Origin of the sequence: Capnocytophaga sp. oral taxon 323 (assembly GCF_001278825.1) — a bacterium.
GTDB lineage: Bacteria > Bacteroidota > Bacteroidia > Flavobacteriales > Flavobacteriaceae > Capnocytophaga > Capnocytophaga ochracea.
This window is the reverse complement of record NZ_CP012589.1, coordinates 1,287,572-1,345,242: the sequence shown is the minus strand read 5'-3', so window position 1 is coordinate 1,345,242 and position 57,671 is coordinate 1,287,572. Positions and strand designations below refer to the sequence as shown.

Genomic DNA, 57,671 nt, shown 5'->3' with positions numbered 1-57,671 from the left:
AATCCCCAGAACTTGCCTAAAGGCTGCCCTTCGGTAATACGCACGACTTGTTCAGTAATAGCTTCGGAAGTGCTGGCGTAGTAATACACTTTTTGAAGGGTAAGTTTAGTTAGCTCATTGCGGTTGAACGAGATATTGAAGTTTGTATTCCATTCAAAATTACCTGTAAGGTTACGGCTATCCACAGAGAACTCTAACCCTTTATTGGTCATTTCGCCCTCATTGCGATAGATAGAAGGTACTGGTGAAGTAGCAGGAAGAGGCACATCCATTAGCAAATCGGTAGTCTTTTTAAGGTAAGCGTCTACCGCTAAAGAGATACGGTTTTTGAAAAGTGAAAGGTCGAGCCCTATATTGCTTTGAGTGGTGGTTTCCCAAGTGAGGTTAGGGTTAGAGAATGAATTAGGGCGCAAAGTTACCATTGCATCACCTTTGCCTGCCTCCCACCAGTTTTGACGAGTGATAGAAAAGCGTTGTAAGTAGCCATAATCGGATATACCAGCTTGGTTACCTGTTTGTCCCCAGCCACCGCGCAATTTGAGTTCGCTAAGCCATTCTACATTCTTCAAGAAGTTTTCTTGTGAGATACGCCAACCGACGGATACAGAAGGGAAGTACCCCCAGCGTTTTCCAGGTGCTAATTTTGAAGAACCATCGGCGCGGAAATTAGCTGTGAGAAGGTATTTGCTATCGTAGTTATAAGAAATACGACCTAAATACGACATAATCGCCCATTCGGCAGCACTTGATCCACTACCTTGTTCTATTTTATTGGCAGCGTTGAGGGTTTTGATGTCGGGTGTAAGGAAGTGAGAGGCATACAAATAGCTTTCGTTCCATTTAGATACCGTTCCTGAAGTACCTGCCAAAGCAGAAAGGTTGTGCTTGCCGAAACTCTTATCGAAGGTAAGCAAATTGTCGTAAGTTATCACGGTGTTGTTAGTACGAATATCGTCGGCAGTACCGAAGATCTTACGTCCATATTCGGTGAGTTTAGGGTCAGTCCAATGAGTTTGAGTGCGTCCTAAACGGTCGATACCTACTGTAGATTTGAACTTCAAGCTCGGCAAGAAAGTTACGATAGCCGATACGCTTCCTACCAAGCGATTGCTCTTAGAGGTATTGTCGGCATTACGAGAGATATTCTCTACAGGGTGAGTGAGGTTTGCTCCATAGAAATTGTAGTAATACCAACCTTCTTCACCGGGTTTATCGCTCCATATAGGGGCGTATTTAGGAGTATTGATTACCGAAAGCACTACCCCTGCACGGTTAGAACCTGTACCGGTAATAATACCATTAGACGAGTAATCGGAATAGGATAGATTGGTTTCAAAAGTGAGCCATTTGCGCATTTTGGTTTCTAAGTTGAGGCGCACATTATAACGCTCGAAGAAAGAAGAGCGAATAACCCCTTCATCTTTAGAGTTCCCTGCTGAAATGTAATACTTGGTATTTTCAGTTGCATTTGAGAAAGAAAGCTGTGTATTGCGGATAATACTCTTGCGGAAGGTCTCGTCGAACCAATCGGTTTTGTCGGTAAGACCTGAAGGAAGAGTAACAGCACCTGTTTCGTCCATCAGTTCCTTGTATTGAGCCGTATTTAAGGATTCTATGCGTTTGGCTACTTGCGAGATACCCACATAAGTATTAACAGATACTTTAGGCTCGTTACGTTTTCCGTGTTTGGTAGTGATAAGCACTACGCCATTAGCAGCACGTGAACCGTAGATAGCTGCTGAGGAAGCGTCTTTAAGTACTTGCATACTCTCAATATCGGTAGGGGCAATCCCACTGATGTCTTGCACAGGGATACCATCTACCACATATAGAGGGTCGTTAGAAGCGCTGATAGAGGTATTCCCGCGAATGCGCACTGCCAAGCCTGCGCCTGGAGCACCACTAGGTTGCACTACTTGGATACCCGCAGCACGCCCTTGAATGGCTTGTGCAGCTGAGGTTACAGGACGTTGGTCGAGGTCTTGGGTCTTTACTGAGGTGATTGCCGTGGTTACATCACCACGTTTTTGAGTACCATAACCCACTACTACTATCTCATCGAGGTCTTGGGCAACTTCAGAAAGTTTGACATTGAGCTGTTCACCTGTTACTTTTAAAACGAGGGTTTTGTAGCCTACAGAAGAAAACTCTAAAACAGCTCCTCGAGCTACGTCAGTAAGTGTATACTTACCGTCGAAATCAGTAGCTACGCCTTTGGTAGTACCTTTTATTACTACAGAAACACCAGGAAGAGGTGTTCCTTTGTCATCGGTTACGGTACCTGTTACTCTGCTGTATTGTGCTTGGGCAAAACCTACAAAGCCTACTAACAGTACCATCATTAGCATTAAATGTTCTTTGAGTACTTTCATAAAATAAAAACATTACGTTTGTTTAGTTGCTCCAAAAGTACAGCAAAAAAACACTTGTGTGCAATCGGGTATTAGAAAAGTACTGCTTTCAAAAAATATCCAATTGAATATTAGCTAATTGAATTGTGAAAAAAGCTTAAAAAAGTACTGAAATTTCACCTATTAATTACGTATTTTCTTCACTTTTTCTTCGAAAGTATCGCGTTCTCCTTTCGCTTTATTCCGTACTTTGGTGCGATAGTTGTACACTGTGCGAAGAGAATAGCGCAAGAATTCGGCTATCTTATTACTATCGGTGATGCCTAAACGAATAAGGGCAAAGATACGCAATTCGGTATTGAGTAGTTCGCCTTTTTTAGGGAAGATTTGTTCGCCTTCTTCTAAAAGAGCGTTGAAGTGGGTTACAAAATGTGGATATATATTGAGGAAGATAGTATCAAAATTCTTGTAGAGAGCCTCTAATTCTTGTTCTACTACGGAGGTAGATTTTAGCACCTTGGTAAGGTCGTCAAACTGATGTTTAGAAGCCTTTTTGTAGAGTAGTTTTCGGTAGTTTTCAATCTTATCGATATACGCTGAACAGAGGTTGAAGAAATGAGCAATATATTCTTCTTTAATAAGATTTGCCTCCTCGAGGTTAAAGTTTGCCTCTTCGAGGTTTTGGTTCATCTGTTGTAGGTCAGTATTGAGTTTTTCAAGTTGCTGATTACTGTAAGAGAGTTCTTTACGTATCTTTATCAATCGCTTTACTTGTTTGTACACATATACCAAAGCGATAATCAGGGCTACTGATAACACACTGATGAGTACCAAATACAATTGTAATTCTTTCTTTTGTTTGGCTTCTTTCTCTTGATAGGCGGTGTTGATGATGGAATAGAAAGAGGCACCTTCTTCGGCGCGGTGTCGCACATTGCAGAAGGCAGCATCATCGATAGCCATTTTGATAAACTGATAGGCTTTGCTTATATTCCCTCGTTTGTAGTAAGTAAGCGCTAAGCTCTGCAAGGAAGCGTTATCTTTGATTGCATTTTTGATGTCGGCGATAGCAGAAAGGGCAAAATAGTATTCTTGAAGGTTGTCATTTCCTTTTTCTCGTTCTACAAGTCCTAAATAATAAGCTATTATAGCACGTTCAGGTTCCTCTTCGGTAGTTTGAGGCAATAGTTGCTGAAACTGTTGCATAGCGCGGTTTTTGTCTCCTGTAAAGAACTCATCAATAGCACTGTTTACCTTAAAAGTAAGCGACTGTTTGTCTATGCACAATAATAAGGAATCACGGTAGCGGTTGGAGGCACTTAAATAAGCACTATTATTGATACTTTGCCCATAATGACTGCACAAGGCATAACACGAATCGTAATATTCACACAGTGATTTCTTGGGTAATCGGTGTTTATCGATAGCTTTTAGCAGTTGCAACGCTTCTACGTACATTCCTTTTACCGAGTAGAGTTTAGAGAGTAGGATATGGGTTTCGTCTTCCTTTTCAGCATCGTTTAAAGCTATTGCTATTTGTTCGTTTTTCAGCAAATAGGCTACTGCCGAATCGACCTTAAATTTTCGGTATTCGGTATACAATTGTTTGTGCAGGTCGTATTTTTCTGTTGGTTGAGAGGCTTTTTTAAGAGCCTTTTTCAAGGAAGTAATACGCTGTTCTTTGGCTTGTATATAAGTGGCACTCTGCTCAATGGTTTGGTTGAGCCGGTGGAGCACATCCTCTTTACTCTCTTGTGCCACGGCTGCATCCCTTCCCAACAACAATATGATAAAGAGTGTAATATAGTTTTTCATAAGGTTTGTTTTTTAAAACTTTGGACATACTGCTCAATCAACTTGCCAAAGGTCGTAGCACGACGAGCAATTAAAAACTTTAGCAAAGTGTAGCGACGCAAAAGCGACTTAATTATTCATCGTTATCTCAGAATTCTAATTCTGTTTGGGTGCCGTCGCTCTCATTTTCAGAGGGAGGAGGGACAATTTCTTCATCGCCGAGGTCTTCTACGGGTTCCTCTTCTTGCGGTTCTTCGTAGGGGAGAGATTCAAGGGTGTTGATAGTTTTCACCTTGTCGGTGGTGAGCTGGTTGCCCAAGGCTTTGATGCCTTTTACACTGATGAACTCTTCTAAATTCACAATGAGGTTCTCTTTCTCCTTTCCTTTCTCTTTAGTAAAAACTACCTCAGCCATAGGTCGCCAATCGGCAGAGACAAAGAGCAATTGCGATTTAGGATGTTCGGTAATGACTAACTCTTCGCGATTTTCGTTCTCTACCACAAAGCGTTTTACAAACACGCGTTCTTTCTCGCCATCGTAGTAAATTACCGAAATAGGTTTCTCGGGCACCCATTTCTCCATTACGGCGATATTGTTCTCGAAATGCAGACTCAATTCAGGGATAATGGTCTTCACGACGCCCTCTTTGGTGATGAGGAGCATACGGTCATCGCCTTTGAAAGCGCCGAGTAGCGTGCCACGTTCTTCGGTGTTGAGGCGTTTTACAATATCGTCGAACCATATCTTGCGCGGTTTGAGGGTTGATACGCCTTTTTCTTTTAGCTCGATGCGCTTGATAGCGTATTTGCTCACGAGGTTTCCTTTCACGCCACGCCCTTTGATGAGGGTATCGGCAAAATCAATATCCCATCGCAGTTTGCGCAAAGTGCCTAACTGACGTAAGTTCACGGTTACCACTTCGGCCTCACCATTAGGGTTGGCTGTAAAATAGAGTACACGCGACTCTTTGTGTTGAGGAATGAGCTCGTATTTCTTATCGCGGGTAATACCCGTAACGTTGAAACGCTTGATATAGGAGAAGCCCGTTTGTCCGTCCTTATAAATCATATTATACACGGTGCGCTTATCGTCTTTCTTAAAGACCGCTACGTGTATGATGTTTTTCTCTATATATTGTTTATCGGATACTTTGGTAACGTACATCGCACCGCTTTCGGTAAATACAATCACATCGTCGATATCACTGCAATCACCTACATACTCGTCTTTGCGCAAGCCTGTACCCACAAAACCTTCTGCTCTGTTCACATAGAGTTTGGTATTGCGCACCACTACTTTGGTCGCCTCAATGGTGTCGAATACGCGCATTTCGGTTTTCCGTTCGCGCCCCTTACCATAAGTCTTTTTAAGGCGTTCGAAATGGGAAATCGCATAGTCGATAAGGTTTGCGAGGTGGTTTTTCACTTCCTCGATATCGGCTTCAATTTTGAGGATATTTTCATCAGCCTTATAAGAGTCGAAGCGGGTGATGCGAATCATTGGTATTTGGGTGAGTTTAGCCAAATCGTCATCGGTAATCTCACGGATCAAATCTTTTTTGAAAGGTTCAAAACGCTGGTACAAGTACTCGTACAAACTTTCTCTATCGGTGTATTTCTTGAAGTCGATATACATCTCTTCTCTGATGAAAATCTTTTCGAGCGAGGCACTGTGCCATTGCATTTCGAGTTCAGAAAGTTCAATTTCGAGCTCTTGTTTGAGCAGACTTACTGTGCGGTCGGTACTGCGACGCAACACTTCTGAAACGGTGAGAAAATGCGGTTTGTTGTCCTCAATCACACAAGTAATGGGCGAAATAGCCGTTTCGCAGGCAGTGAAGGCGTAGAGTGCATCGATAGTCTTATCGGGCGACGTGCCGTTGGGCAAGTGCACCAATATCTCTACATTGGCAGCTGTGTTATCGTCTACCTTTTTGATTTTTATCTTGCCTTTTTCGTTGGCTTTCAGTATAGAGTCGATGAGCGAGGTAGTGGTGGTAGTAAACGGAATTTCGGTGATGCAAAGCGTACTCTTGTCGAGTTGTGAAATCTTAGCACGCACCCGCACGCGTCCGCCTCTTGCCCCATCGTTATAGCCACTTACGTCCATAATACCCGCAGTAGGGAAATCGGGGTATAACTCAAAAGGTTTATTTTTGAGGTAAGCAATGGAAGCCTCGATAAGCTCGATGAAGTTGTGAGGTAATATTTTGGTAGAAAGCCCCACGGCTATCCCCTCGGTACCTTGTGCCAAGAGGAGCGGGAACTTCACTGGCAAGCTGATAGGCTCCTTTTTACGACCATCATAGCTAGATTGCCATTCGGTTACCTTAGGGCTAAAAACCACATCGAGGGCGAATTTAGAAAGGCGTGCCTCGATATAACGAGGAGCTGCCGCATCGTCGCCTGTGAGGATATTTCCCCAGTTACCTTGCGTATCGATGAGCAAGTCCTTCTGACCGATTTGTACAATAGCATCGCCTATACTCGCATCGCCGTGAGGGTGATACTGCATTGTATTCCCCACGACGTTAGCCACCTTGTTGTAGCGACCATCGTCTAATTCTTTAAGCGAGTGCATAATACGGCGTTGTACGGGCTTAAAGCCATCTTCGATTGCTGGTACAGCGCGTTCGAGGATTACGTACGAAGCATAATCCAAGAACCAATCTTGGTACATACCTGTGACTTTAATGATGCTATCTCCTTGTGGAGTAGTGTTTTGAGGTGTATTGTCTTCCATCGGAACAGATGTTGTTTAAAGTGCAAAAATAGAAAATAATTGGCAAATGACAAAAAATGGGATTTATGTAAAAAGTAAAAGAAAGAGATGACGAATGATGAATGACGAATGACGAAGGTAATGCGAAGGGGATTTCAACTTTGGCAAAGTATGTAGCGACGGAAAGGCGAAGGTAAGGCGAACGATGAGTGGGTCTACAGTGGGTCTACAGTGGGTCTACAGTGGGTCTACAGTGGCTCTACAGTGGGTCTACAGTGGCTCTACAATGACTAAAGAACGAACAAAAGATGGAGCGAGCTACACGGGCAGATGAAGAATAAACGAAAGAAAAGCGGAAATAGAAGGGAGAATAGGAGAAAAAGTATTGATATTACATCGCTCCAAAAAAGGTAGATACTTTTTTGGAGCGAATTTTATTATTGATTGTTAAAGCGCTATTTTCTGTTTTTAATATTGTCGAGCGTTGTTTTGAGTCTGGTGAGCTCTTCGGGATGGTCTTTTGCTACATTGTAGAGCTCCATTATGTCTTCTTTAAGGTCGTACAATCGGGGCTCAGGATAGTTGCCCAGATGTGTGCGAGTGAGGGGTTGATAAGAGGGGTTATCGCTGGGGACTACATATTTCCAACGACCATCGGTGATGGAGAGCGCTCCCCCAGAGGCTATTACATAAGGGCGACCTTTCTTGTCCTTGCCTAAGAAGGCTTTGAGGTAATCTTCGCTATCGGTGGCTGCTCCTGCGGGTATCTCAGTACCAATAAATTTACTCAAAGAGGCAAAGAGGTCGATATGTGAAAGCAAAGCGTCGGAAGTACCTTTTTTCACTATCTTAGGATAGCGTACGATAAAGGGCACACACGTACCCGCTTCGTAATTGCTGTACTTGCCTCCGTGGTTGTGAAAAGCTCCCCACGGACGATGTCTGCCTAAGAGCTCTTCGGCTTGATCTTGATAACCATCGTCTATCACAGGACCGTTGTCGCTGGTGATAATGATGAGCGTATTATCGTATAGCTTATTAGCTTTGAGGGCTTTTACGATTTCACCCACTGTCCAGTCGAATTGGAGAATTGCATCACCGCGGTAACCCATACCACTTTTGCCTACAAAACGCGGATTGGGGTAGCGAGGTACGTGTATATCATTAGTACCCACATAGAGAAAGAAAGGTTGTGATTTGTGATTTTCGATGTATTTTACCGTTTTAGCTACAATGGTATCGGCGAGATGTTCGTCTGTCCAGAGTGCTTTGCCACCCCCTTTCATATAGCCGATACGCGAAATGCCGTTCACTATGGCTTGGTCGTGACCGTGGTGTAAGGAAGGTTTGAGCTTAGTGAGCAGTTCGGGGTTGTTCTTACCCGTAGGTTCACCTTCAAAAGGCAGGCTATAACTCACTTCGATGGGTGCTGAGGGGTCGTAATTGGCTACGCGTTGGTTTTCTATCCACACGCAAGGTACACGGTCGGCTGTGGCAGCCATTAGGCAGGAATATTCGAAGCCTATATCGGAAGGTCCAGGGGTGATAAAGCCGTTCCAATCCTGTTTACCGCGTTCGCCTCCTAAGCCTAAGTGCCATTTGCCAATAGCGCCAGTAGTATAGCCTGCTGCTTTGAACACATCGGCAATGGTGGTTTGCTCAGGACGAATGACCATAGCAGCATCACCAGGAGCAATACCAGTGTCATTGCGTCGCCAATTGTACAAGCCCGTGAAGAGTGAATAGCGCGAAGGTGTGCAAGTGGCAGCGGTGGAATGTACGTTCGTAAAGACCATTCCTTGTTTGGCGAGTGAGGCTACCTGCGGGGTATGAATTGTCTTTTCGCCGTAGCAACTTAGGTCGCCATAGCCTAAATCATCGGCTACAATGATGAGGACGTTAGGTTTTTGAGCATAAGTAGCGAAAATAAAGCTATAAAGGAGAAAAAAGATACAATGTTTCATAATTATAGGGTAGTGGGTTTTTGTAAAAGAAAAATACCCTGCAAAGGTATGAAAATAATTATACTTTCCAAATATAATTATACCTATATAAGGAAAATCTATCATTAAAGTATCTCAACCAATTAACTTTTATAGTACTTTTGCTAAAAATTTAAAAAGAAAATACTATGTTTACATTACCTAAATTACCGTATGCTTACAATGCGCTTGAACCTTACATCGATGCGCGTACAATGGAAATACACTATACTAAGCACCACAACGCTTATACCACGAACCTGAATACGGCTTTGGCTCCAGCAGGGGTAGAAGGCAAAACTATTGAGGAAATTCTTACCTCACTTGATATGAACAATGCTGCTCTTCGCAATAACGCTGGCGGTTTTTACAATCACAATCTTTTTTGGGAAGTGATGAGCCCTAATGGCGGAGGTAAACCTACGGGAGAATTGGCTAAGGCAATTGAAGAGGCTTTTGGAAGTTTTGAAGCCTTTAAAGAAGTTTTTAGCAAGGCTGCGGCTACTCGTTTTGGCTCTGGTTGGGCGTGGCTTTGTGTACACAAAGGAGGTAAGCTTGAGATTTGCTCTACTGCAAACCAAGATAACCCGCTAATGCCTAACACTGGTTGCGGTGGTTTTCCTATCTTGGGATTAGATGTGTGGGAACACGCTTATTACTTGCACTATCAGAACCGTCGTCCTGATTATATTGAGGCGTTTTTTAACGTGATTAATTGGGCGAAAGTTGCAGAACTTTACAACGCTCATAAATAAGTCGTAGCAGTCGTAGCACGACAGGCATTTAAAATGCTAACGACTTATATTGAATAACAAGCAAATATGAAAAAAGCCGTGTGAGAATTTCTCATACGGCTTTTCATTGTATTATATAAATTTCTATTTGCTAAGTTTTGTTTTAGTAATTTTAGCGGCTAAGATTACTGCATTTTTAGCATTTACAATAGTACCTGTAGTAGAAAGATCGGCGAAGTTCATTTCTTTGCGTTTTTTACCTTCATCATCATCTTCACCTACGAGTACTTTCATATCTACTTTTACACCAGACTCCATAATGATTTTCTTCACTTCGGCTGCACTGAGACTTGGGAAGTAAGAGCGCAACAAGGCTGCAACTCCCGCAACTTCGGGAGAAGCCATTGAGGTTCCTTGCAAAAACTCGTATTTATTCTCAGGAGTGGTAGAATAAATTTTTACCCCAGGGGCAAATACATCGACATTACGTTTACCATAGTTTGAGAAAGAAGCTACTAAATTCTTGTTATATTCATAGTTCAAAGCCCCTACGGTAAGGAAGTTATCGGAGATTTCTTTCTTGTTTACTTCGTCGTTAGGATAAGTATCTTTCACGTCGATATCTTGAGAGTCGTTACCCGCAGCGTTTACGATAAGAACATCTTTAGAAGCTGCGTATTTGATAGCGTCATACACCCATTCTTTGTGAGGAGAAAAAGCTTTACCAAAGCTGGTGTTTATCACTTTGGCTCCGTTATCTACTGCATAGCGCAAAGCAAGAGCGACATCTTTGTCGTACTCATCACCATCGGGGACAGCGCGTACTGCCATAATGAGTACATTATCGGCAACCCCATTCATACCGATTCCGTTATTGCGTTCAGCACCAATGATACCTGCCACGTGTGTGCCGTGTAAGGCATCTTTGATATTGGGACCTATTACGTTATTATTGCCGTAATACTTTTTGGTAAAGTCGTTTTCATTATCTTTTAAGATAGTTTTACGAGGTGAAAAATCGGGGTTGAGGTGATATTTCAGTTTTGTATCGAAATACTCAATAGCGTCGTTGAGTTCTTTTTTGATATCACCAGAATTAGAGACATCTGCTAATAGCTGTTTCATAAACTGAATCATCTCGGTAGTGGGAGCATCGAAAGTTTTGCCTTTGGTAGCAGCATCGATGTCTTTGGCGGTATACACTTCTTTACCTGTGATTTTACGCAAGTTGTTATCGGCAAATTCAGTTATTTGGATAAGTTGCTCATAATAGCCTTTGCGTTTTTTAGTTTCGGCAGTTTCTTTATCGAATTCTTTTTTAGCATTGGCATAATCAGGATTTTTCTTATCCTTAGTTTTGTAAATACGAGTCATCTCGGTATTTTCTTGCGCTATATTACCGAGGAAGTTCCAGCCGTGTACGTCGTCTACATAACCGTTTTTGTCGTCGTCAATTCCGTTGTCAGGAATTTCTTTAGTGTTTACCCACACTACGTTTTTAAGGTCTTCGTGGTTGATATCCACACCAGAATCTACCACTCCTACGATTACTTTTTTAGGGGTAAGACCTTTGAGTAGGGCATAGGCTTCTTGCAAGTTCAGTCCAGGGAAGTTTTGTTTAAAACCTTCGTGAGGCCAACCTTTGAGGGTAGCATCATTGTAAGTTTTCTGAGCTAAAGGTGTTGTGGGAGCTTTGTCCATATCGGCACTAACTTTAGTAGCCCGACAGCCCACAAATAGGAAAGTTGCTAAGGCAACCCAGATAAATGATTTTTTCATTCTATTAGTTAATTACGTATTTAAATTCTATAGATTTTCATCTTATAACGAAAACCGTGCAAAAGTACGAAATAATTGCGAATTACAAATTACGAATGACAAAAAAATTACATTAATCTCTTTTTACTTCCTTACCTTTGGGTACAAATAGAGTGATTTGCAGGCGTTGTGCGCGATAGAAATCTCCTTTTGCTATTTGATAGGTTTCAGGGATAGTGATTTGGTTATCTTTCACTTGTAAGGTATAATGGATATTTTTAGTATATTGTTCGGCTTGACCTATGTTCCTGCCTCTTGAATGGGTAGAGACTTCAATATAGGGCTGTGCGTCTTCGGGTAATTCATTAACATTGAAATTACAATCGGCAACCACAAGGCTATCGTTTTTGATACCCATAAGACTCGTTTTGTGAGTATAGTTACGGTGTACTACCAAAGTATCGGAAGTGGTAACAACGGGTATTTTTTCTTGTATAACGGTTTCGGAGGTAAAGTCTCTTAAAACAGTTCCTAAGACTGTGAAACCTCCTATGATACCTATGGTTAAGCTCAGCACATTGAACACTATCCAGCTTTTTGGGGTATGAAAATCCTTTACAAAAAGTTTGAAGCAAAGCAGTAAAATCACTGAAACAGGAAACAAGAGCAATAATACTGCTGAAAGGTACAACAAAGAGTGTTGCCAAGTTGCCGTCACTATAAAGGGAAGAAAATCGTTAAGGGCAAGAAGACTAATGCTTCCGAATACGGTTATGCCAAATAAGGAGAGCACTACGGCTATTAAGGATATAAGCAATGGCAATAGTAATAGAATTGCGATAAAGTAGAGTATTACTTTCAGTAAGATAGGGAAGCCATTCCTTTGAGGTTTTAGGGTTTCTTTGCCCGTAAAAGAGAAGTTGGAAAGGGTATCGATGGTTACGGCTTCACCTTTCATTTCTAACTTTTGAGCGACTGTGCGTGCGGGGGGTACCACAGCCCAAAACGCAATATACAAAAGCAACAGAGCAGAGGTAAAAAAGTGAAGAATGAAGATATTCACCAGTAAGACTAATAGAAAGAAGATGCGTACCCAAGTAACGTCGTATTGAAGGTAATGAGCTATGCCTGAGAGTACACCACCGATTTTCTTATCATCGATATCGCGGTATAGCTTTCGTCCTTTTAAAGAAGAAAAGGTAAATTTGGTTTCAGCAGAAGAGGTTTCTTCACCCTCGACGTATTGTTCGGGGCGACCTAATACTTCTATAAGATATTGCACGTCTTGACCGATTACTACTTCGCGCTCTTTAAGACGAACTTTGAGTAGTTCAGCCATACGTTGCTCTACATCGTAGAGAATTTCTTCTCTATCGGTATTTTGGTTCAAATGATTACGCACCTCATTGAGATAGTTATTGAGGGCATTGTAGGCGGTTTCTTCGATGATAAAAGAAAAACCACCCAAACTGATGTTTTTTATTTTGTCCATAATTTAAATAATTTTATCAATCATTGTTTGTAAATCACGCCAGGCTTTTACGGTTTCGTTTAGGAAGCGTCTGCCTGATTCGGTTAGGATGTAGTATTTACGAGGAGGACCTGAAGTAGATTCTTTCCATTGATAGGTAAGTAGCCCGCTGTTTTTCAATCGGGTAAGCAAAGGGTATAACGTTCCTTCAACCACTATCATATCGGCTGTTTTGAGCGCCTCAATCAGGTCGGAAACGTAAGCTTCTTTGTTTTTGTCAATAATGGAAAGAATACACATTTCTAAGATGCCTTTGCGCATTTGTGTTCTTGTTTTTTCGACATTAAATTCTTCCATAGTTTTGATGTTTTTAAATTCGGGGCAAAGATACGACAAAAATAAGTATTATGCAATACATAGTACCAGAAATAATCAATATTTTTGTAATAGAATTACTTAAGTCACTGATTTATTGATAGAAAGAAAAGGTAAGAAAAAGATATATTTTTTTGGTGGTAGAGATGTATTTTGGGTATGGGGAGCTTATAGAGAGCTTATAGGAAGCTTATACGAATCTTGGACGATTGGTATAGGAAGGGTGTATAATGCACTATGTATGAGAAGAATAGAGGGCGAAGAAAAACGACATTAAAAGTAAGTTTAGTAGGGTGATAAAAGGTAAAAAGCTAAAAAAGGAATTGGCTTTTGAAGAAAGTGTAATAAAAAAATGCCAAAGGTGTGAACCACACAGGCGGTTAACATCTTTGGCAAAGTTATGATTATTTCTAATTAAATTAAGCTTGTCCGGTTACACCAAAGAGAGGTATGGCGTGACGGTCGTCGCTATTGGTGATAGTGCCATTGGCTTGTTCAAACTTCTGGATATTATCATCTAAGGCGAATAGCAGGCGTTTGGCGTGCTCAGGTGTAAGGATAATGCGACTGCGCACTTTCCCTTTGGGCATACCTGGCATTACGCTCACAAAATCGACTACGAACTCGGTAGACGAGTGGTTGATAATTGCTAAGTTAGAGTATACTCCCTTGGCAACCTTGTCGTCGAGCTCAATGCTCAACTGTCCTTCTTTTTCTTCTACTTCGTCCATTGTCTATCTCGATTTTTTCTTTTCTACCACGGGTTCTAAATCGGCTTTAGAACCTACGATGATTTTCTCGTATTCTTTGAGTCCGGTACCTGCTGGTATACGGTGACCTACGATTACGTTTTCTTTCAAGCCGTCGAGGAAGTCTACTTTACCACTTACCGCTGCTTCATTTAATACCTTCGTAGTTTCTTGGAAAGAAGCTGCTGAGATAAACGATTTTGTTTGCAACGATGCGCGAGTGATACCTTGTAGCACTGGCATAGCTGTAGCAGGAATCACATCGCGGGCGATTACCAAGTTCTTATCGGAGCGTTTGAGTAGTGAGTTCTCATCGCGCAATTCACGCAGGCTCACTATTTGTCCGGCTTTTAAGTTTTCGGAATCTCCGGCGTCTTCTACTACTTTTTTACCAAACAAGCGGTCGTTTTCCTCGATAAAGTCGTCTTTGTGAACTAACTGACCTTCGAGGTAAAGAGTATCACCTGGGTCTTGGATTTCCACTTTACGCATCATCTGGCGAACGATAACCTCAAAGTGTTTATCGTTAATTTTCACCCCTTGCAAGCGGTATACTTCTTGTACTTCGTTTACTAAATACTGTTGTACTGCTGATGGCCCTTTAATACGCAAGATATCATCAGGTGTTACAGAGCCGTCAGAAAGTGGTTTACCTGCACGTACAAAGTCGTTTTCTTGTACCAAGATTTGGCTCGATAATTTCACCAAGTATTTACGTTCTTCGCCTGAGCGTGAGGTAACGATTACCTCTTTATTACCGCGTTTGATTTTACCGAACGATACTACCCCGTCAATTTCGGATACGATGGCAGGGTTCGATGGGTTACGTGCTTCGAAGAGCTCGGTAACACGAGGAAGACCTCCTGTAATATCCCCAGCTTTGGCAGAGCTACGCGGTATTTTCACGAGCACCTTACCTTCTTCAATCTTGCTGTTGTTGTCCACCATAATGTGGGCGCCCACAGGCAAGTTGTAAGAGCGGAGCGTTTCACCATTCTTATCAGTGATGAGCAAGGTAGGAATTAGCTTCTTGTTACGCGATTCTACAATCACTTTTTCTTGGAAGCCTGTTTGCTCGTCTATTTCCACTTGGTAAGTAACGCCCTGTTCGATATCTTCGTAAGCGATTTTACCAGAGTATTCCGAGATGATTACCGCATTATAGGGATCCCACTGGAAGAGTAAAGTTCCTTTTTTCACCTCTTCTTTGTCTTTTACAAAGATATGCGCTCCATAAGGAATATCGTGTGTTTGAAGTACCATTTTGGTAGTAGGGTCAAGCACGCGGAGCTCAGATGAACGCACTACTACGTCCACAGGGTTTTGTTCGTTGTCTTTACCACGAACTACGCGTAAGTCTTCTATTTCTAGTACACCGTCAAAACGGGCTTCAGTTTTATTTTCTTCTGATACGTTACCCGCAACCCCACCTGCGTGGAAGGTACGCAAGGTAAGCTGGGTACCTGGTTCACCGATAGACTGGGCAGCTACTACTCCTACGGCTTCCCCTTTCTGTACCATACGTCCGGTAGAAAGGTTGCGACCGTAACATTTTGCACAAATACCGTGTTTTGCTTCACAAGTAAGTGCCGAGCGTACTTCTATCATATCAATAGGAGCGGCTTCTATTTTATCTACTATTTTTTCAGTAATTTCTTCACCAGCACCCACAATAAGTTCTTCGGTGAGAGGATTGTATACATCGTGGAGCGATACACGTCCTAAAACGCGCTCGCCAAGAGTTTCTACTACTTCCTCGTTCTTTTTGAGGGCACGTACTTCTACCCCACGCAAGGTTCCACAGTCTTCTGTATTAATAATCACGTCTTGCGATACGTCTACCAAACGACGAGTTAAGTAACCTGCGTCGGCTGTTTTCAAAGCGGTATCGGCAAGACCTTTACGGGCACCGTGGGTAGAGATAAAGTATTCGAGGATAGATAGACCTTCTTTAAAGTTCGACAAGATAGGGTTCTCGATAATTTCACCACCCCCTACGCTCGATTTCTTAGGTTTTGCCATCAAACCACGCATGCCGGTAAGCTGACGAATTTGTTCCTTAGAACCACGCGCTCCCGAGTCGAGCATCATATACACTGAGTTGAACCCTTGCTGGTCTGTACTGATGCGTTTCATCGCCAATTCAGTAAGTTGCGCATTGGTAGATGTCCACACGTCAATCACCTGATTATAACGTTCGTTGTTGGTGATGAGCCCCATATTATAGTTCATCATAATACCATCTACGAGTCCGTTAGCTTCGGCTATCATATCAGCTTTTTCTTGCGGAATGATGATATCCCCTAAACTGAACGACAATCCGCCTTTAAAGGCAAAACGGTATCCCATATTCTTGATTTTGTCAAGGAAGTCTCCCGTTACAGGAATGCTAGTAGCTTTGAGGATACGACCGATGATATCACGCAATGATTTTTTGGTAAGTACCTCGTTGATGTAGCCTACTTCCAAAGGCACAAGCTCATTGAAGAGCACACGTCCAGTGGTAGTTTCTACTACGGGATAATATACATTGCCATTTTCGTCGAGGTCACGCACTTTCACTTTAATAAAAGCGTTTAAGCTGAGCTTTCCTTCGTTATAAGCGATATTCACTTCTTCTGCTGAATAAAAAACTGAGCCTTCCCCTTTAATAGGATATTCAGGGGTAGACTTACGACCTTTGGTGATGTAGTAAAGCCCCAAGACCATATCTTGTGAAGGTACAGTAATAGGCGAACCATTCGCAGGGTTGAGGATATTGTGTGAAGCCAACATCAAGAGTTGTGCCTCTAAGATAGCCTCAGGACCTAATGGCAAGTGCACCGCCATTTGGTCACCGTCGAAGTCGGCGTTGAACGCTGTACACACAAGTGGGTGCAACTGTATTGCTTTCCCTTCGATGAGCTTAGGTTGGAATGCCTGAATACCCAAACGGTGCAAAGTAGGAGCACGGTTCAGTAGTACAGGGTGACCTTTAATTACATTCTCCAAAATATCCCATACTACGGGCTCTTTCTTGTCAATGATTTTCTTAGCTGATTTCACCGTTTTCACAATACCGCGCTCGATGAGCTTACGTATTACAAATGGCTTATAGAGTTCGGCTGCCATATTCTTTGGCAAACCGCATTCGTACATTTTGAGTTCAGGACCTACCACAATTACCGAACGTGCTGAATAGTCTACACGTTTACCGAGGAGGTTCTGACGGAAGCGCCCTTGCTTACCTTTCAATGAGTCAGAAAGTGACTTAAGCGGACGATTAGACTCTGTTTTTACAGCTGATGATTTACGTGTGTTGTCGAAAAGTGAATCTACCGACTCTTGAAGCATACGTTTCTCATTGCGCAAAATCACATCAGGCGCTTTGATTTCCATCAAGCGTTTTAGACGGTTATTGCGAATAATCACACGTCTGTAAAGATCGTTAAGGTCGGAAGTCGCAAAACGTCCCCCATCGAGTGGTACCAACGGGCGCAATTCAGGCGGAATCACAGGAATCACCTTCATTATCATCCATTCAGGTTTGTTCTCGCGGTTTCTTTGAGATTCGCGGAACGCCTCTACCACTTGTAAGCGTTTAAGAGCTTCAGTTTTGCGTTGTTTAGAACTTTCGTTATTAGCTTTGTGACGCAAGTCGTAAGAAAGTGCGTCTAAATCCAAACGTTCTAAGAGCTCAAGAAGACACTCAGCCCCCATTTTAGCGATAAACTTATTAGGGTCAGTATCTTCTAAATATTGGTTATCAGCAGGAAGACTCTCAGTAATAGCGAGATATTCTTCTTCTGAAAGGAAGTCTAAGTATTGTAAATCTTCACCTTCTGGTCCTTTGGCAATACCTGGTTGGATAACTACATAGCGCTCGTAGTAGATAATCATATCCAACTTTTTCGAAGGAAGCCCTAACAAATAACCTATTTTGTTAGGTAATGAGCGGAAATACCAAATGTGAGCGATAGGCACCACAAGGTTGATATGTCCTACTCTTTCGCGGCGTACTTTTTTCTCGGTTACTTCCACGCCACAACGGTCGCAGACGATGCCTTTATAACGAATGCGTTTGTATTTACCACAAGCACATTCATAGTCCTTTACAGGACCAAAAATACGCTCACAAAACAACCCGTCGCGTTCAGGTTTGTGAGTACGATAGTTGATAGTTTCAGGTTTAGTAACCTCACCGCGTGAAACGGCTAAGATAGATTCAGGAGAGGCCAAACCAATCGAAATCTTATCAAATTTAGGAACAGCTGTATTTTTTTCTCTTGCCATATTATTTATGGTGAATATAATAAATTTATCGGGCTTCATAGAGGTCTCCCCACGAAGCCTATTTACAAAATATCGTGCAAAAGTACAACTATTTTTTAAAATAGCAATTATTTTTTCGTAATATTTTTAGAAGAATATTTTAAGAGGTTGATAGTTAGTAGTATAAAATTTATCGAAGTCTCAAACTTTTAAACTTTCAAAGTTTCTACTCGCCTGTCCTGCTACAGCCTTTGCCAAAGGTTCTAATTTGCTTGTCGTGCTATGCCCTTTCTCAAAGTTGAAATCTCCTCCGTATTACCTTCATCATTCGTCATTCGTCACTCGTCATTTCTTCCCTTATCCGTCACTATCTTTCCCCTCTTCGAGGTAGCCAGCAATAGCTGGGTATGTGCCCCGAGAGAGCGGAGTATGTGTAAAGAGGGAGGTTTGTCACCTTTTCCAGCTTGTCCCCCTTCGGGGGTTCGGGGGTTTACCGAATAAATGACTCGCCACATTCCCCTTCTCTCCGAGGGGGCTAGGAGGAGGTTTCTTTTGATTTTCCGTCACACTCCCCCTAGTGCCTATGGCCTAAGGCCTATTGCCTCTTCCTTTTTCTTTCGCCTCGAAACCCTCTTTTTACCATTTTTTATATCACTGTATTATACTATGAGTCAATCATTTGTGTACTCTTCCTATACCAATCGTCCAAGATTCGTATAAGCTTCCTATAAGCTCTCTATAAGCTAACCCCACCCTCCTTACACCCTTTTTTCATCAAAAAACCTCCCAGTCTTTTTATGATTTCTTCCGTTTCCTTCCGAAAATCCTGACCAGTCTGATTTGTCCGGCAAGCCAAACCAGTCAAAAAAACTTTTTTATCACTACCTTCGCCCATCCGTGTTCTTTTTGCGTATAACTAATCATTGTATTTTTTAAAGTAAGGGGGGATATTTTAAAACATCGACAGTTTCATTAAAATATCGGTTTGAGCATCAGAGCCTAAGACGAAGGTGTGGGTATCAAAAGCTACAAATCCATTTTTTTGGTAAAAACGTAAGGCTCTTTTGTTCTTCTCCCATACCCCTAGCCATACATAGGGTACCCTTCGCTCTTTAGCTACTTCAATAGCTTTTTGATAAAGCGCTTGACCTACCCCACTGCCGTGAAATTCCTTTAACACATAGATACGTTCTATTTCCATTGCATTAGAGTCCTGTGGTTCTGTTTGAGCAGAGGCAAAATTGAGCTTCAAATAACCTATCACCTTGTTTTCTTCTTCGGCAAAGAAGAAAAGAGAATCTGGATTTGATAGTTCTTGCTGTATTTTGGCTGTTCCAAAACTCGTAGTGAGATATTGCTCCATATCCTCTGGAGTATTAGTCTCAGCAAAGGTTTCATAGAAAGTTTGTTTGCCAATAGCCTGCAATAAGGCTATATCAGTTGTGATGGCAGGACGTATATTCATATTGGTATATTAAGTTATAGTTCAGTATCATTATCCGCTAATAGTTTCTAAGCTAAGATGATAGCTGTCATCAAGTTTTATATTCACCAAATGACCAAGAAAGTAGTCAGGGGCGGTATCTATATCAAAAGTGCAGGCTATTTCTTTGCCTACTTCACAATACAAATTATGCAAATACACCGCCTCACAAAACTGCTCATCAGAAACTGCTTGCTCGCCTTCTTCTTCGCGTTCTTCTTGGGCTTCTTCAAAAAGTTCTCTTACCTCTTCATTTTTGAGGAGAAACTCTAAAACAGCTTCCTTGTGCTGTTCCAACCACTGTATTTTGGTTACTACTTGCTGAAATACTTCTTGCTTTTCTTCTTCTGTAAAGTGGTGTTCAGCATCAAAACGGACTACAATTTCAGCTTCTTTTTTATGCCAAAAGGTAAAGAATGCTTGATACTCTATTTGGTTTTCAGTGATAAAATTCATATTCAATATAACAAATAATCATTGATAATGAGAGCAAAGGTAAACATAATTAGCGAATTAACCAATATATCAAAAAAAACTTTCCCTTTTGAAAAAAAACAAAAATTCCAAACTACTGAATATTCAATAGTTTGGAATTTTATTATAATTTCAACAATTAATTATTAACCATTAACCATTAATAATTAATCATTACTCTTCAAGTCTAATATCCAATCCAAGACCTTTAAGCTCGTGCATCAATACGTTGAAAGATTCTGGCAATCCTGGTTCTGGCATTGTCTCACCTTTTACAATCGCTTCGTAAGTTTTGGCACGACCTACTACGTCATCGGATTTTACAGTTAAGATTTCGCGTAAGGTACTAGATGCTCCATAAGCCTCTAATGCCCATACCTCCATCTCTCCAAAACGCTGACCACCAAACTGAGCTTTACCTCCCAATGGCTGTTGAGTGATGAGTGAGTACGGACCGATAGAACGCGCGTGCATCTTATCGTCAATCATATGTCCGAGCTTAATCATATAAATTACCCCTACAGTGGCTTTTTGGTCGAAACGTTCACCAGTACCACCATCGTATAGGTAAGTATGACCGAAACGCGGTACGCCTGCTTCATCAGTAAGCTCATTAATTTGCTCAAGCGATGCTCCATCGAAGATAGGAGTTGCAAACTTCTTGCCGAGCTTTTGTCCTGCCCAACCCAATACAGTTTCGTATATCTGACCGATGTTCATACGTGAAGGCACCCCAAGAGGGTTCAACACAATGTCTACCGGAGTTCCGTCTTCAAGGAATGGCATATCCTCATCGCGAACGATACGTGCTACGATACCCTTGTTACCGTGGCGACCTGCCATCTTATCTCCTACTTTTAGTTTACGTTTCTTAGCCACATAAATCTTAGCTAATTTGAGGATACCTGCAGGTAATTCGTCTCCCACAGCAATGGTAAATTTATCGCGACGCAATCCTCCTTGTAGGTCATTTTCACGAATGCGATAGTTGTGTAAAAGGTCGTCTATAAGACCGTTGATGTGCTTATCGTCAGTCCAACCTGCAGAAGTAAGGTGAGCATAATCCTCAATACCTTCAAGCACTTTCTTACTATATTTCTTACCTTTAGGCACAATTTCTTCACCGAGGTCGTTTACTACTCCTTCCGAAGTCTTTTCAGCCACCAAACTATATAGTTTTTCCAATAATTTAGAGCGAAGAGCTTCAAACTTAGCGTTGTAATCAGCTTCTAATTGTGCTACATCTTCTTTATCTTTACTGCGTTTGCGTTTGTCTTTTACCGCACGTGAGAACAATTTTTTGTCGATAACCACCCCGTAAAGTGAAGGTGAAGCTTTTAGAGAAGCGTCTTTCACATCACCTGCTTTATCACCAAAGATAGCACGGAGGAGTTTCTCTTCAGGGGTAGGGTCTGATTCTCCTTTAGGAGTAATCTTACCGATAAGAATATCCCCTGGGCGTACTTCTGCTCCAATGCGAATCATACCGTATTCGTCCAAATCTTTGGTTGCATCTTCCGATACGTTAGGGATATCATTGGTAAGTTCTTCAGCTCCCAATTTAGTATCACGCACTTCCAAAGCGTATTCATCAATGTGGATAGATGTGAATAAATCTTCACGTACAGCGCGTTCCGAAATCACAATCGCGTCCTCAAAGTTATAACCTTTCCAAGGCATAAACGCTACCTTCATATTACGACCGAGTGCTAACTCTCCGTTTTCAGTAGCATAACCTTCACACAACACCTGACCTTTTTTCACTCTCTCACCTTTTTCAACTATCGGTTTTAGGTTGATACAAGTGCCTTGGTTTGTTTTTTGGAATTTGATAAGGTTATATACTGTTTCATCAGCATCAAAGCTTACCAATTTTTGTTCATCAGTACGGTCATAAGTGATAATGATTTTATCAGCATCTACATAATCAACGGTACCATCACCCTCTGCATTCATAAGCACACGAGCATCTGAAGCTACACGGCGTTCCAAACCTGTTCCTACGATAGGCGCTTCAGGTCTTAACAAAGGTACTGCCTGACGCATCATATTCGAGCCCATCAACGCACGGTTCGCGTCGTCGTGTTCCAAGAACGGAATAAGGGAAGCCGAAATAGAAGCGATTTGGTTAGGCGCCACGTCTATATATTGTACTTCGTTAGGTTCAATTACAGGGAAGTCACCATCTTCTTTTACAACCACTTTTTCCTCAATGATATTAGCTTTATCGTCTAATGCGATATTAGCCATACCAATTTTGAGTCCTTCTTCGTCTTCGGCAGTCAGGTAGGTCATATCTTTAAGGTCTACCTTCCCATTAGTAACTTTGTGATAAGGGGTTTCTATAAAGCCCATACCGTTTACCTTCGAGAATACCGCCAACGAAGATATCAAACCGATATTTGGCCCTTCTGGGGTTTCAATAGGACACAAGCGTCCGTAGTGAGTATAGTGTACGTCTCGCACCTCAAAGCCCGCACGCTCGCGCGACAAACCTCCAGGTCCTAAGGCGGACAAACGGCGTTTGTGGGTAATCTCAGCCAATGGATTCGTTTGATCCATAAACTGAGATAATTGATTTGTACCAAAGAACGAGTTAATCACAGACGAAAGGGTCTTCGCATTGATTAAATCGATAGGAGTAAATACCTCGTTGTCACGTACGTTCATACGTTCGCGAATAGTGCGCGACATACGAGAAAGACCTACGCCAAACTGAGCTGCCAATTGCTCTCCTACCGTACGCACACGGCGGTTAGACAAGTGGTCGATATCATCTACCTCTGCTTTAGAGTTGATGAGCTCAATCAAATATTTCACGATGGTGATGATATCCTCTTTGGTAAGCACTTGCTTTTCCATAGGGGTATCCAATCCCAATTTTTTGTTGATACGGTAACGCCCTACGTCTCCCAAGTTGTAGCGTTGGTCTGAGAAGAATAGCTTGTCGATAATACCGCGAGCAGTTTCCTCATCGGGTGGTTCAGCATTACGCAACTGTCGGTAAATGTGTTCCACTGCTTCTTTTTCAGAGTTGGTAGGGTCTTTTTGTAAAGTATTGTGGATAATGGTATAATCAGTAGCCTGACTATCTTCTTTGTGAAGAAGAATGGTCTTTACATCAGCTTCTAAGATTTCTTGAATGTTATCTTCATCGAGTACAGTATCGCGGTCGAGGATAATCTCATTACGCTCGATAGACACTACCTCTCCGGTATCTTCGTCTACGAAGTCTTCGTGCCAAGTGTTGAGCACACGGGCAGCTAAACGACGACCGATGTATTTTTTAAGCCCTGTTTTAGAAACCTTTATTTCTTCTGCAAGGTCGAATATTTCCAATATATCTTTATCGCGTTCAAAACCAATTGCACGGAAGAGAGTTGTTACAGGAAGTTTTTTCTTACGGTCGATATAGGCATACATCACGTTGTTGATATCGGTAGCAAACTCAATCCACGAACCTTTGAAAGGAATAATACGTGCAGAGTAGAGTTTAGTACCATTAGCGTGAAACGACTGACCGAAGAATACCCCTGGTGAACGGTGTAACTGCGATACTACTACACGCTCAGCTCCGTTGATAACGAATGTTCCGCTTGCCGTCATATAAGGGATTGTGCCCAAATAAACGTCTTGTACGATAGTTTCAAAATCTTCGTGCTCGGGGTCAGTACAATAAAGCTTTAATCGGGCTTTCAGAGGCACACTATAAGTAAGACCGCGTTCTATACATTCTTGGATAGTGTAGCGAGGAGGGTCTACGAAATAGTCGAGAAACTCCAATACGAATTGGTTGCGAGTGTCCGATATAGGAAAGTTCTCTTTAAAGGTATGATACAATCCCTCGTGCACTCGGTCTTCCGATTTGGTCTCCATCTGAAAGAACTCTTGAAACGATTTGATTTGAATATCCAAGAAGTCAGGATATTCAGGAACGTGTTTCACGGAAGCAAAATTCACTCTTGCGGTTTGATTCGTAAGCATTTTCTTTACTTTAATATTATTGTTTAATCGTTAGTAGTAAGTCGTTAGTCGTGAGTTTATCATAGTTAAGACTTTGTCAAAGTCCTAAACTTTTTTTAAGTTGATATGGCACAAATCTCTTGCCATAATATCGTTGTTGTATTGTTGTTTTTTTAAGTAAGTTACTAAAATAAAGGTTCTTGATAATTACTTCTAAAATCTCTTATTTCTATTACATTAAGTTCTTTGTATACTTTATAATAAATTACAAACCTTTTATTTAGGAAATATTTTCTATATAAATCCTTAATTTCACTATAAGCTGCTAAAAAATAAGGGTTTTCAACTAACTCATCTTCTAAGGCTTCAACAGCTTGTATTATCTTAAATGAATAATCAAAAGAACCATTGTGTTTCTCCCAATAGTCGAGAGCATCGTAATATTTTCTTTTAGCCTCTATTACCCAACTTACTCGCATATCTTTCCCGTACTTCTTTCCGTACTTCTTCACTACTCATTATCATTCCTAATTTTGATTGCTCTTCTGCAATCGCTAAACTCTTTAGCTCATCAGGTGTTAATTGATAGTAAAAATCTTCTTTTTCAAAAGAATGTTTAGGGTCATCTATTTCTGTATTCAATAGAGTTTCCATAGCCTATTATTTAAATTACAAAATGGTTTAGGTCTAATTCCTACTGAAAAAGACCTAAACCTTATAGGGTTTATAAGTAAAATTATTTCAATTCTACTTCTGCACCAGCTTCTTCTAAAGATTTTTTAAGCCCTTCAGCTTCTTCTTTAGAAACACCTTCTTTTACTTTTGAAGGAGCGCCGTCTACTACTTCTTTAGCTTCTTTTAGTCCAAGACCAGTTAAGTCTTTTACTAATTTAACAACCGCTAATTTGTTAGCACCTGCTGATTTCAAGAATACATCAAATTCTGTTTTTTCAGCACCAGCTTCTGCTGCACCTCCGGCTACTGCACCTCCAGCGGCTACTGCTACTGCTGCAGCTGCTGGCTCAATGCCGTACTCATCTTTCAAGATTTGTGCAAGCTCGTTTACTTCTTTAACGGTTAAGTTTACTAATTGTTCTGCGAATTTTTTTAAATCTGCCATTTTTCTATCGTTTTTGTTTAATTGTTTAAAAATAATTTTGTGCGTTTAGTTTTATTTTTCAGATAAGGTCTTGATGATACCAGCCAATTTACCTCCTCCTGATTTAAGAGCTGAAACAACGTTCTTGGCAGGTGATTGGAGCAAGCCAATGATTTCACCAATAACTTCGTTCTTAGATTTGAGAGCTGATAAGGCGTCTAATTGATTGTCGCCGATAAATACAGCTGCATCTACATATGCCCCTTTCAAGATAGGTTTCTCTGATTTCTTGCGGAACTCTTTAATGAGCTTAGCAGGAGCGTTCCCTACTTCAGCATACATCAATGAGGTATTTCCTTTAAGAATAGTTGGCAATTCACCAAACTCTTTTTCTGAAACTTCCATTGCTTTGGCAAGCAAAGTGTTCTTTACAACTGCCAATTTGATATTTGCTTTGAAACAAGCACGACGCAATGCGCTTGTGTCCTGAGCATTCAAACCAGTTAAATCTGTTACATAAATAACATTACTCTCAGCTAACTGTGCAGTTAAATTATCTATTACTAATGATTTTTCTTCTCTTGTCATAATTTCGGTTTTTAACTACAAATTAAACTGTTTTAGTATCTACTGCAATACTTGGGCTCATAGTAGATGAAAGATAAATCGATTTCATATACGCACCCTTAGCGGCAGTAGGTTTCATCTTTATTAATGTTTGAATTAACTCATTGGCGTTGTCTACAATCTTATCGGCAGTGAAGGATATTTTACCGATAGAGGCGTGAACGATACCTGTTTTGTCTACGCGGAAGTCGATTTTACCAGACTTTACTTCTTGTACAGCTTTCCCGATTTCCATAGTAACAGTACCAGTTTTAGGGTTTGGCATTAAGCCTCGAGGACCCAATACACGTCCTAAAGGACCTAACTTACCCATTACTGCTGGCATAGTAACGATTACGTCTACATCTGTCCAGCCATCTTTTATCTTTTGTAGATATTCATCAAGCCCTACATAATCAGCTCCAGCAGCTTTAGCTTCTGCTTCTTTCTCTGGAGTTACTAAGGCAAGCACTCGCACGTCTTTACCTGTTCCGTGAGGAAGCGTAACTACGCCTCGCACCATTTGGTTTGCTTTACGTGGGTCTACCCCTAAACGCACTGCAATGTCCACAGAAGCATCAAATTTAGTGTAAGTGATTTCTTTGAGTAATGCTGAAGCCTCTTTTAATGAATAGAGTTTGTTTCTATCAACTTTTGCAAGAGCTTCTTTGTGTTTCTTTGTTAATTTTGCCATATTGCTTTGCGATTAAAAAGGTTTTTCTCCAGTTACTGTAATACCCATTGAACGTGCCGTACCAGCAACCATACTCATTGCAGATTCAATTGTAAATGCACTCAAATCCGGCATTTTGTCTTCTGCAATTGCTCTCACTTGTTCCCAAGTGATACTTGCTACTTTCTTACGGTTTGGCTCTCCGGAACCTCCTTTAACCTTAGCGGCTTCCAATAGCTGAACAGCAGCAGGCGCAGTCTTGATAACAAAGTCGAATGACTTGTCTTTGTAAACGGTGATAACCACAGGAAGTACTTTCCCTTGTTTGTCCTGCGTACGTGCGTTGAACTGCTTGCAGAACTCCATAATATTAACACCGGCAGCACCTAATGCGGGTCCAATTGGTGGCGAAGGATTCGCTTGACCTCCCCGAGCTTGTAGTTTAACTACTTTACTAACTTCTTTTGCCATTGTTTATAATTAATAATTTATTTAAATGCCTCTTTTACGAGGGCTTTGTTACAATTTCTCTACTTGGGTGTAGCTTAGCTCTAATGGCGTTTTGCGCCCAAAGATTTTTACCATCACTTCAAGTTTGCGCTTCTCTTCATTTACGCGCTCTATGGTAGCATTAAAGCCATTGAAAGGTCCATCTATAAGTTTCACCATTTCACCTACTTCAAACGGAATCGCTACCGTCTCTACCGTCTCAGCCAATTCATCTACCTGACCGAGCATACGGCTTACATCAGCTTTGCGCAAGGGTAGCGGGTCACCTCCTTTGGTTTCACTCAAAAAACCTACTACTCCTGGGATAGACTTAATGATATGCACTACCTCACCTGCTAAGTGAACTTTTACCATTACATAACCGGGCATATGAACCCTATCCTTAGTGGTCTTCTTGCCATTGCGCACCTGAACCACCTTTTCAGTAGGCACTAATACTTCTTCCACATAGTCCGCATACCCCAATCGTGAGGTCTCGTTCTCTATGTAGTTCTTTATTTTGTTCTCCTGACCGGTAACGGTTTTAATTACATACCATTTTTTTTCTATTAATCCAGACATCCTCGCTGTTTTTATTTCATAAATTCAAAATACTTACCTATAAGGTATTCAAATGAAGAATCCATTCCCCAAATTACTAATGAAAATAAGATGGAAAACACCACTACTACCACCATTTCTCTCTGTGCGTCCGAAATAGTAGGCCACGTAACGTGGTTCGTTAGCTCTTCATAAGACTCTTTAATGTATTGAATCATAACTTATTAGTGTTATAAGTGAGTAATATTACGCCTATTTATGTGCGCTTTTGGGTGGCAAAAGTACGGCGAATTTTTCAATCCGCCAAACTTTTTATATTATTTTTTTAATATTTATTCTTCCCTACCTAATTCTTTTACCCTTTATCTTTTATCTTTCACCTATTTTACCTTTCTTCTCCACTTCCCATTATTCCAAAGCACAATCTTTCCACCCTACCGCTTCTCTGTATAAACTTATTGACCTATGTGGCACTACCACTTTACCGCGGTAGCCTATTTTATTTATAATAGGAGGCGTTGTAGCTTTACTGTGTAATTCCATAAGTCCACTATTCTCAAAGGCTCCTAAATCTATTTTTTCTATGGTGTTCGGCAAATTCAGCTCTTTTAAATTCGCGCAACCGTAAAACGCCTGCACCCCTATTGAAGTCGTAAACTTTGATAGTTTTACCTCTATGAGGTTTGTGCAGTTGTAAAATACCTTCGAAGCAATTACGGTTACCGCTTTGGGTAGTTCTACCGTTTGTATATTCTGGCATTCACCAAAAGCAAGACCTCCTATATATTTTACCTCATCAGGCAAATCAATGTATTGCAAACTCTTACAGCCGTAGAAAGCTGCGTAATAAATATTGGTGAGAGCCAAAGGCATCTGCACCCGCACTAGCGAACTACAATTCTTAAAAGCCTGTATATTGATTTTCTCTACCGTATCCGGAATCACAACAGCAGTAAGACTCGTACAGTCCAAAAAAGTATCGTTTAGGATATGGCGTAACCCGTAAGGCAGTTTCACCTTCATCAAACTGCTACAACTGTTGAAAGCACTTGCCCCTAAAAACACTACACTATCAGGGATATCAATGCTTATCAATCGTCTGCAATACTCAAAAGCATCATCACCTATACTCTCCAATTGCTTAGGAAATGTTACCGAAGAGAGGTTTTCGCAGTACGCAAAAGCACTACTTCTTATATTTTTCACGCTTTCAGGAAGCACCGCCTTCTGTAACTGCTTGCATTGGTAGAAGAGTTGTGAAGAAATCACCGATAGTTTTTCGCCGAGAAAATTCACCTGTTGCAAGCTCGAACAATCCATAAAAGCCCGATTGCCCAGCTCACTCACATTTTCTGGAATCTCTATCTTTTTCAGTGAAGAACATCCTCTAAACGCTTCTTCCCCTATATTAGTAACCGAATTAGGCAGAAATATCATCAATAGTTTAGTACAATTCGCAAAAGCACGAGCTCCTATATAGGTTACCGAATTAGGCAATATTTCCACTTTCGTAAGGTTAGTACAGCCCGAGAAAGCCTCCTCTTCAATAGTAGTTACCGCTCCCGCAATGCTGATAGATTTCAGTGGAAGACAATCTTTAAAGGCTTCTTTGGCAATTCTGTTTACAGTGCGAGGCAGTTCGATGCTTCCATCGCGGGGCAACTTACTGTTGTCGCATTTCAGCAGTGCCCCATCACTGATGATAAGCGCCTCCAATCCCTTTTGTGCAAAGATAAACTGACTTAAAAAGAGAAAACCCAAAAAGAAGTGTTTGTAGATAGCGGTAGTCATTATTCTGATGTTTTTAGGGGGCAAAAGTACATATTTTTAACAGAACTCACAAACACATTTCCTAATTCTCTAATTTTCAAATAGGCTAATTAAATTACCAGTCGCGCTATGCTCTCATATTCCCTTCGTCAATCGTCCCTCGTCATTTCTTCCCTTTTTCTGTCACTACCTTCCTCCTATCTGAGGTAGCCAGCGACTACTGGATATGTGTACCGCGAGAGCGGAGTATGTGATAGGAGGAAGGTTTATCACCTTTTCCAACTTGTCCCCCTTCGGGGGTTCGGGGGCTTACCGAATAAATGACTCGCCACAATTTCCCCCTTTGAAGGAAGTCCGCGAGAGCGGAGTATGTGTAAAGGGGGAGGTCTCTTTCGCTTCCCCGTCACCACATTCCCCCTCTCCTTGGGAGAGGGACGGGGTGAGGATTCCTCTTTCTTTCGCCTCGAAACTCTCTTTTTGCTATTTTTTGCATCACTGTATTATATTATAAGTCAATTACTTATATACCCTTCCTATACCAATCGTCCAAGATTCGTATAAGCTTCCTATAAGCTCTCTATAAGCTAACCCCACCCTCCTTACACCCTTTTTTCATCAAAAATCCTCCCGACCTACTTCCGAACTTTTTCGTTCCCTTCCGATAGCTCAGATGTCTCACTTTTAGGGGTATACACTTTGCCAAAGTTTCAAACTTTGGCAAAGTTAAAAGCCTGTCTTGCTACGACCTTTGGTAAAGTTAATCTCCTTTGGTTCAATCTTAACTCGCACCTCATTTTCTAATTCCCAAATTTTCTAATTTATCAATTAACCACTAACCATTAACCACTAACCACTTAATCAACAGCCTTTTACCTTTTACCTTTTACCTTTTACTTAAATAATTTTCAGAATTATTTTTGCATTTCCACAAAAAGCATTACTTTTGCCGTTTGATTAATAACATCAAACAATTTTATATATGAATCAAGGGTTAAAAATGGCATATTGTTTTATTGAGAGTTGTACTTTGTAGCTTGTCCCCCTTCGGGGAACGGGGGCTTTTAATGAAACATTTAAACATTCCTTAATCCAACCTGATTCACAATTTATACTTTTATAAACGATTTATAAACAATGGCAGTACTCGAAAAGATTAGAAGTAAAACCGTATTCCTTATTGCGATTATTGGGCTCGCCCTCTTCGCTTTCATCATCTCCGACTTCATAGGTAAAGGGCGCTTTAGCAACCATACGCCCAACGAAATAGGTAGCGTAAATGGCGAAGAGGTACCTATCGATGCATTCCGTCAGCAAGTGGAAAATGCTACCCGTCAAGCTAACGGACAAGTATCTAGCATCGAAGCCGCTAAATACGTCTGGGAACAAAACGTCCAACAAATCCTACTCAACCAACAAATCGAAAAATTAGGTCTCAGTGTAGAAAAAGACCAGATTTTAGCAATTCTTGCTAAAACACCGCTCGCTCAAAACCCTCAGTTTGTGAATGAGTACGGAGTGTTCGACGCAAATAAATTCACCAACTATTTGGCAACCCTCAAAAACACCAATCCACAAGCCTATGCTCAGTGGAAAATGCAAGAAGATGCTATTATCGAAGATGCTAAACAGCGAATGTATTTCAGCCTTATCCGCGCAGGTCTCGGCGTTACCAATACCGAAGCCGAAATGGAATACCATCAAGAAAAAGACCTCGCCGATATCAGCTATGTAGCGTTGCAATACAGCTCTATCGATGATAAAAGCGTAAAGGTAACCGATAGCGAGATACAAGATTATATCAAGAAACACGAAAAACAATTTAAACAAGAGGCTTATCGCAATATCCAATATATAGTAGTGAGCGAAAAACCATCGCAAACCGATATTGAAACCGAAAAAGAAAGCCTACTCAAGCTCTTGCAACCCGAAGTAGTGTTTAACAGCAAAACCAATAAAAACGATACTATTGCAGGCTTTGCTAAAACAAAAAACATCAAAGATTTCGTAGACCGTCATTCCGATGTGCCTTACGATAGCACTTTTGTAAATAAAGACAATCTTCGTTCTTCTTACGCCGATACTCTTTTCAACCTTCCGGTAGGCAAAGTGTTCGGTCCTTATGAAGAAGACGGAAGTCTTAAACTCAGCCGTATGATTGCCAAACAACCAGGCGGTGCTGTGAAAGCAAGTCATATTCTTATAGCCTACGCCGGCAGTCAGGCAGCTACGCCTAATACTACCCGCACTAAGGAAGAAGCTAAGGCAAAAGCCGAAGAGCTTTTAGCTCAAGCCAAAGTAGCAGGTGCTGATTTTGCGCAACTCGCTCGTGAAAATTCCGAAGAACCAGGAGCTGTTTACAGTGCAGGCGACCTCGGGTTCTTCTCCAAAGGTGCTATGGTAAAACCTTTTGAAGAATTTGCTTTCAACAATGCTGTAGGTACTATTGGGTTAGTAGAAACCGATTTTGGCTTCCACGTAGTAAAAGTAACTGATAAAGCCGAAGCAGTGAACATTGCTACTATCAGCCGTAAAGTAGACCCTTCCGAAGCGACTATCAACTCTCTTTTCTCTAAGGTAACCAACTTCGAAATGAAGGCAGCTCAAAACCCCAAAGAGTTTGCTAATATTGCCAAAAAAAGTGAACTTTCAGTGCTCCGTGCCGATAACCTACATAAGAACGACGACCAAATTATAGGATTGGGCTCAAACCGCTCTATCGTACAATGGTTATTCCAAAAGGACACTAAAATAGGTGATATCAAGAAATTCACCAGTGGTGGTAACTATATTGTAGCCCAATTGGTAAAACAAGGCGAAGAAGGTATTAGCTCAGTACAAGAGGCTACTCCTATGGTAAAACCAATTCTCATTCGCGAGAAAAAAGCCGCTATCTTAAAAGAGAAAGCCAAAGGTAATAGCCTCGAAGCTATCGCTTCAGCTAACAAAACCGAAGTGAAAAGCGCTGCCAACCTCATAATGAAAAACCCAACTATCATAGGCGAAGGACGTGAACCTAAAGTAGTAGGTGCAGCCTTCGGACTCAAACAAGGTCAGCTTTCTAAACCTATCGACGGCGAAAATGCGGTATACGTAATCCAACTTACCTCAGCTACTGTAGCTCCTGCATTGGATAACTACAAAACCTATGCTGAAACTGTTGAGAAACTCCGCACCGACCGTGCTGCTCAAGGTATTCTCAAATCATTGGAAAGCACTGCTACTATTAAAGAAAACCTAAGTGCTTTCTATTAATAAATAGAAATTAGGAAAATAGAAAACAGGAGTTAAAGATGTATGTCTTTAACTCCTGTTTTCTTACATTTAGTAATTTTTCAAATTTGCTAATTTGTTAATTATTTTTTATCTTTGCATCACCAATTTTTTACCTTTTACTTTTTATCTTTTACCTAAACAAATGGATTTAAGCAATTACCGAAAAACGTATAACAAGCGCGCTCTTTTAGAAAGCGATGCTCCTGAGAATCCTATGCAGCTCTTTCAAACCTGGTTTTACGAAGCCGATGAGAACAACAGTGTAGACGAAGCCAATGCGATGTCAGTAAGTACCATAGGACTCGATGGTTACCCAAAAACCCGCGTAGTACTCCTCAAACAGTACACTTACGAAGGCTTTATTTTCTACACCAATTACAACAGCGAAAAAGGGAAAGCCATTCTCGCCAATCCTCACTTGTGTTTATCTTTCTTCTGGCCATCTCTCGAAAGGCAAATCATCATCAAAGGTATTGCTGAGAAAGTCCCTGCCAATACCTCCGACGGTTATTTTGAGTCTCGCCCTTTGGGCAGTCAGTTAGGGGCAATAGTATCACCACAAAGCGAAGTAATCCCTTCAAGAGAATATCTCGAAGAGCACCTGCACGCATTAGAAAAACAATACGAAGGCAAAGAAGTACCTCGTCCTGAGCATTGGGGAGGTTTCTTAGTCCGACCACAAAGCCTTGAATTTTGGCAAGGACGCCCTAATCGTCTACACGACCGCCTGCGTTATACCCTTACCGAAGACTACGATTGGAAATTACAGCGATTAGCACCGTGAAAGAGTCGCACACTTTGCCAAAGTTTCAAATTTTGGCAAAGTTCAATTGTAACTATTTCTTATTTTTGTCATTAGAAAAAACATTGTTGTACAATGGGATATTTTATTGTATTTGCTTAATAAATAACTATTTGCGTTAATAATAGCAAAAGAGGATAAAAAATATTTTCACTTTCCTGCACGTAAATAGAAATAAAAATATTACCTTTGTAGCTCAAAAAAACTTTTTGATAAAAACCAATGACAGTAGAAGTAAAAAAAGAAGGTAAATTTACATACATCGAAAAAGGTGAGGGTACTCCTATCATTATCTTACACGGATTGATGGGGGGGCTTAGTAACTTTGAAGAAGTAATTTCTTTTTTTTCCCGCAAATATAAAGTGGTAGTCCCCGAACTGCCTCTCTTCTCTATGCCATTGCTCACAACTTCGGTGAAAACTTTGGCTAAATATATACAGAAATTCATCAAACACAAGAAGTTTGAAAAAGTAATCCTGCTCGGCAATTCACTTGGCGGACACGTAGGCTTGCTTTATGCTAAAATGCATCCTAAAAACGTACTCGGATTAGTGCTTACAGGTAGTTCTGGGTTGTACGAAAAAGCAATGAGTGATGGCTATCCACGTCGTGGTGATTACGATTTCATCAAAAAGAAATGCGAAGAGGTGTTCTACGACCCTGCCGTAGCTACTAAAGAAATTGTAGATGAGGTATTTGCTAATATCTCCGATCGCTCTAAACTTATCAAAACTTTGGCACTTGCCAAAAGTGCTATCCGCAACAATATGGCAAAGGATTTGCCTAAAATGGACACCCCTACTTGCCTTATCTGGGGTAAGAATGACAATGTAACCCCTCCTAAAGTAGCTGAAGAATTCCACGAACTATTGCCTAATTCCGAACTGCATTGGATAGACAAATGTGGGCACGCCCCAATGATGGAGCACCCCCAAGAGTTTAATGAGATTTTAAATAAGTGGCTTGAAAATAAGGAGGTAAGGTGATAAAAAAAGCTGAATTTGTGATGAGTAACTCTCAGGTGAGTAAGTGCCCCAAGGAAAACTTACCTGAGTATGCTTTTATAGGGCGTTCCAATGTAGGGAAGTCCTCGCTCATCAATATGCTTACCAATCACAAGAATTTGGCTAAAACTTCGGGTCGTCCAGGGAAAACCCAACTCATCAATCACTTCAAAATAGACAATAGTTGGTTTTTAGTAGACCTCCCTGGTTATGGTTATGCAAGGGTATCCAAAGAAACTAAAAAGGTATTTCAGCAATTTATTACTAAATATTTTGAGGAACGGCAACAATTGGTATGTGCATTTGTATTAGTAGATGTGCGCCACGAACCTCAGAAGATAGATGTGGAGTTTATGCAATGGTTAGGCGAACACGGTATTCCATTTGCTATTGTTTTTACCAAAGCCGATAAACTCAAACCTTTAGCTATTGAGCGCAATATAGCTGCTTATCAACAAGTACTCCTCGAAACTTGGGAAGAATTTCCGCCTTACTTCATCACTTCAACCGAAAATAAAACCGGCAAAGAAGAACTTACCCATTATATCGAACAAATCAATAAATCAATTGACAATTGATAATTAACAATTGACAATTGTTAGAATACTTCTGATATCACTTTCACTATATTATCCGATTTTCCCATTGAATAGTAGTGCAAAACAGGTACCCCAGCGGCTTTGAGCTCTTTGCTCTGCTGAATTGCCCATTCTATACCCACTTGTTTTACCTCGTTGTTGTTCTTGCAGGATTCCACTGCTTTGATGAGGTCTTCGGGGAAATCTATTTTAAAGGCTTGTGACAGTAGGTTGAGGTGCTTTTTAATAGCAATAGGTTTAATACCTGGTATGATAGGCACATTGATGCCTGCTTCTTTGGCTTTCTCTACAAACTCAAAATACTTCTGATTGTCAAAAAACATTTGTGTTACCACATAGTCGGCACCAGCATCTACCTTTTCTTTTAGGCGCGCCAAGTCCGAGGTGAGTGAGGGAGCTTCAATGTGCTTTTCAGGATACCCTGCTACTCCTATACAGAAATTAGCCTTATGGTCGGCAGCAATGCCGTTGAGGTAAATCCCCTTGTTCAAATTGCTGATTTGAGTAACGAGTTCAGTAGCATAGGTATGTCCGCCCTCAGTAGGCTGAAAGTAACGTTGTTCTTTCATTGCATCACCACGCAAAGCCATTACGTTGTCAATACCCAAGTAGAGGCAATCTACCAAAAGGTACTCAGTTTCTTCTTTTGAAAAACCACCACAAAGCACGTGAGGCACTGTGTCCACCTTGTATTTATGTTGAATAGCCGCACAAATACCCACCGTACCAGGGCGCATACGGGTTACTTTCTTTTCCAATAACCCATTAGGGTGTTCAATGTAATAATACTCCTCGCGTGAGGTAGTTACATCTATAAACGGAGGATTGAACTCCATTAAGGGGTCTATATTTCGGTATAGTTCTTCAATATTATTTCCCTTTTTAGGAGGTACTACTTCAAAGGAGAAGAGCGTTTTTCCTTTGGCATTCTTAATATGGTCTGTTATTTTCATATTTTCCTTTAAATTCTTCTTTTGCTATCAGTGTATATTGTTTCACAAAGTCTGTTTTATGAGCGGTATAAGCATCTCGGTCGTGCTCAAAAGGCTTCCAAAGTGATAATTTAAGCGTTTCATATTCTTTGGCTACCAATGGGTATGCTTGCAGTTCATCGCGAAAATAGAGTTCATCATTATCGCCTTCATAACGCAAGTGCAGATGAAACACACGTTCTGCAAACCCATTAATAGTATAGCCTTTATTAAAAGAAATCCTATCGTTTGTTTCATTCATACATAGATAACCTGATTGTAAAATGACTTCTTTTAGTTTCTGAAATGAACTGTCCTTTTTCACTTCTAATAACATATCTACAATAGGTTTGGCTTGTATCCCTTCCACAGCAGTACTGCCTATATGGCTTAGCCGTACCACTTCGTTAGAGGGTAATTGTTTTAAAAGGAAACTGCGTTCTTCCTCATACCATTCTTTCCACAACGGGTTGTGCTTCGTAAGATTGATAGGGAACAGTTGCCACAATTCCTGCAACGACATTTTTAACAAAGGATTTTCTTCTTGGTTCATAGTGTTACCCCCTAAAACCTACTTTTCTCTGCTAATCTTAAAATGTCGCCGAATACCCCACGTGCGGTTACCGAAGCGCCTGCTCCTGCTCCTTGTATCACGATAGGGTTATCGCCGTAAGATTCGGTGTAAATTTCAAAGATAGAGTCAGCACCTTTTACCTGACCGAGGGCACTGTTGCGCGGAACCGATACGAGTGATACGTCTAACTGTACCGTTTCGGTAGAAGCTAAGTCGCCGTGAAGGTCACCTACATAACGCAGTACGTGGTCGGGGGCTTGCGCTTCTTTGATTTGCTGATAAGGTGCATTGAACTCGTCTAAACGTTGCAAAAAGTCTTGCACTGAGCCTTCTCTCAAATGTTCGGGGATAAGGTTTTGTATCTTCACATCGGTGAACTCATTACCTAAATCGAGTTCGCGGGCTAAGATGAGCAGTTTGCGCCCTACATCATTACCACAGAGGTCTTCACGAGGGTCGGGTTCGGTATAACCGCTGTTGATAGCGTGTTGGAGCACCTCGCTAAACGGCTTGTTTTCCGCTGAAAAGGTATTGAACAGATAGCTGAGCGTTCCTGAGAAAATTCCCTTAATACGGGTGATATTCTCACCCGAATGATGCAAAAGGCGAATCGTGTCTATCAAGGGTAAGCCTGCCCCTACATTGGTTTCGTAGAGATAAGTTTTTTGGTGTTGTTTGAGAGTTTTGCGCAGTTCTTGATAGAAGTCAAACGAAATAGTATTCGCTATTTTATTAGCTGAAACCAAGTCGTAACCGCTCTTGATAAGTGGAATATAGTTGTCTACAAAGGTTTTGCTGGCGGTTACGTCTACGGCGATGAGGTTCTCTAAGTGATTTTTATCTACAAAGGCTTGCAAAGTGTCAAAACTATAAGGCACAGCTTCTTTATCGAAGGCAGAGCGCCAATTGTTGCCTATTCCTTTTGCATTGGTTAGTAGCCGTTGTGAATTAGCAATCGCAACGATGCGCAAACTGATATTCTTGCGGTGAAGTATATTGTCGTGTGCGGCAATCACTTGGTCGATGAGGGTAGCCCCTACGGTACCTTTACCAAAGATTACCAAGTTGATACGGCGTGAAACCCCAAAGATTTCACCGTGAATTACGTTCAATGCCTTGTGGAGTTTTTTGGTTTTGAGTACCAAACTCACGTTTTTGCCCGTTACGGCATTATTGATGAGCAAAGGAACGATTTGGTTGCGTATCAAAGCGTTATAAGGGTGGTGGAAAGTAGCAAGTGGTTGTCCTACGATAGAAATTACAGCTACATCTTCTACGATGCTCACACTGCTCACATCATTGGTGTAGAAATCGTGTGAGAATTCCTCGTCTATAGCAGCTTTGGCAAGTTTAGCATCTTTTGAAGCTACTACCAAGCCTACCCCGCGCTCCGATGAACCTTGCGAGATGATACTCACACTGATACCTTTTTGTGCGAGCGCTTTAAAAATACGAGCATCTACGCCCACTTTGCCCAAGAGTCCGCGACCTTCCATCACGATAAGGGCATTGTCTTTAATTACCGAAATTGATTTGATGCCCTCTTGCACGCTTTCTTGGTGAATGAGTGTGCCGGCGTCCTCACTGTTGAAAGTGTTTTTGATACGCAACGGAATACCTTTTTCAATGAGTGGGATAATGGTTTTGGCGTGGAGTATAGAAGCTCCAAAGTTAGCCAACTCATTGGCTTCTTCGTAAGAAAGATGACGTATAATTTTGGCTTCGGGTACTAACTCAGGATTGGCAGTGAAGATACCGTCGACGTGGGTGTAGTTTTGCAGTTCGGAAGCGTTGAGATAGTTAGCTAAAAGCGCTGCCGAGTAGTTACTGCCATTGCGTCCCAACGTAGTAGTGTCGCCTTTTTCGGTGGAAGCGATAAAGCCTGTAACCACCACCACGTGATGAGGAGGAATGGTTGCAAAGCGGTCGCGGGTGAGTTTTTCGGATACTGAGTTGATAATTTGTGCATTGCCTACCACCGCATCGGTTTTGAAGATTTCACGGCTATCCACAAAAGTACTTTCCAAGCCCTTGTGCTGGAGTAGTGCTGCCACAAGCTTAGCCGACATCAGTTCGCCTTGTGCTAATACCAAATCTTTGGTCTTAGGGCTGTAGTCTTTCAGTAGCGAAACGCCTTCAAGGAGTTTTTCGAGCAACTGAAATTCGGGCTCGAACGACACACGAGAGTCATACTGCTGTTCGTCTTTCAGTTGTTGAAAGTCGGCAGTATAATCCTCGCCTTTACTCGCTTTTTCGAGCAAAGCCTCTAATTCATCGGTAGTGTTGCCTCGTGCTGAAACTACTACTGATATAGGTTCAGTTTTAGCAAGCCCAGCAATGATACTGAGTACCTTTTCAATGCCGTCATTGGCAAGTGATTTTCCACCAAATTTTAATATCTTCATTTGTTTACTTTTTATCTTCTACCTTCTTGAAAATAACTTCTCCTTTTTTATCATTACGCACTACAAACTCATCTCTTCTAAGTTTTACAATTTTAAAACGACTTACCTCATCTTTAATAGCATTTCCTATATCAAAAAAGCTCATCGGAGTTTTAGTGAGGTAAAATTCTAAATCATAGCATAAATTAAGGTCTATAGATTCCACTTTATACATAGATTCGTGATTATAGGTGAGTAATAAAGCACACTTTTCATTCGTCTTAGGTACTTTTATAATCAAATTTCCATTTTCGTCAGTATCACCTCCTGTAGACGCTCCTTCTTTAAACAGAGAAACATCTACATTCGGTAAAGGCTTCTTTTCTAAATCGTATACTGTTAAGTTTAAAGTGATGTAATCTTTATAATTAGTATATGGTTTAGCGATATAATATCCAGGGTATTTTACCTCTGTTAAATCGTATTTTAACACTAAAGAATCCTTCGTGAGGGTGTAATGACCTTTGCCATAATGAACAATTCCTAACTCGCCTTCCTCAGCATAATCAAAAATGCCATTGCTATAAAACGTGTAGGTATCAGTAGCACAACACTCTATGTGCATTTCTTTCTCCTTTATATAATACTTACCTTCTATTTTTCTCTGCGCAAAAGTAAACGCATATGTACTTATAAAAAATAGCAATAATAAGAGGAGTTTTATATTTGCATTTTGAGCTCCGTTGCTTTTAGCTATAATTTTGAGCTCATTATCCATCAATAATTTATCATCAATCATTAATTAAACACTTTCTTTAAATACTGTTCTAACTGTTTGTGTTCTATCAGGAAAGCATCGTGACCGTGTACTGAGTGGATTTCGTAATAATCTACTGGTTTGCCCATTTCGCGCAGTTCAGTTACAGTATCGCGGTTCTCTTGAGGAACGAAATACAAATCAGAATCGGTGCTTACGATGGTAATGTGTGCGGTGATAGGCGCTACAGCCTCGGCAAAACTACCCCGTTCTTTTGATATATCTATCGTTTTTACCAATTGGTTCATCAGTTTGTAGGCGGAGAGTGAAAAGCGTTTGTGCAGCTTGTCGCCGTGGTGTAAGAGCCACGTTTCTACATTGTACAACTGCAACGGAATGTTGGTGGTGCGCTCAAATTTCAGTTTCAACGATTGAGGAGTGCGGTAACACAACATCGCGTGGAGGCGTGCATCGTGCAAGGGGTGAGTAGAGTTTTTGAGTATCTGTTCTTGCAAGAGGCAGTTGCCTATAATCCAGTCGGTTGCTTTCCAATCGGCAGCTACGATTACCAATTCTTTGAAAAGGGTAGGGGCGAGGGCAACCATTTCCCAAGCAATACCGCCACCTAACGAGCACCCTACAAGGGCAAATACCTCTTTAAGTCCTAAATGCTCGGTGAGCCCTTGGTTGAAAATGCGCGCTATATCTATACCCGCCCAATGCTCATAGTTAGGAATCATATCTTCTTCGCGTGCTCCAAAACCATTGCCAGGGATATTAAAAGCTACTACCGTGTATTTGAGGGTATCTATCAACTTCCCTTCACCGATGGCTTCTTTCCACCAGCCGTTTTCACCCGTTACTTGTGAATTACCTGTAAAAGCGTGATTCACCACTACCACCGGAGCTGTGCCTAAGGCTTTTCCAAACACTTGATAATATACCCTAAGAGCGGGAATACGCACCCCACAAGAGGTAACGAAATCAGTAAGAGGGTAATGTAGAATATCGGACATAAAGGCGTTGCGAAATAGTTTATATGAAAAGCATTTAGATATATTTAGAATTATTTTCTTTTTCAGATACTCTAATCGGAAAATAATTCTGTGTTAAAACGCTATTATTTTTATATTGATTTTGAAAGGCGCAAAAGTAAAAATAATTTTCTAAATAGACAAATAGTTTTTATTACATTTATTTTAATCATTCAGAAAGGCAAGAGAATTAGGAAATGAGGAAATGAGAGAATGAGGAAATGAGAGAATGAGAAAATGGGGGTAAATGCCAATAATGCCAGAAATATCAATAATACTACTAACAAGAGGAATGGATGGGTCGGTCTTTTCAGACGGGTCGGGCAAGTCGGAGGAGGGGGTGGAGGATTCGGAAGGAAACGGAAGATTTCAGAAGAAGGTTGAGAGGAATTTTGGTGAAAAAGAGGTGTAAGATGGGTGGAGTTAGCTTATAGAGAGCTTATAGGAAGCTTATACGAATCTTGGACGATTGGTATAGGAAGGGTATATAAGTGGTTGACTCATAGTATAATACAGCGACATAAAAAATGGTAAAAACGGGATTTCGAGGCGAAAGAAAAGGAATAGGCAATAGGCCTTAGGGCATAGGCACTAGGGGGGAAGTGTGGCGGGGAAGCGAAAGGAACCTCCCCCTTCTCACATACTCCGCTCTCGCGGTGCACATACCCAGTTGTTGCTGGCTACCTTCAAGAGGGAAACTGTGGCGAGTTATTTATTCGGTAAGCCCCCGAACCCCCGAAGGGGGACAAGCTGGAAAAGGTGACAAACATCTCCCTAGCCCCTTCAAAAGGGGAGTGTAGGGACGGAAAGAGAATGGGCGGATTGGGAAATTAGAGAATTAGAAAATTTGGAAATTAGCAAATTTGTTAATTTGCTAATTATTCTTACCTTTGCCCAAAATATGCAACAAAAAAGATGAACAAACTAAATAGGATACTGTTGCTTTTCGCTCTTCACTTTTCGCTCTTTACTTTTGCTCAAGAGAATAACGATGATGGAATGATAAGCACCCCACAAACGGCTACTGCTACCGATACGGAGGCAGACCTGCACTACCTCGAAGACCAATTTTACTTTGGTCTTACTTATGACTATTTGGCTGGTAAAGCAAATAACGTGGTGCAACACAACCTTTCAAGGGGGATTCACGTAGGTTTTATTCGCGACCTACCTATGAACAAAGCGCGTAATATAGGCTTTGGGGTGGGCATAGGCTATGCTTACGATTTGGTGTACAACAATATGGTGGCTAACAAAACGGTTTCGGGCGTGAGCTATGAGATAGTAGAACGTTTCGGCGACCGGAACATCACTCGTAATTTCTTCGAGACGCATTCGGTAGAAATACCCGTAGAGTTTCGCTTTCGCACCTCTACCCCTTACAGTCATAAGTTTTGGCGCGTGTATACAGGAGCACGTTTTGCCTATATCTTCAACAGTAGAAGTTTGTATACTGCCGATGGTGTTTCGATAGCTTTTCAGAACTCCGATATAGCTCATACGTTTCAGGTAAAGCCTTTTATTGCCTTTGGGTATAACGCGTTGAACTTCTATGTGCAGTACAATCTTACCCCTTTGCTGAAAGACGCTAAAACTACTGATGGCACGAGCCTCAAATCGAATGTGTTACAATTAGGATTACTTTTTTATATTTTATAATGGACGACCTAATTACACGTTGGCGACTCATCTTGGGTCAGGATTTGAATGCTTTGGGTGAGGTATCGCTTAATGAGCAGCAATCGCTGATGGACGCCACGCTGGCTGCCCTCTACGACGATACCGAAGGCAGCGGTAATAATGGAGGCAAACGCTCGGCAGGCTTAGGCAGTTCGTCACCCAACTTAGCTAAGTGGCTCACCGATGTGCGCTCGTTCTTTCCTCCCGATGTGGTAAGTGTGATTCAAAGTGATGCCATTGAGCGCAAAGGACTCACCAAACTACTATTTGAACCTGAAACCCTTAAAAACGTAAAGCCCGATATCTCTATGGTGGGCACTTTGATGGCACTCAAAGGGCAAATACCTGCCAAATCTAAAAATACCGCACGCGAATTGGTGAAAGAGGTAGTCGATGAGATTATGAAGCGTATGGAGCAAGACCTACGCCGTGCTGTTACTGGTGCGCTCAACAAAAAAGCGCATACGCCTATTGCCAACTTCTCGTCGACCGACTGGAAGCGTACAATTCAGCGCAACCTCAAGAACTACGATACCGCTACCAAGCGACTTATTCCTGAAAAGTTCTATTTTTTTGAACGCACTCAGCGCCAAAAGAACTGGACAGTGATTTTAGACATCGACCAGAGTGGTTCGATGTGTGATTCGATTATATATTCGTCAGTAATGGGGTCTATCTTTGCGAGTATGCCAGCCCTTGATACGCACGTGGTAGTGTTTGATACAGAAGTAACCGACCTTACGGAAGTCTGTCGTGAAGACCCCGTGGATATGCTTTTTGGGGTACAGTTAGGAGGAGGGACAGACATTAATAAATCGGTGGCGTATTGCCAAACACTTATTGAGAATCCGCGCAAAACGATGTTTATTCTCATTTCTGACCTTTATGAAGGAGGTGTACGCGCTGGACTCTTGCGTCGCCTGAACGAGATGCACCAAGAAGGCGTAAAGGTATTGGTGCTCTTAGCTCTTTCTGACAGTGGTCGTCCTGATTACGATGAGAAACTCGGTAAAGAAATCAGCAAACTCGGCATCGCCTGCTTTGCCTGTACTCCTGACCGCCTTCCCGAACTCGTAGAGAACGCCCTCAAAGGGAATGACCTAAAGAAATTTGAGAGAGCAAGTCGCACAGATAAGGAAGTGTAATAGCACTTTTGTGCTACCTATGAACTGAAAGAAGACCCTAAACAGAGTGCTACGGGTGTTTTTAAAGGAAAGCTATTCGTTAAATGGTATGTAGATAACAAAAACCGATTTTTGTATGACTATATAGATGACGATTTAGACGGTGGAGCTGTCGAATTTATGCCTACTGAAAAATATTACGAATATGGTTAGAAAAACTATACTCCTTAAACTTAACACAAATCAAGATTGAGATTGACTTATTAAGGGCGAATTGCAATTCGCCCTTACAGATTGGAGATAAAAGATTGATTATAAAAATAGGAGAAGATAAAGAAATACAGAGGGATAAAACTGAAATAAATACAACTTTTTACTATTCACTTTTAACATTTAACTCAATGAAAAAACATTCAAAAGTTTGGAACGAAACTAAAACACACGACGCTTGGTCGATTTTTAAAATAATGGGAGAATTTGTACACGGCTATGAGCAGATGAGCTCCATAGGGCCTTGTGTATGTATTTTTGGTTCGGCACGTATTAAGCCTGAAACACCTTATTACGAACTCACTGTGCGTATTGCCCAAAAGATAGTAGATGAAGGCTTCGGTATTATAACCGGCGGTGGGCCTGGTATTATGGAGGCGGGCAACAAAGGTGCACACCTGAACAAAGGTGTATCGGCAGGGCTGAATATTGATTTACCTTTCGAGCAGACGAATAACTCTTATATCGACCACGACAAGAATATTAAATTCAACTACTTCTTTGCGCGTAAGGTGATGTTTGTAAAGTATTCTAAGGCATTTGTAGCAATGCCTGGGGGCTTTGGTACCCTCGATGAACTCTTCGAGACCCTCACTCTCGTGCAAACTTATAAAATAGACAAAATTCCTATTATTTTAGTCGGTACAGATTATTGGAGCGGGCTTGTAGACTGGATAAAGAAGATATTATTAGAGAAATTTAATAATATTAGTGCTGAGGATTTAGATTTGTTTCACTTAGTAGACACCGAAGACGAAGTGATTAAAGTCATTGAAGATTTCTACAACAACAAACAACAGTTAAAACCAAATTTTTAGAAAATATTCCCTATATTTGCACTTTAAAAACAGTGACTATGAAGAAGTTTATCTCTTTATTACTTTTTAGCTTTTACTTGTTACCTGTTACTTTAACGGCACAACAAGGAGGTATGTGGATTCCTTCGCTTTTGGAGGGTATGAATGCCAGAGAAATGAAGTCCTTAGGTATGAAAATGTCGGTGAGTGATATTTATAGCGTCAATAAGTCGAGCTTGAAAGACGCCGTGCCTCATTTCAATGGAGGCTGTACTGCCGAAATGATTTCGGATAAAGGGCTACTGCTCACTAATCACCATTGTGGTTACGGACAGATACAAGCGCATTCCTCAGTGCAAAACGATTACCTTACCGATGGTTTTTGGGCTAAAAATCTATCGGAAGAGTTGCCTAACAAGAATTTAGAAGTTACTTTTATTGTACGTATTGAAGATGTTACCCAAAAAGTACTCGCCGATACTCAAAACCTAAGTAGTGAGAGCGTTCGCGCCTCTCAGATAGAACGCAATATTGCCTCTTTGGTGAAAAACTCGCCTAAAGAAGCGTGGCAAGAGAATCGGGTTCGTGCTTTCTACGAGGGCAATCAGTATATCCTTTTTGTAGTAGAAACTTTTAAAGATGTGCGTTTAGTAGGTGCACCGCCTTCGGCTATAGGCAAATTCGGTTCGGATACCGATAATTGGGTATGGCCTCGCCATACGGGGGACTTCTCGCTTTTCCGTGTATACGCCGATAAAAACAACCGCCCCGCAACCTACTCCAAAGACAACGTGCCCTATCGCCCCAAACACTTCTTTCCTATCTCGTTAAAAGGCGTGAAAGCAGGCGATTTTACAATGGTCTTCGGTTATCCAGGTCGTACTGAAGAATATTTACCTGCCGTAGCAGTGGAACAAATTGTGAATGTATTGAATCCTGCTAAGATAGGCATTCGCGATGTGGTGCTCAAAGTGCAAGACGGCTTTATGCGCAACAGCAACGAAATAAAAATAAAATACGCCTCTAAATACGCCAGCGTTGCCAACTATTGGAAAAAGTGGATAGGTGAAACACAAGGTTTGAAAAAATCGGATGCGGTAGCTATCAAACGCGCTCAAGAACAGAAATTTCAAAAAGAGATAGAAAAAGCAGGTAAAACTGCTGAATATGGTTATATTTTACCTCAGTTTACTGAAAAATACGCTCAAATACAAGACTATGCTTTGGCAGTAGACCTCTTTTCGGAGTTGGTACAGCGCAATATCGACTTGCTGGCAAATGGCTATAAAATCCTTCAACTGCAAAATGCGCTGCACGAGAAAGGAACACAATCGTTCAACGACCGCAAGAAGAACCTTTTAAACAACTTTGAAACGGTATTTAAAAACTACGATGTGAATGTAGATAAAGCCGTATTTGAAAAAGCGGTAGTGTATTATGCTCAGGCGATGCCTAAAACGCTACTCTCGCCTAACTTACAGCAGTTTGAGATACACACACTGGCTGACAAACTCTATAAAGAGTCGTTTTTGGCTTCTAAAACCGAAATGGAAAAAGTACTCAACCTACCCGATGAAGTTTTTGAAAGGCGCCTCAAAAATGACATAGGCGTACAATTTGTACAGCAAATTGTCGCTCATTTCTACGGAACTGTAGTGCCTACTTACCGACAGTTGGACAGCGAGATTACCGCCTTACAGCGTACTTATATGAAGGCTATCTTGGAGTTCTCGAAACCTCAAGACCGCATTTTCCCTGATGCCAATAGCACTTTGCGCGTTACTTATGGCAAGGTAGCGGGTTACTCACCTTCGGATGCTATAACCTATGATTATATGACTTATTTAGACGGTGTAATGGAGAAATACGTGCCTAACGACTACGAATTTAATGTGCCCGCCAAACTGCGCGAGCTCTATGAGAAAAAAGACTATGGTATTTACGGCAAAAACGGCAAGATGCCTGTGTGTTTCGTAGCAACCAATCACACCACGGGAGGCAACTCGGGCAGTCCTGCGATAGACGCACAAGGTAACCTTATCGGTCTCAATTTCGACCGCGTGTGGGAAGGCACAATGAGCGATATCCACTACGACCCTAAAATATGTCGTAATATTATGGTAGATATTCGCTATGTGCTGTTTATCATCGATAAATACGCCGGAGCAGGGTATTTGCTAAATGAGATGAAGATAGTGAAATAATGGTTAATGATGAGTTGAAAACTCTGCCAAAGTCTTTCGGATTTACTGAAAAAGAAGATTGAAAGATTACCCTAAAAATACAGGTGAATATCAATCTGAAGAAAACGCACTCATCGATAAAGGCAAGAGCTTCTATTATTACAAAGTAGGAAATAAAGAAATTGTAGCTATGTATATTCCACATCTTTGAGCAACCAACTTCGATTATCAAACAGGTGTATAATGAATTAAAAGAAGCTTTTAATTTGTAAAACGGCTTGTTGTGTTACGACAAAGAAACTCCAGTACAGTCTGTCACTATACTGGAGTTTCTTTACATTTTGCCTGTGTGACTCACACTTACAGCTCTTTTCTGAGGCGTGCTACAGGTATATCCATTTGTTCTCGGTATTTGGCGATAGTGCGGCGCGCAATGGGGTAACCTTTCTCTTTGAGAAGCTGTGCCAATTCATCATCGGGTAGAGGTTTACTCTTGTCTTCCTTAGCGATGATATGTTGTAATATCTGCTTGATTTCACGGGTAGAAACATCTTCTCCTTGGTCGTTCTTCATAGATTCCGAAAAGAAATCTTTAATGAGTTTTGTACCGTAAGGGGTGGTTACGTATTTACTACTCGCTACCCGAGATACGGTAGAGATGTCCATACCTACCTTATCGGCAATATCTTTGAGAATAAGCGGTTTTATTTTCAGCTCATCACCTGTGAGGAAGTACTCGCGTTGGTGCTCCATAATGGCGTTCATCGTGATGAGGAGCGTTTGTTGTCGCTGACGAATGGCATCTATAAACCACTTAGCAGAATCTAACTTCTGTTTGATGAAGAACACTGCTTCTTTTTGTGAATTGCTCTTTTCTTTACTCTTCTTATAAGTATCGAGCATAGTGCTGTATTCCTTAGAAACGTGTAGCTCAGGAGCATTGCGTCCGTTGAGGGAGAGTTCCAACTCGTTATCTACCACCTTTACAGTAAAATCGGGGATAATTTGCTCTATATGCACATTGTTGCCCACGTAAGAACTTCCAGGTTTAGGGTTTAGGCGTTCTACCTCTTGTACCGCTTCTTTTAGCTGTTCTTCAGTTACCAAAAAGCGCTGTTGCAGTTTAGTATAATGCTTTTTAGTGAATGCCTCAAAGGCTTCCGTAAGCATTTTGATTGCCAATTCTATAGCAGGGGTTTGTTTTTTGCGGCGCAGTTGTATGAGCAAGCACTCTTGCAAGTCTGATGCGCCTACCCCTGCAGGGTCTAATTGGAAAATAATCTGTTGGCGTATTTGCTCTACGTGATCTTCTTCGGTATAGATATTTTGGGTGAAAGCGAGATCGTCGGTAAGGTCTTGAATAGAACGGCGTATATAGCCTGTATCGTCTATGCTACCCACAAGGAACTCAGCAATTAAGTAATCCTCATCGGAGAGGGTAAAGGTGTTCAATTGGTTGATAAGGGATTGGTGAAACGACACCTCGGCACTGAAAGGAATATCGTGATCTTCATCGTCGTCGCTGTAGTTATTAGCGTGCAGACGGTAGTCGGGTATTTCATCATCACTGAGGTATTCATCGATGTTGATATCGTCCATATCAATCACATCGTTATCGTTATATTCATCGGCAGAGTTGTCGAACTCATCGTGAAACTCATCAAAAGCATCATCTTCTTCGCGCCCTGATTCTAAAGCGGGGTTTTCTTCCATCTCTTGTTTCACGCGCTGTTCAAAAGCAAGAGTGGGGAGTTGCACGAGTTTCATCAGCTGTATTTGCTGAGGTGAGAGTTTCTGTGAGAGTTTAAGTTGTAAATTCTGTTTGAGCATTTCTTATGAGATAGGGCGCAAAGGTACAAAAATTATTTCTTTTTTATAATTTCATTCACAATATGTCTTATTTTTTGTTTTTTCTTACGAGTGTGATAGCTTCTGTTTACATAAAAGAGGAGTCCTGCCAATCCTATAAAAATAACTCCTAAAACAATTCCTAAATAAAGAGAAGATAGAAAAGTATTGAGATATAAAATCACCACACAAACGATTAAATTGATGAATGCTAATAGTACACTTGCTTGTGAGTGCGACAGTTTCATATAGTCTATCATCACGTGGTGGATATGACTGCGGTCGGCTTTAAAAGGTTGTCCGTGACGCAATAGGCGGGTGGTGAATACGCGGGTAGTATCAAAAAAGGGAATGAAAATAATTGCAAGAAGTACCCATATTTTATTTGTGGGGTGTATAATAGCACTTTCTAAGGCTTCAGTGTTTAGGGCAAAAAATTTAATAGCGAGAACTGCAATGAGAAAACCTGCAATCATAGAGCCTGTATCTCCCATAAAAACGCGTTTCCTTACCGATAGATTATAGCGTAAAAAGGCTAATAAGAAACCTATACATAGGATTGATAACAGGAAGTAGTAGTACAGTTGAGCATCGTAGAAAACATAAGCAAAGGCACCAAAAATCACAATACCTACCATTGCAGCTGAGCCGTTAATACCATCAATAAGATTGTAAGAGTTTACAATCATCATCATCATACCACAGCTCATAAAAATAGAAAGCCAATATGGAATATCAGTAATGCCTAAGAAATTATCGAGAGTAGTGATTTTAAGCCCAGTCCCTAAGAAAAGCATCAGGGTAGCTATAATTTGGCCTATAATTTTAGTACTAGGATTTACACCTACGAGGTCATCTTTTAAGCCAACGAAAAAGAGTACACCTACACCAGATAAGATGTTAATACCTACATTGTCATTATCAAAAAAACGGAGTAAAAAGAGAGTAAAAACTAAACTCACGAAGAAAGAAAAACCTCCTAGGGTAGGTGTTTTTTCTTTATGTGAACTACGTGCATTAGGTTTATCCATTAGGTTCTTGTACTTTGACACGTATATAATACTTGGCAAAGAAAAGTATGCTACTCCCAAAGAGAGTAGAAAAACGCATATGGTAGTAAACCCTAAATTTTCTGAAAAGAAAGTAGTTATCATATTATAAAGGCAATATTTTGGTGCAAAATTAATAAATATACTTTAAACGAGCAAGAAGAATACTGTTAGTTATTTACAATAGGTCGTATATCAAAATTAAACCTCAAAGAACCAATGTTTATAGTATCTAATTTGCATTATTGTTTTAGTGGTTCATATCTATGCTTCGCTACTCCAGCGATGTTTTTCACGTCCCACTGTATAGTCCGCACAAAAGGTTTTTCTCTAAAGGGACAGTCGATAGCGCATATTTCGCAAGAAAAAGGCTTGCAATAGTCTAAGTGAAAGTTGAATTCTATCGTTCTATCTACTTTTTCTACCAATAAATGAATCACCTTTTCCATCTCTTGGTGGGCTTCTTTTAGCGAATAGTAGTAAGGCAGAGTGATATGGGCATCAATGTGTAAGTGAGCCCCAAACTGCTGAATGCGCATATTGTGAATGTCTATCCATTCGGTTTTGCGGTTAGCTTGTAGTATATTTACGAGTTCGGCAAAGAGGGCTTCGTCTCGCTCGTCCATAATACCACTGAGGGCTTTGCGCACTATCTTCCAGCCTATCACAATGATATAACTACCAAAACCAATAGCGATTAAAGGGTCGAGCCATAGCCAACCGGTGAAGTGTACCAACACCAAACTCAGCACAATAGCTGAGGTGGCAAAAGTATCCGATTGCAGATGTTTGCCCGCACTCATCAGTACTAACGAGTTCTCTTTTTTTCCTTTTTGGTAAGAAATATACCCCATAGTGTAATTCACTATGGCGGTAGACCCGAAAAGGGCAATCCCCCAGCCTAATTTATCAAGATGTATTCCCTTTATGAGTGATGAAAAGGCTTCGATGAGAATAAGTACCCCAGCGATAGCGATGAGCATTCCCTCAATGCCAGCGGTAACAAACTCTACCTTGCCGTGTCCATAAGGGTGGTCGGTATCGCGAGGTTTGTTGCAGAGGTATAGCGAATAGAGCCCCATAAAGGCGGCAATGATATTCACAATGCTCTCCATCGTGTCCGAAAAGATAGCGTTAGAATTGGTAATGTACCACGCTATCAACTTCACGATGAAGAGCAATATTCCTATAAAAGTAACGAGCTTCTGAAACTGAAAACTTTTCACCCTCTAATTTCTGATTTCTATTTCCTAACTTCTAAACTCTAACCTCCGCTGCCTCCAACAAGAAATTGTGCATATCGGTATTGCGCATAAAAGGTTTAAGTCGCTCGCTACCTGGTCCATACATTGCCAATTCGGTGTAATCCGATGAGTGATCCATACTTATCCATCCTACCGAAGTATGTGCTTTTTGTATTTCGGCAAACAATCGGTAAGGCAGGTGTTTGTAGTTGTACAAGCCATCTTCTTTTCTTTCGGTTTTAGCGTAATAGCCTAAGAGTTCTTTAGCTTGTTCCTCATTGATGTTCATTCCACCGCAGTATTGAGCAACGTGCTCACGCACTTTGGCTACCGAGTCGTTAGAGTTGATTTGTTGCAATATCCAGTCGTTAGAATGGGTAAAGTTTTGCAATCTGTCAAAGTTGTCATTACATTCTTTGCCGTAGATGAGTCCAGGGTTGGCATTGCCGTGGTCAGAAGTAAGCACTACAAGAGTGTTGCCATCAGCTTTTGCAAAATCGAGGGCTACTTTTATAGCCTCGTCAAAAGCTACTTGATCGTACAGCAAAGCCCCTATATCATTGCCGTGTGCCGCCCAGTCTACTTTACCGCCTTCTACTTGTATTACAAAGCCATTAGGGTGACTTTTAAGTTGGTCGATAGCCTTAGCAGTCATCTCGGCAAGCGTAGGCAATTTAGCTTGTTCTTCACTGTTTTGAGCGCGGTCGATAGAGTAGGGGAGGGCATCTTCAGCAAAGAGTCCATAGAGAGGTTTATTAGTAGGTGCTTTCTGCATTTCACTACGAGTGCGGGCTACGGTATAACCTTTCTTTTTGAGAACGGCAAAGAGGTCTTTCTTGTCCTTGCGATGGGCAGGGTCGAAGTATTTGCTACCGCCACCTAACATCACATCGAAGCCTAATTCGGTGTAGTTGAGGGCTATCTCGTCCATAGCATTCCGACTCTTGCTCCACGTACAGAAGCCTGCCGGAGTGGCGTGGTTTACCATTACGGTAGTGATACAACCCACTTTCTTGCCTGCTTTTTTGAACTTTTGTAAGATAGGCATATTCTCTTTGCCATCTGGGCTGATATTTAGGCTACCGTTTTTCACACGTACGCCACCGCCCCAAGACGAACTCGCTGCTGAGGAGTCGGTGACTACTGAACTTGCCGATGCCATATCCATTACGGCGCGCTGTGCGAGGTTACTTTCGTACAATCCTATCCAGCTGGAAGGGCGACCGAATTTGCGTTTTAGGTACAGGTCAGCCATTACCAAAGTGCCGAAACTCATACCGTCACTCACCATAAAGATGATGTTTTTAGTGCGTTTGTTTTTATGGGCTTCCCCAAGGGTTTGCGCTTGTAAATCGAATGAAGGAAGTACTAAGCCTCCTAAAGCTGCTAAAGCCCCACGTTTAAAAAATGCTCTTCTTTTCATATCTTGTTAATTGTTAATTATCAATTGTTAATTGTTAAAGCGTTCCACCCTTTCGCTATAATCGGTATAAACTGTCCTGCACGGGTGACGAGGTTTACTCCTTCGCTTTTATCGGTAATGTAACCTATGACCGTGAAATTAGGATTGCCTTTTATCTTATCGTAATCTGCTTGGGCAATAGTAAACAGCAGTTCGTAGTCTTCACCGCCACTTAGGGCTATGGTAGTGCTATCTAAATTGAACTCCTCACAAGTGCTAATCACTTGTGGGTCAAGCGGTATTTTGTCTTCATATAACCTACAACCTACTCCCGATTGTTTACAAATGTGCAATATCTCTGACGACAATCCGTCGCTTACATCCATCATAGCAGTAGGTTTTACACCTAATTGTTTGAGCAGTGGCGGAATGTCCTTGCGGGCTTCGGGTTTGAGCTGGCGTTCCAAAATGTAAGAATACATCTCTATATCGGGTTGAGAGTTTGGGTTTACCTGAAAGACCGCCTTTTCGCGTTCCAATATCTGCAAACCCATATAGGCACCCCCTATATCGCCCGTGAGTACCACAAGGTCGTTAGGTTGCGCTCCGTTGCGATATACTAAGTCCGATGCTTCCGCTTCACCTATCGCCGTTACCGAGATGATGAGTCCGCGTGTAGACGAGGTCGTGTCGCCTCCTACTAAGTCTACCTTATAATGCTCGCAGGCTAGGCGAATGCCTGCATAGAACTCTTCTAAGGCTTCTAACGGAAAGCGATTGGATACTGCTATCGATACGGTTATCTGGGTAGCCGTAGCGTTCATCGCATAGATATCCGATACGTTCACTACTACCGACTTGTATCCTAAATGCTTCAGCGGTACATAGCTAAGGTCGAAATGTACACCTTCAATAAGCAGGTCGGTAGAGACGACAGTTTTTTTATTTTTAAAATCCATTACCGCCGCATCGTCGCCTACGCCTTTAAGAGTGGAAGGATTGTGAATTTCAAATCCCTTCGTTAGGCGGTCGATGAGTCCAAATTCACCCAAATCGGCTAATGAGGTACGGTGAGGCGTTTTATCTTCTATCATTTAGCAAAATAGTTTAAAGCAATTACCACCCCAAGGTGCATTCCCTCGTGAGTATTGTTGAAATGTATCGCATCTTCAATGCAGGTAAGCGCATAGCCATAGCTGGTAGTGTAAGGAGTAAAATTAGAGAATACCCCACGCTCGTAGTCGGCTTGCAGTTGTTTTTGGCTGCTGATGAGCAGACTGCGCAATTCTTGAATTTCCTCAGCGGTAGGAATGTGTCCATCGGGATAAGTACCTTTTTTATAAGTATCTACAAAAGTTTCAGGTACAACAAAATTGAGTCCTGATAGCTTGTAGCAGAGTATTTGTTGTTGTGCCACGCAGTGAGCGATGTTCCACCAGATGTTATTGTGAAACCCTGTGGGGATTTGCGCTAACTGTTCAGGACTTACATTCTCCAAATAAGTTAAAAGATTGTTGCGGGTTGCCACGTGTAAGGCAAATACTTGTTCTGTCATATAGTTGTTAGTTTTTTGTCGTTAGTTATTATCATTAGTGTCAATCGAGTGTAGGAGAATTAATGTATTGTTTCACTGTAAATTATATAACTCGCCTATAATGATTATCGCCAATTCCTCCTTTCGAGGGGTATCAGCAATTGCCAACTAAGTGAATTAGAGAGTAGGTTTCTTTTGATTTTCCGTCATACTCCCCCTAGTGCCTATTGCCTTTTCTCTTTCTTTCTCCTCGAAACCCTGTTTTTAACATTTTTAGCACTGTTATATCGTGTTATAAGTCAATTACTTATATACCCTTTCTATACCAATCGTCCAAGATTCGTATAAGCTTCCTATAAGCTCTCTATAAGCTAACCATACCCTCCTTACAGCCTTTTCTCACTAAACCTTCTCTCAATCTTCTTGCGAATTTCTCCGTTTCCTTCCGAGCGCTCCTAACAGTCCTAACACATCGCTTTTGCGGTACGCACTTTGCCAAAGTTTCAAACTTTGGCAAAGTTGAATAAACTGATTGTCACCTCCTAAAAAAGGTTGTTATAATTAATTATTGTTTTATTAGTCAAATTTTCCAATTCTCTCATTCACTAATTTTCTCATTCACTAATTTCCTCATTTTCCAATTCTCTCATTTCCTCATTCGTCAATAATTCATAACTATCATCCAAAGGCAAAGGTACAAAAAATACTTCGAAGAAAGAAAAGAATTTCAAAAAGATTTGTATTTTTGCCCGCAAATTTATAAAGAATATTATGTATCAACTAATTAAACAGACACATTCACTATGTGCTTATTTAGTATTGGCAGTGCTTATCATAGCAGTTATCAATGCGCTTATGGGATTTTTTGGCAAAAGAAAATACTTTGGAATAAAAGACCTCCGCTTGAGTTTGTTTGCTCTGGTATTCTCTCATATTCAATTATTATTAGGCTTATTAGTCTATGTAACTACCCCTCGTTTGCAGATGTGGAGTGAGGGGGCTAAAGTGGTGATGAAAGACAGCTTATTGCGCCAATTATTAGTGGAGCACCCTATGATGAACATCATAGCAGTAACGCTGATTACTGTGGGCTGGATAAAACTTAAAAAACAGACAGAAGTGCGCAAGATGTACGGAAAAATAGCCTTGTTTTACGGTATTGCACTGGTGTGCTTGCTCTCGATGATTCCTTGGAAGCTATGGTGGTCTGTATAAGAAAAAAAGTCCGATAATAATATCGGACTTTTCCATTAACCAACCAAAACTTTAAATTATGAAAACTATTATTTGAAGTTTTACAATGAGCTACCACCCTCATTGCGCTGACAAAGGTACGGCAAATTTTTGAATTACCAAAGAAAAAATCGATTTTAACAAAACTTTATTACTGTTTTAACGATACTTTTACATTGCAAAAAGAGAGCGTTAAGCGGTGATGTTGAGGTTTATATATGTAGAAATCAGTAATATATTTGCTTTTACTGGATAATAGTAAGATTACATTAAATGAAATTCCTGAAATACACCTTTTGGCTCTTGTGGAAGAGCTGGTTTTACTTGCTTGTACTCATTCTTATTCTCCTGTGGTTACCCTTGTTGTTTATTCTTACAGCACGGGCAGAATGGTATCGCTCATTTTATTGGGTAGCCCGGAACTTATGGGCAACGCCTATATTGTATGGTATGGGCTTTTTACCGAAAATACACAGGGAATATACCGTGCCTAACGACCGCCATAGCTATATGCTAGTCGCCAATCATTACAGTATGATGGACATAATGCTGATGTTCTACTGTAGTAAAAATCCGTTTGTATTTGTAGGGAAGAAGGAACTGAGCAAGACGCTATTGTTTGGTTATTTCTACAAACGTGTTGCCATAATGGTAGATAGAAAGAGTCCGAAGAGTAGGAAGGAGGTTTATGCCCAAGCGATGGAGAGAATAAAGGCAGGGCTGAGCATTTGTATTTTCCCCGAAGGAGGTGTCCCCGATGATGAAAGTATAGTCCTCGATAGTTTTAAAGATGGTGCTTTTCGCATTGCGATAGAATGCCAAATTCCCATAGTGCCAATGGTATTCTACGATACTAAAAAACGCTTCCCCTTCCGCTTCTTTGCCGGCAGTATGGGCACAATGCGAGTAGATATATTGCGCTCTATTCCTACCCAAGGCAAAACCCTTGACGATAAAGAGTCCTTACGCGAAGAAGTACGTTCTCTTATTTTACAACGCCTTACCGTTGCATAAGTCGGGCGACATATTTACCAATCACATCGAATTCTAAATTTACAACACTACCTATTTGTAAGTATTGCAGATTGGTATGTGCTAAAGTATAGGGGATTACTGCTACACTAAAACTATGGGAAGTCGCATCTATTACCGTTAGGCTTACACCATTCACAGTAATAGAGCCTTTTTCAATTACCACATTGCCAGTAGAGGGGTCGTACTCAAAAGTAAAACGGGTGCTACCTGCTTCTTTTTGGATAGCACTACAAGTGCCCGTTTGGTCGATGTGACCTTGCACGATATGTCCGTCTAAGCGCGTGTTGAGAAGCATACCGCGCTCTAAGTTTACCGCATCACCTACTTGCAAACTGCCCAAGTGGGTTTTGGCAAGAGTTTCGGCAATAGCGGTTACTTGGTATACATCGCCATCGATAGCCACTACCGTAAGGCATACCCCATTATGGGCAACACTTTGGTCTATTTTTAGTTCATTTGTAAACGAACTTTTTACGTATAAATGCAGATTCGCCTCTTCGCGTTCTATCTGCACGATTTTACCTATTTCTTCTATAATTCCTGTGAACATAAAGTTAATTAGCAAATTTTCTCATTCTCTAATTTTCTCATTTTCTCATTTTCTCATTTCCTCATTCTCTAATTTTCTCATTTTCTAATCCTCTAATCCAGTTCTCCTGTCAGTTCTGCAAACGCTACATTGGCTCTTTTACCTTCGTATAACACTTTGTAGACGGCATCGAGTATGGGAGTGCGACTGGGTTTTTCTTGATTTTTGTTAATGAGGTAAGCGCTTTTGGTGGCGTAATAGCCTTCGGCTACCATATTCATTTCAGCCATTGTACTCTTTACAGTATAGCCTTTACCTATCATTGTGCCGAACATACGGTTGCGACTAAAAAGCGAGTAGGCGGTTACGAGTAAATCACCTAAATAAGCGGAGTTGTTAATATTGCGTTTGATTTTGTAAATATGCTTGATGTAGCGTCGCATCTCGCGAATGGCGTTGCTCATCAACACACTTTGGAAGTTATCGCCATAGCCCAATCCGTGTGCAATACCCGCAGCAAGGGCATAGATGTTCTTCAGCATAGCAGCGTATTCAATACCTACCACATCGTCGGATATTTTGGTCTTCACATAATGGCGTTTCATAGCTTCAGCCATAAAACGCGCTTTTTCCTCGTCGAGACAGGCAATAGTGAGGTACGACAGACGTTCGAGAGCTACCTCTTCGGCGTGGCAAGGACCTGCTATAACGCCTATCTGTGCATAAGGCACGTGATGTATTTTGTTGAAATATTCACCTACTATAAGTCCGCTCTTAGGTTCGATACCTTTGATAGCAGAAAATATATTTTTATTAGATAGCGGTTCGGTGAGTTTTTCTAATTCGTCACTCAAGAAAGCTGAAGGGATAGAAAAGACGACATAATCGCTAAAAGCTACCGCCTTGTTGATGTCGTTAGTGAGGTGTAGCTTGCTGATGTTTAAATGTACATCGCTAAGGTAGTTAGGGTTGTGTTTGGTCGCTTTGATGTGCTCAATAGCCTGTTCATTGCGCATATACCAACACACTTGGTCGATAT

At 41.2% G+C, this 57,671-nt stretch carries 50 protein-coding genes and 1 pseudogene (2 of these 51 running past the window's edge); 15 read left to right on the top strand and 36 right to left on the bottom strand.

Annotated elements, in window-relative coordinates; all coding sequences use genetic code 11:
- The 3 genes from AM608_RS05730 to AM608_RS05720 all read right to left on the bottom strand — a co-directional run.
- A protein-coding gene (locus AM608_RS05730; protein ID WP_053581054.1) for a TonB-dependent receptor crosses the window boundary here: on the bottom strand, positions 1-2,372 show its 5' portion. Its footprint begins 598 nt before the window's first position; only the first 2,372 of its 2,970 coding nucleotides appear in the window; the start codon lies at positions 2,370-2,372; its stop codon lies off the left edge, out of view.
- Between the two features lie 162 nt (positions 2,373-2,534).
- Complete coding sequence (locus AM608_RS05725; RefSeq protein ID WP_053581053.1) at positions 2,535-4,166, bottom strand: DUF6377 domain-containing protein; 1,632 nt, start codon at positions 4,164-4,166, stop codon at positions 2,535-2,537.
- A 127-nt stretch (positions 4,167-4,293) separates the two neighbouring features.
- The gene (locus tag AM608_RS05720; RefSeq protein ID WP_053581052.1) at positions 4,294-6,888 is read right to left on the bottom strand and encodes a DNA gyrase/topoisomerase IV subunit A; all 2,595 of its coding nucleotides are present in this window, start codon (positions 6,886-6,888) and stop codon (positions 4,294-4,296) included.
- Between the two features lie 184 nt (positions 6,889-7,072).
- Here AM608_RS05720 and AM608_RS12710 point away from each other — a divergent pair, with 184 nt between their 5' ends.
- Positions 7,073-7,201 carry a hypothetical protein gene (locus AM608_RS12710; protein WP_256379101.1) on the top strand — a complete coding sequence of 43 codons (129 nt, stop codon included), beginning with the start codon at positions 7,073-7,075 and terminating at the stop codon, positions 7,199-7,201.
- A 121-nt stretch (positions 7,202-7,322) separates the two neighbouring features.
- Here AM608_RS12710 and AM608_RS05715 read toward each other — a convergent pair whose 3' ends face one another.
- Positions 7,323-8,936, bottom strand: a complete 1,614-nt coding sequence (locus AM608_RS05715) for a sulfatase-like hydrolase/transferase (RefSeq protein WP_053581051.1) — start codon at positions 8,934-8,936, stop codon at positions 7,323-7,325.
- Positions 8,937-8,998: 62 nt separating this feature from the next.
- On the opposite strand from AM608_RS05715, the gene AM608_RS05710 reads away from it, so the two are divergent.
- A complete protein-coding gene (locus AM608_RS05710; protein WP_009422009.1) occupies positions 8,999-9,604 on the top strand; it encodes a superoxide dismutase in 606 nt (201 codons plus the stop codon).
- Between the two features lie 123 nt (positions 9,605-9,727).
- Here AM608_RS05710 and AM608_RS05705 read toward each other — a convergent pair whose 3' ends face one another.
- From AM608_RS05705 to AM608_RS12490, 19 genes are all read right to left on the bottom strand, one after another.
- Complete coding sequence (locus tag AM608_RS05705) at positions 9,728-11,362, bottom strand: S8 family peptidase (RefSeq protein ID WP_053581050.1); 1,635 nt, start codon at positions 11,360-11,362, stop codon at positions 9,728-9,730.
- A gap of 112 nt (positions 11,363-11,474) precedes the next feature.
- The gene (locus tag AM608_RS05700; RefSeq protein ID WP_053581049.1) at positions 11,475-12,833 is read right to left on the bottom strand and encodes a PspC domain-containing protein; all 1,359 of its coding nucleotides are present in this window, start codon (positions 12,831-12,833) and stop codon (positions 11,475-11,477) included.
- 3 nt (positions 12,834-12,836) lie between these two features.
- A complete protein-coding gene (locus tag AM608_RS05695) occupies positions 12,837-13,169 on the bottom strand; it encodes a PadR family transcriptional regulator (protein WP_002673691.1) in 333 nt (110 codons plus the stop codon).
- 437 nt (positions 13,170-13,606) lie between these two features.
- Positions 13,607-13,918, bottom strand: a complete 312-nt coding sequence (locus AM608_RS05685) for a DUF3467 domain-containing protein (RefSeq protein ID WP_009418481.1) — start codon at positions 13,916-13,918, stop codon at positions 13,607-13,609.
- Between the two features lie 3 nt (positions 13,919-13,921).
- Positions 13,922-18,208, bottom strand: coding sequence for a DNA-directed RNA polymerase subunit beta' (rpoC, locus tag AM608_RS05680; protein WP_009418470.1), 4,287 nt, complete (start codon positions 18,206-18,208; stop codon positions 13,922-13,924).
- 317 nt (positions 18,209-18,525) lie between these two features.
- Positions 18,526-18,702, bottom strand: coding sequence for a phosphinothricin acetyltransferase (locus tag AM608_RS12775; protein ID WP_082315830.1), 177 nt, complete (start codon positions 18,700-18,702; stop codon positions 18,526-18,528).
- A 437-nt stretch (positions 18,703-19,139) separates the two neighbouring features.
- Positions 19,140-19,652 (bottom strand): GNAT family N-acetyltransferase, encoded by a 513-nt coding sequence (locus AM608_RS05670; protein WP_053581046.1) that lies wholly within the window; start codon positions 19,650-19,652, stop codon positions 19,140-19,142.
- A gap of 30 nt (positions 19,653-19,682) precedes the next feature.
- Complete coding sequence (locus AM608_RS05665) at positions 19,683-20,126, bottom strand: DUF2262 domain-containing protein (RefSeq protein ID WP_053581045.1); 444 nt, start codon at positions 20,124-20,126, stop codon at positions 19,683-19,685.
- 192 nt (positions 20,127-20,318) lie between these two features.
- On the bottom strand, positions 20,319-24,128 hold the full coding sequence (gene rpoB, locus AM608_RS05660; RefSeq protein WP_053581044.1) for a DNA-directed RNA polymerase subunit beta: 3,810 nt from the start codon (positions 24,126-24,128) through the stop codon (positions 20,319-20,321).
- Positions 24,129-24,292: 164 nt separating this feature from the next.
- Positions 24,293-24,586 carry a hypothetical protein gene (locus AM608_RS05655; RefSeq protein ID WP_009420759.1) on the bottom strand — a complete coding sequence of 98 codons (294 nt, stop codon included), beginning with the start codon at positions 24,584-24,586 and terminating at the stop codon, positions 24,293-24,295.
- Entirely contained in the window at positions 24,558-24,761 is a 204-nt protein-coding gene (locus AM608_RS05650; RefSeq protein WP_053581043.1) for a hypothetical protein, read from the bottom strand. Before AM608_RS05650 ends, AM608_RS05655 begins: the two co-directional genes overlap by 29 nt.
- An 82-nt stretch (positions 24,762-24,843) precedes the next feature.
- Positions 24,844-25,227, bottom strand: a complete 384-nt coding sequence (gene rplL / locus AM608_RS05645) for a 50S ribosomal protein L7/L12 (RefSeq protein ID WP_002673673.1) — start codon at positions 25,225-25,227, stop codon at positions 24,844-24,846.
- A gap of 51 nt (positions 25,228-25,278) precedes the next feature.
- Positions 25,279-25,794 (bottom strand): 50S ribosomal protein L10, encoded by a 516-nt coding sequence (rplJ, locus tag AM608_RS05640; RefSeq protein ID WP_002673671.1) that lies wholly within the window; start codon positions 25,792-25,794, stop codon positions 25,279-25,281.
- A 22-nt stretch (positions 25,795-25,816) separates the two neighbouring features.
- Positions 25,817-26,506: a 50S ribosomal protein L1 gene (rplA, locus tag AM608_RS05635; RefSeq protein WP_002673670.1), complete on the bottom strand. Its 690-nt coding sequence runs from the start codon at positions 26,504-26,506 to the stop codon at positions 25,817-25,819.
- A gap of 12 nt (positions 26,507-26,518) precedes the next feature.
- The gene (gene rplK, locus AM608_RS05630) at positions 26,519-26,956 is read right to left on the bottom strand and encodes a 50S ribosomal protein L11 (RefSeq protein WP_002673669.1); all 438 of its coding nucleotides are present in this window, start codon (positions 26,954-26,956) and stop codon (positions 26,519-26,521) included.
- A 48-nt stretch (positions 26,957-27,004) separates the two neighbouring features.
- Positions 27,005-27,556 (bottom strand): transcription termination/antitermination protein NusG, encoded by a 552-nt coding sequence (nusG, locus tag AM608_RS05625; RefSeq protein WP_002673668.1) that lies wholly within the window; start codon positions 27,554-27,556, stop codon positions 27,005-27,007.
- Between the two features lie 11 nt (positions 27,557-27,567).
- Positions 27,568-27,753, bottom strand: a complete 186-nt coding sequence (gene secE / locus AM608_RS05620) for a preprotein translocase subunit SecE (protein WP_002673667.1) — start codon at positions 27,751-27,753, stop codon at positions 27,568-27,570.
- Between the two features lie 190 nt (positions 27,754-27,943).
- Complete coding sequence (locus tag AM608_RS05615) at positions 27,944-29,326, bottom strand: leucine-rich repeat domain-containing protein (RefSeq protein WP_053581042.1); 1,383 nt, start codon at positions 29,324-29,326, stop codon at positions 27,944-27,946.
- Between the two features lie 196 nt (positions 29,327-29,522).
- Positions 29,523-29,639, bottom strand: a complete 117-nt coding sequence (locus AM608_RS12490; protein ID WP_253273445.1) for a phosphinothricin acetyltransferase — start codon at positions 29,637-29,639, stop codon at positions 29,523-29,525.
- Between the two features lie 800 nt (positions 29,640-30,439).
- On the opposite strand from AM608_RS12490, the gene AM608_RS05610 reads away from it, so the two are divergent.
- The 4 genes from AM608_RS05610 (at position 30,440) to yihA (ending at position 34,963) form a co-directional block, all read left to right on the top strand.
- Positions 30,440-32,557, top strand: a complete 2,118-nt coding sequence (locus tag AM608_RS05610) for a peptidylprolyl isomerase (protein ID WP_053581041.1) — start codon at positions 30,440-30,442, stop codon at positions 32,555-32,557.
- A 163-nt stretch (positions 32,558-32,720) separates the two neighbouring features.
- Positions 32,721-33,362: a pyridoxamine 5'-phosphate oxidase gene (pdxH, locus tag AM608_RS05605; protein ID WP_053581040.1), complete on the top strand. Its 642-nt coding sequence runs from the start codon at positions 32,721-32,723 to the stop codon at positions 33,360-33,362.
- A gap of 240 nt (positions 33,363-33,602) precedes the next feature.
- Positions 33,603-34,367 carry an alpha/beta fold hydrolase gene (locus AM608_RS05600; protein ID WP_053581039.1) on the top strand — a complete coding sequence of 255 codons (765 nt, stop codon included), beginning with the start codon at positions 33,603-33,605 and terminating at the stop codon, positions 34,365-34,367.
- Positions 34,364-34,963 carry a ribosome biogenesis GTP-binding protein YihA/YsxC gene (gene yihA, locus AM608_RS05595; RefSeq protein ID WP_053581038.1) on the top strand — a complete coding sequence of 200 codons (600 nt, stop codon included), beginning with the start codon at positions 34,364-34,366 and terminating at the stop codon, positions 34,961-34,963. Before AM608_RS05600 ends, yihA begins: the two co-directional genes overlap by 4 nt.
- Positions 34,964-34,983: 20 nt before the next feature.
- Here yihA and metF read toward each other — a convergent pair whose 3' ends face one another.
- From metF to AM608_RS05570, 5 genes are all read right to left on the bottom strand, one after another.
- Complete coding sequence (metF, locus tag AM608_RS05590; RefSeq protein ID WP_009417542.1) at positions 34,984-35,937, bottom strand: methylenetetrahydrofolate reductase [NAD(P)H]; 954 nt, start codon at positions 35,935-35,937, stop codon at positions 34,984-34,986.
- Positions 35,915-36,508, bottom strand: a complete 594-nt coding sequence (locus AM608_RS05585) for a GrpB family protein (RefSeq protein ID WP_053581037.1) — start codon at positions 36,506-36,508, stop codon at positions 35,915-35,917. Before AM608_RS05585 ends, metF begins: the two co-directional genes overlap by 23 nt.
- Positions 36,509-36,519: 11 nt before the next feature.
- Complete coding sequence (thrA, locus tag AM608_RS05580) at positions 36,520-38,934, bottom strand: bifunctional aspartate kinase/homoserine dehydrogenase I (protein ID WP_053581036.1); 2,415 nt, start codon at positions 38,932-38,934, stop codon at positions 36,520-36,522.
- A 4-nt stretch (positions 38,935-38,938) separates the two neighbouring features.
- Positions 38,939-39,538: a hypothetical protein gene (locus tag AM608_RS05575; RefSeq protein WP_253273523.1), complete on the bottom strand. Its 600-nt coding sequence runs from the start codon at positions 39,536-39,538 to the stop codon at positions 38,939-38,941.
- Positions 39,539-39,711: 173 nt separating this feature from the next.
- A complete protein-coding gene (locus tag AM608_RS05570; RefSeq protein ID WP_053581034.1) occupies positions 39,712-40,686 on the bottom strand; it encodes an alpha/beta fold hydrolase in 975 nt (324 codons plus the stop codon).
- A gap of 274 nt (positions 40,687-40,960) precedes the next feature.
- Here AM608_RS05570 and AM608_RS12310 point away from each other — a divergent pair, with 274 nt between their 5' ends.
- The 7 genes and pseudogenes from AM608_RS12310 (at position 40,961) to AM608_RS12705 (ending at position 46,969) form a co-directional block, all read left to right on the top strand.
- Positions 40,961-41,116: a hypothetical protein gene (locus tag AM608_RS12310; protein ID WP_157466269.1), complete on the top strand. Its 156-nt coding sequence runs from the start codon at positions 40,961-40,963 to the stop codon at positions 41,114-41,116.
- 286 nt (positions 41,117-41,402) lie between these two features.
- A pseudogene (locus tag AM608_RS12485) lies at positions 41,403-41,480 on the top strand (phosphinothricin acetyltransferase); the annotation flags it as partial.
- 139 nt (positions 41,481-41,619) lie between these two features.
- Positions 41,620-42,363 (top strand): porin family protein, encoded by a 744-nt coding sequence (locus AM608_RS05565; protein ID WP_053581033.1) that lies wholly within the window; start codon positions 41,620-41,622, stop codon positions 42,361-42,363.
- Complete coding sequence (locus AM608_RS05560) at positions 42,363-43,529, top strand: VWA domain-containing protein (RefSeq protein ID WP_053581032.1); 1,167 nt, start codon at positions 42,363-42,365, stop codon at positions 43,527-43,529. Before AM608_RS05565 ends, AM608_RS05560 begins: the two co-directional genes overlap by 1 nt.
- A gap of 380 nt (positions 43,530-43,909) precedes the next feature.
- Positions 43,910-44,596 carry a TIGR00730 family Rossman fold protein gene (locus tag AM608_RS05555; RefSeq protein WP_009410398.1) on the top strand — a complete coding sequence of 229 codons (687 nt, stop codon included), beginning with the start codon at positions 43,910-43,912 and terminating at the stop codon, positions 44,594-44,596.
- A 38-nt stretch (positions 44,597-44,634) separates the two neighbouring features.
- Positions 44,635-46,779, top strand: a complete 2,145-nt coding sequence (locus AM608_RS05550; protein ID WP_009422511.1) for a S46 family peptidase — start codon at positions 44,635-44,637, stop codon at positions 46,777-46,779.
- Between the two features lie 58 nt (positions 46,780-46,837).
- Positions 46,838-46,969, top strand: coding sequence for a hypothetical protein (locus tag AM608_RS12705; protein WP_255348477.1), 132 nt, complete (start codon positions 46,838-46,840; stop codon positions 46,967-46,969).
- 149 nt (positions 46,970-47,118) lie between these two features.
- Here the strand turns inward: AM608_RS12705 and rpoN are convergent, their stop codons facing one another.
- The 6 genes from rpoN to AM608_RS05520 all read right to left on the bottom strand — a co-directional run bounded on the left by rpoN (position 47,119) and on the right by AM608_RS05520 (position 53,856).
- Entirely contained in the window at positions 47,119-48,588 is a 1,470-nt protein-coding gene (gene rpoN / locus AM608_RS05545) for an RNA polymerase factor sigma-54 (RefSeq protein WP_053581031.1), read from the bottom strand.
- A gap of 32 nt (positions 48,589-48,620) precedes the next feature.
- Positions 48,621-49,760: a glycosyltransferase family 4 protein gene (locus tag AM608_RS05540; protein ID WP_172672747.1), complete on the bottom strand. Its 1,140-nt coding sequence runs from the start codon at positions 49,758-49,760 to the stop codon at positions 48,621-48,623.
- A gap of 137 nt (positions 49,761-49,897) precedes the next feature.
- A complete protein-coding gene (locus AM608_RS05535; protein WP_053581030.1) occupies positions 49,898-50,881 on the bottom strand; it encodes a cation diffusion facilitator family transporter in 984 nt (327 codons plus the stop codon).
- Between the two features lie 31 nt (positions 50,882-50,912).
- Positions 50,913-52,322 carry an alkaline phosphatase gene (locus AM608_RS05530; RefSeq protein ID WP_053581029.1) on the bottom strand — a complete coding sequence of 470 codons (1,410 nt, stop codon included), beginning with the start codon at positions 52,320-52,322 and terminating at the stop codon, positions 50,913-50,915.
- A 20-nt stretch (positions 52,323-52,342) separates the two neighbouring features.
- Entirely contained in the window at positions 52,343-53,395 is a 1,053-nt protein-coding gene (gene thiL, locus AM608_RS05525) for a thiamine-phosphate kinase (RefSeq protein ID WP_053581028.1), read from the bottom strand.
- The gene (locus AM608_RS05520) at positions 53,392-53,856 is read right to left on the bottom strand and encodes a DinB family protein (RefSeq protein ID WP_009419231.1); all 465 of its coding nucleotides are present in this window, start codon (positions 53,854-53,856) and stop codon (positions 53,392-53,394) included. Before AM608_RS05520 ends, thiL begins: the two co-directional genes overlap by 4 nt.
- 750 nt (positions 53,857-54,606) lie before the next feature.
- On the opposite strand from AM608_RS05520, the gene AM608_RS05515 reads away from it, so the two are divergent.
- Positions 54,607-55,050 (top strand): hypothetical protein, encoded by a 444-nt coding sequence (locus AM608_RS05515; protein WP_053581027.1) that lies wholly within the window; start codon positions 54,607-54,609, stop codon positions 55,048-55,050.
- Between the two features lie 291 nt (positions 55,051-55,341).
- Positions 55,342-56,082: a 1-acyl-sn-glycerol-3-phosphate acyltransferase gene (locus AM608_RS05510; protein ID WP_053581026.1), complete on the top strand. Its 741-nt coding sequence runs from the start codon at positions 55,342-55,344 to the stop codon at positions 56,080-56,082.
- Here the strand turns inward: AM608_RS05510 and AM608_RS05505 are convergent.
- Complete coding sequence (locus tag AM608_RS05505; protein WP_048747356.1) at positions 56,069-56,653, bottom strand: riboflavin synthase; 585 nt, start codon at positions 56,651-56,653, stop codon at positions 56,069-56,071. The two genes, AM608_RS05510 and AM608_RS05505, sit on opposite strands and share 14 nt — an antisense overlap.
- Before the next feature lie 92 nt (positions 56,654-56,745).
- Positions 56,746-57,671: the 3' portion of an NAD(P)H-dependent glycerol-3-phosphate dehydrogenase gene (locus tag AM608_RS05500; protein ID WP_053581025.1), read on the bottom strand. Its footprint extends 70 nt past the window's final position; 926 of the gene's 996 nt are visible here — the last part of the coding sequence; its start codon lies beyond the right edge, outside the window; the stop codon is at positions 56,746-56,748.

Excerpts from the sequence above, each read along its gene's own strand:
- AM608_RS05725 (WP_053581053.1), bottom strand. The coding sequence starts at position 4,166 with ATGAAAAACTATATTACACTCTTTATCATATTGTTGTTGGGAAGGGAT.
- AM608_RS05720 (WP_053581052.1), bottom strand. The coding sequence starts at position 6,888 with ATGGAAGACAATACACCTCAAAACACTACTCCACAAGGAGATAGCATC.
- AM608_RS12710 (WP_256379101.1), top strand. The coding sequence starts at position 7,073 with ATGAGTGGGTCTACAGTGGGTCTACAGTGGGTCTACAGTGGGTCTACA.
- AM608_RS05715 (WP_053581051.1), bottom strand. The coding sequence starts at position 8,936 with ATGATAGATTTTCCTTATATAGGTATAATTATATTTGGAAAGTATAAT.
- AM608_RS05710 (WP_009422009.1), top strand. The coding sequence starts at position 8,999 with ATGTTTACATTACCTAAATTACCGTATGCTTACAATGCGCTTGAACCT.
- AM608_RS05705 (WP_053581050.1), bottom strand. The coding sequence starts at position 11,362 with ATGAAAAAATCATTTATCTGGGTTGCCTTAGCAACTTTCCTATTTGTG.
- AM608_RS05700 (WP_053581049.1), bottom strand. The coding sequence starts at position 12,833 with ATGGACAAAATAAAAAACATCAGTTTGGGTGGTTTTTCTTTTATCATC.
- AM608_RS05695 (WP_002673691.1), bottom strand. The coding sequence starts at position 13,169 with ATGGAAGAATTTAATGTCGAAAAAACAAGAACACAAATGCGCAAAGGC.
- AM608_RS05685 (WP_009418481.1), bottom strand. The coding sequence starts at position 13,918 with ATGGACGAAGTAGAAGAAAAAGAAGGACAGTTGAGCATTGAGCTCGAC.
- rpoC (WP_009418470.1), bottom strand. The coding sequence starts at position 18,208 with ATGGCAAGAGAAAAAAATACAGCTGTTCCTAAATTTGATAAGATTTCG.
- AM608_RS12775 (WP_082315830.1), bottom strand. The coding sequence starts at position 18,702 with ATGTGGCGAGTCATTTATTCGGTAAACCCCCGAACCCCCGAAGGGGGA.
- AM608_RS05670 (WP_053581046.1), bottom strand. The coding sequence starts at position 19,652 with ATGAATATACGTCCTGCCATCACAACTGATATAGCCTTATTGCAGGCT.
- AM608_RS05665 (WP_053581045.1), bottom strand. The coding sequence starts at position 20,126 with ATGAATTTTATCACTGAAAACCAAATAGAGTATCAAGCATTCTTTACC.
- rpoB (WP_053581044.1), bottom strand. The coding sequence starts at position 24,128 with ATGCTTACGAATCAAACCGCAAGAGTGAATTTTGCTTCCGTGAAACAC.
- AM608_RS05655 (WP_009420759.1), bottom strand. The coding sequence starts at position 24,586 with ATGCGAGTAAGTTGGGTAATAGAGGCTAAAAGAAAATATTACGATGCT.
- AM608_RS05650 (WP_053581043.1), bottom strand. The coding sequence starts at position 24,761 with ATGGAAACTCTATTGAATACAGAAATAGATGACCCTAAACATTCTTTT.
- rplL (WP_002673673.1), bottom strand. The coding sequence starts at position 25,227 with ATGGCAGATTTAAAAAAATTCGCAGAACAATTAGTAAACTTAACCGTT.
- rplJ (WP_002673671.1), bottom strand. The coding sequence starts at position 25,794 with ATGACAAGAGAAGAAAAATCATTAGTAATAGATAATTTAACTGCACAG.
- rplA (WP_002673670.1), bottom strand. The coding sequence starts at position 26,506 with ATGGCAAAATTAACAAAGAAACACAAAGAAGCTCTTGCAAAAGTTGAT.
- rplK (WP_002673669.1), bottom strand. The coding sequence starts at position 26,956 with ATGGCAAAAGAAGTTAGTAAAGTAGTTAAACTACAAGCTCGGGGAGGT.
- nusG (WP_002673668.1), bottom strand. The coding sequence starts at position 27,556 with ATGTCTGGATTAATAGAAAAAAAATGGTATGTAATTAAAACCGTTACC.
- secE (WP_002673667.1), bottom strand. The coding sequence starts at position 27,753 with ATGATTCAATACATTAAAGAGTCTTATGAAGAGCTAACGAACCACGTT.
- AM608_RS05615 (WP_053581042.1), bottom strand. The coding sequence starts at position 29,326 with ATGACTACCGCTATCTACAAACACTTCTTTTTGGGTTTTCTCTTTTTA.
- AM608_RS05610 (WP_053581041.1), top strand. The coding sequence starts at position 30,440 with ATGGCAGTACTCGAAAAGATTAGAAGTAAAACCGTATTCCTTATTGCG.
- pdxH (WP_053581040.1), top strand. The coding sequence starts at position 32,721 with ATGGATTTAAGCAATTACCGAAAAACGTATAACAAGCGCGCTCTTTTA.
- AM608_RS05600 (WP_053581039.1), top strand. The coding sequence starts at position 33,603 with ATGACAGTAGAAGTAAAAAAAGAAGGTAAATTTACATACATCGAAAAA.
- metF (WP_009417542.1), bottom strand. The coding sequence starts at position 35,937 with ATGAAAATAACAGACCATATTAAGAATGCCAAAGGAAAAACGCTCTTC.
- AM608_RS05585 (WP_053581037.1), bottom strand. The coding sequence starts at position 36,508 with ATGAACCAAGAAGAAAATCCTTTGTTAAAAATGTCGTTGCAGGAATTG.
- thrA (WP_053581036.1), bottom strand. The coding sequence starts at position 38,934 with ATGAAGATATTAAAATTTGGTGGAAAATCACTTGCCAATGACGGCATT.
- AM608_RS05575 (WP_253273523.1), bottom strand. The coding sequence starts at position 39,538 with ATGCACATAGAGTGTTGTGCTACTGATACCTACACGTTTTATAGCAAT.
- AM608_RS05570 (WP_053581034.1), bottom strand. The coding sequence starts at position 40,686 with ATGTCCGATATTCTACATTACCCTCTTACTGATTTCGTTACCTCTTGT.
- AM608_RS12310 (WP_157466269.1), top strand. The coding sequence starts at position 40,961 with ATGCCAGAAATATCAATAATACTACTAACAAGAGGAATGGATGGGTCG.
- AM608_RS05565 (WP_053581033.1), top strand. The coding sequence starts at position 41,620 with ATGAACAAACTAAATAGGATACTGTTGCTTTTCGCTCTTCACTTTTCG.
- AM608_RS05560 (WP_053581032.1), top strand. The coding sequence starts at position 42,363 with ATGGACGACCTAATTACACGTTGGCGACTCATCTTGGGTCAGGATTTG.
- AM608_RS05555 (WP_009410398.1), top strand. The coding sequence starts at position 43,910 with ATGAAAAAACATTCAAAAGTTTGGAACGAAACTAAAACACACGACGCT.
- AM608_RS05550 (WP_009422511.1), top strand. The coding sequence starts at position 44,635 with ATGAAGAAGTTTATCTCTTTATTACTTTTTAGCTTTTACTTGTTACCT.
- rpoN (WP_053581031.1), bottom strand. The coding sequence starts at position 48,588 with ATGCTCAAACAGAATTTACAACTTAAACTCTCACAGAAACTCTCACCT.
- AM608_RS05540 (WP_172672747.1), bottom strand. The coding sequence starts at position 49,760 with ATGATAACTACTTTCTTTTCAGAAAATTTAGGGTTTACTACCATATGC.
- AM608_RS05530 (WP_053581029.1), bottom strand. The coding sequence starts at position 52,322 with ATGAAAAGAAGAGCATTTTTTAAACGTGGGGCTTTAGCAGCTTTAGGA.
- thiL (WP_053581028.1), bottom strand. The coding sequence starts at position 53,395 with ATGATAGAAGATAAAACGCCTCACCGTACCTCATTAGCCGATTTGGGT.
- AM608_RS05520 (WP_009419231.1), bottom strand. The coding sequence starts at position 53,856 with ATGACAGAACAAGTATTTGCCTTACACGTGGCAACCCGCAACAATCTT.
- AM608_RS05515 (WP_053581027.1), top strand. The coding sequence starts at position 54,607 with ATGTATCAACTAATTAAACAGACACATTCACTATGTGCTTATTTAGTA.
- AM608_RS05510 (WP_053581026.1), top strand. The coding sequence starts at position 55,342 with ATGAAATTCCTGAAATACACCTTTTGGCTCTTGTGGAAGAGCTGGTTT.
- AM608_RS05505 (WP_048747356.1), bottom strand. The coding sequence starts at position 56,653 with ATGTTCACAGGAATTATAGAAGAAATAGGTAAAATCGTGCAGATAGAA.